The following is a 57,671-nucleotide window of genomic DNA, read 5'->3' as shown; positions in this document are numbered from 1 at the left end:
TATTGTCAAATTTCGTGTTAATGAATTTCGCACAACGACTTGCGATGTTCACCACTTTACCAACAAGGTCAGAATTCACTTTTTGAACGAAATCATCAAGGTTTAAGTCAGAATCTTCAACTTTGTCAGAAAGTTTAGACGCAAAGTAGTAACGTAAATATTCAGGGTTTAAATGCTCTAAATACGTTTCCGCTTTAATGAACGTACCACGAGATTTAGACATCTTCTGACCATTTACAGTCAAGAAACCGTTTACGAATAGGCTTGTCGGTGTACGGTAGTTGGCACCTTCAAGCATTGCAGGCCAGAACAATGCGTGGAAATACACGATGTCTTTACCAATGAAGTGATACACCTCATTTTTAGAATCTTTTTTCCAATAGTCATCAAAGCTTAAGTCAGGACGTTTAGTTTTGATGTAATTTTCAAAGCTCGACATATAGCCGATTGGCGCATCCACCCAAACATAGAAGTATTTGTTTGGAGCATCAGGGATTTCAAAACCGAAGTAAGGCGCATCACGAGAAATATCCCAATCCGACAAACCTGCTTCAAACCATTCATCTAACTTGTTGGCAATCGACACAGGTAAACGACCTTCGTCACGTGTCCATTTTTGTAGGTATTCACCAAAGTTCGGTAGTTTAAAGAAGTAGTGATCTGAAGATTTCTCAACAGGAGTCGCACCGCTCAAAGTTGATTTAGGATTTAACAATTCAGTTGCATTATATGTTGTACCACATACTTCGCATGAATCGCCGTATTGATCTTCCGCTTTACATTTCGGGCATGTGCCTTTAATAAAACGGTCAGACAAGAACATGCCTTTTTCAGGGTCGAATAACTGGGTTACAGGACGAACTGCAATATTTCCTGCTTCACGGTTCTTAATATAAATCTCAGAAGCACGTGCTTGGTTTTCAGCGCTGTTGGTTGAATCGTAATGATCGAAATCAACCTTGAAGCCGGCAAAGTCACGCTCATGTTCTTTTTGTACATTGGCAATTTGCTGTTCTGGAGTAATACCGTTGGCTTCAGCACGTAGCATAATTGCTGTGCCGTGAGCATCGTCCGCGCAGACATAAGTCACGTTATGACCCATTGCACGCATCGCACGTACCCAAATATCTGCTTGGATATAACCGAGTAAGTGACCCATATGGATCGGGCCATTGGCGTATGGAAGGGCGTTAGTGACTAAGATATTACGCACGGATCTGACTCTCTCATTCGTATTTTATGCAATGGGCGATAATTTTACATGAGATAGGCGAGACTTGCATGAGCCTTTTGATGAATTCTTATTTATTAACAAAGTTAGAGCACGTGGAAAGGCTACTTTGTTACAGACTTATCAGGGATAATAGATATCCTGCTATTCACCTGAGTGTTTGACCATGTATGACGATTTTGATGATTATGAAGATGAGCAACCTGTAAAACGCATCAAATCGAATGTGCAGGGCTTACCAACTCTGGGTAAGCAAATTCTTAATCAGGCACAGGATTATCTTGATCAAATCTCGCAAGGCGAACATACACTTTTAGTCAATCATTTACGTGAACTTGCCCAGCAAGATGAATATTTTAATGTGCTTGCCGATCAGTTGGATCAACCTGTCGGTTCGAAAGTTGCCAATGATGCGTTAAACTTGATGCACTTTTGGCAACAAATTCATGCTTATGAAGATGTGCAAAGTTTTAACTTACTTGATGTTATTAACACTGAAGCTTTTCAAAAAGATGTGTTGACCGCTTTCGATGCTATGCAGATCGATGAGCAGAATAAAGCCTTGCGTCGTCCTGTGATTATCGAAGCTTTTAAAATGTATAAACTCGGCTGTTATGCAGGTTGTGTGCCTTTACTCTATGCACAGTTGGAAGGGCTGTTGACAGATGTACTGATTCAACAAGCATTCTTAAAACAAAACGGCACCAAGTTTGTCGATGTTTATAAAATTGTACCGGGTTTGAAAGGCAATGAAATTAAGAGCCTTTGGCATAAATCTAAGATAGCCATTGAGCTTAATCCATACTTTGCAGAACTCGCGGCTTATAAAATGGATTCAAGCTCGAATGTGACCGCGACACGTCATAATATTTTGCATGGCACGGATGTCGAGCATTTCACACAAGCACGAAGCTTTATTTTATTTATTTGGTTGTTTTCTGCATTGAACTTTATGTCGAGTATTCGCTCCTAAATTCATCATTTTAAACTCAAAAGTTACAGCGTAGTGTTGTTCTACATCATCATGTGAGAAATTGTAGTGATTCGAAACATTTACGATGAGCACTGCAAATCTTCGATATAACTTAGATTCACTATCAAAGCGATAAAGAGGATTGAAGATGTCGAATAATAAAATTGATGACTTAAAAAACAAAGCTTCAGAACTCGGCGATGATCTGAAATTGAAGGCGAAGGAAGCTGAGCTGAAAGGCGAGAAAGCATTGGATCAAGTGAAGCATGGTGCAGCAGAAGCCAAGCTTGAAGGTGAAAAAAAACTGAATGATCTTAAACATGATACGCAGCAAAATTCTTCTGAAGCGCATTCAACTTTAGAAGATTTAAAACATAAAGCGGTAGAATTAAAAGAGCAAGCAGCAGATAAATTGCATGACCTGAAAGATCAAGCGAGTGAAAAATTTGCGGATCTTAAAGCAAAAGCATCAGAGAAAATTGATCAACTGAAAAAGTAAATTGATCACAAAAAAGCTCATCATCAGATGAGCTTTTTTTTTAATTTTTTCTAATCCATTCGATTTTTCTAATTTCATTATTCACCACAGTAAAGGTGTAAATCAGATCATGAAATTCGTAGGTATAGCTATAAGCCATAAAACGATTTTTTCCTTCTTTCCATTCATAATGTTGTGTTGAAGTCGGCGTCTGCTTCATGTGTGAGCTTAATTTTGCATAAGAGTCACCTAAGCTGATGATTTGTCCAGAAGGAGTACGAAAACTTCGGGATTCATTGGCGGCATAACCTAAAATTGGTAGAAGCAGCATTGTGCTCATTAAGGCAGTTATTGAGCGTGTTTTTAATTTAAGTTTCAGATTTCTTTGTTTTAAAGACATATCGAAGTGTTATCTTGGTTTTATATTCTTTTCAATTTTAATTTGAAAAATTCTCTATTGTGTTGCTATTTGTTGAAAGCATGAATCACTTGCAACATGAATCAAGGCGTTTAACAGTGAAATCAAGTTTATAGCCTGTATCAATGACAGCATTCGCAATACGCCAATAAAAATAATAAAAAAGCTGACTAATCTAGTTGGAATTCGACTAACATATTTCTAATCAAACGGGGATCAATATATTGTTGCTTAACCTTGTTGATATTTCTCGTTAAACTATTCCTTTATCAGTTTCTGTCCAGACTTGGAGTACGGTATGTCGTGGCTTTCTTCACTCAAATCTGTTTTTTCACCCTCAAAGGAGGTGAATGAAGAGGCTGTACAACACGTATTACAACACTACGTTTTGCCGAATTCTGACAATTTTTTGAAAGATCGAATCACACAGGTGAATGTTGAAGGTGATGTACTGCAAATTACCATTAATACCGTGCCAAGTGAAAAAGATCAGTTACAGCAAATTCACGATGAACTCGCTGATGCTTTGGAAAAGTGTGGGATTAAAGAGCTGAATATGCATGTCATTCAGCAGAAAACAGGAAGTCATGCTCAACAACAAGGTGGTTGTGGGCACAACCATGCAGCAGGTGAAAGCTGTTCAAGCAAAAAAGCCGAAGCCCCAAAATCCAATCTGCCTCCTGTTGTAGATGCATCTGCAAGCCAAGATGCGGTAAAACAAGCGAATGCGAATTACCAACCTCAACAAGAAGAAGCACCGATTCAAAAAGCTGCACCACAGCAACGTGATGTACCTAAGCATCCACGTATCCAGAACGTGATTTTAGTTTCGTCAGGTAAGGGTGGTGTAGGGAAATCAACCACTACGGTAAATTTAGCTCTGGCATTACAAAAGCTCGGGCTGAAAGTAGGTGTGTTGGATGCAGATATCTATGGTCCAAGTATCCCAACGATGCTTGGCAATGCCGGTAAAACCCCAATGATCGAGGCAGAACATTTTGTACCGTTGGATGCTTTTGGTATGGCGGTGTTGTCAATTGGTCATCTGACAGGAGATCACAATACTCCTGTGGCTTGGCGTGGTCCAAAAGCAACAGGCGCATTGATGCAACTGTTCAACCAAACCCTTTGGCCTGATCTTGATGTATTAATGATCGACATGCCACCAGGAACAGGGGATATTCAATTAACTCTGGCACAACGTATTCCAGTGACCGGTGCAGTGATCGTGACGACACCACAAAATGTCGCATTGATGGATGCGACCAAAGGTATTGAATTGTTTAACCGTGTTCAAATTCCTGTGATGGGCGTGGTGGAAAATATGTCGACACATATTTGTTCAAACTGTGGCCATGAAGAGCAAATCTTTGGTACTGGTGGTGGCGATAAGTTATCGGAACAATACGATATTCCATTACTTGGACGTTTACCATTGAATACGAAAATCCGAGAGCATGCCGATGAAGGTAAACCATCTGTATTGATTGGTGATGATGCAGCAGATAGTTATATTGAAATTGCACAGAAGATTGCAGCTGCATTGCCTAAAGCTGAAAGAGATCAAAGTCGGATTTTCTAAGTATTTGAAAAGACTCAATGTTAAACCTGCCTAAGTCTTACTTAGGCAGGTTTTTTTGTTGACCGTTCGTCGTTTTAGGATTATTTACTCTAATTTTTCTACCTAAAATATTTTGTGAAATTTCACGTTATATGGGTATAGAAATGCGTTCAATCACTGCAATGAAGATGGTTATGATTTCTCTCATTCTGTCAACGACAGCTTCTGCTGCTATTATTCCTTATGTTGATTATCCTGAAGAATTCCAAAAGAAATCTTTAAATATTCAGGTTCAAGAAGCTGAACAACAGTCAAATTAATGCTTGAACTTAGCATCACAGCGTGAATGGACTGTGATGCTGAATTTCATCGATGAAGAACGTGCTATAAGCATTTTTGCAAGAGTGCATCATGTTTTTCGTTTCGATTACATTGTGTGACTTCAGAGTTATAATTTAAATGACAAACTAACCTGATGAAAAATATTACAAAAAAATTGTGTTTCATTCTTGAGAAATTTTCACACAAATAATATTTTGCCAATTGAAATAATCCTGATTAATCTGAGCGCATTATCAGCGAGGTCATCCTATGATTTCATGGCTCTTTATTGCGTTGGTTACCACGATTTTATTCACACCCGGACCAACCAATACTTTACTTGCATCTTCAGGCATACAGGTAGGTATTAAAAAGTCATTTCGCTTAATACCCGCGGAAGCATTAGGCTATCTTATTGCCATCACTGCATGGGGATTTTTAATTGGTCGTGTCACCACTCATTTGCCAATTTTGCCAGTGATATTAAAATTATTTAGTTCATTCTATATTATCTATCTGGCCATCAAATTATGGCGCACTGCCAACGTAGAACATCAGTTGAATCAGCCCACCATCAAAGCTTCTGAATTATTCTGTGCAACTTTACTCAATCCTAAAGCTTTGCTTTTTGCCTCGGCTATTTTCCCTGCAATTGTTTGGGTGAGTGTAGATTATTATATTGCGCACATGTTGATGTTTATTTTATTGATCCTACCCATCGCTTTTATTTGGACACTCATTGGGTCGCTGTTAGCCAATAATAAAATTAAATGGGTAAACCAGTCCAATATGCAAAAAACAGCATCCTTAGTCCTGATGAGTTTCTCAATTCCAATGAGTTATTCTGCATTGTTAAGTCTTTAAGATGATTCACCGCAGCAGACTGAACAGGAATACAAATCGTGGGTTATTTCCATTGACGGGGTTTTCAGTTAAAGTACAGCGCAGTAATTGAATATGTATTCTGGGAATAAATAAATGGCTATTAAGTCTGATCGTTGGATTCGCGAAATGAGCGAAAAACACGGCATGATTGAACCGTATGCAGAAAACCAAGTTCGTTTAGATGAAAATGGTCAAAAACTCATTTCATATGGCGTTTCAAGCTATGGTTATGATGTTCGTTGTGCGCGTGAGTTCAAAGTGTTCACAAACGTTCACTCTGCTATTGTTGACCCAAAAAATTTCGATGATAAAAGTTTTATCGATATCGAAGCTGACGTGTGTATTATTCCACCTAACTCATTTGCACTTGCTCGTACAGTAGAATACTTCCGTATCCCACGTAATGTCTTGACGGTGTGTTTAGGTAAATCAACCTATGCACGTTGCGGTATTATTGTAAACGTGACGCCACTTGAGCCAGAGTGGGAAGGTCATGTGACCTTGGAATTTTCAAATACAACCAATTTACCTGCACGTATTTATGCTGGTGAAGGTGTTGCTCAAATGTTGTTCTTTGAGTCTGATGAAGTGTGCGAAACATCTTATAAAGATCGTGGTGGAAAATATCAAGGTCAAACAGGTGTAACTTTACCTAAAACCTAAGTATTGAATTGTAAGACTTCATGCAAAAAGCAAACTCAATGAGTTTGCTTTTTTTATAAGTATTTGAAAAAATGAATTTATTCATTTATCGGAAAAAATGCCAACCCAATCGCAATTTTTTGCAAATTCTACTTCATTTATATACTATAAACTGTGATGTAATCTTAATATTAAAAGAGAAGCATGGAATTCTTCTCTGAACAATTAAAAATATAAATATGGTGCAAGGCATCGTATACGGGAAGGTCGAGATGGCACTTAATTATACGAACATATTTAATCAGACTTTACTTGCAAGTTTAATGACGCTTACTACGGTTTCGGTCTATGCATTGCAGCCTCTTTCGGATGAAAATTTAAGTGCGACGACTGGTGAGGGTGTCGCCATGATTCCTCAAGATGCTTATTTTGTTTTTCAAGGGGAAAATTCAACTGCGGCAGATTTAATGAATCGCCAAAAAGATACCGGATATATTCATCTCATTCCAGTGGGTCCTTTAACGGATGCAGCATTGGATACCAATAAAAATGGAACAGTAGGGTCAGAAGATCATTCCGTGGGTAAGGCTGATTTGTTCGTGTATGGTCTCGCATTATCTAAATCTGATAATAATCACAATACGCGCTTAGCTGCGACAGATAAAGATGCACGTATAGGATCATGGGGAACAGCAACCAATCCATGGCTACTTCGAGTCGGTACTGAAAATCAGGTTCCAAATTTTGATTTAAATAAAACATGTATAAGTAATGATCCTAGCTGTCAGGTTCCATTCTTGACGCTTGAAGCTCCATTAATGGACACAGTTCGTCCTACGGATGCAGCCAGTGGTCTTGATGCTTACAGATTGAAGATGGCCATGTGGGCGGATGCTTTTGTGCTTGATCCTTCTCGTAAAGAAGGGGATCCACTACTTTACCAATTGGGTGAAAAAGCAGGAACGAGTAATGCGGATCGAGCTAATCGACTTCGTTTACAGGCCATTTGGAATAATTTTTCCATTAATGGAAGTAATATAAAAATCTTTCAAACTTTAAATGGTGCAAGTAACCAAGCAGGCATGAGTGCATTTTATAACAACACCTTGGGTGTTGCTGGACTTTTGCGTTTGAACTCAGGTGATGGTCAAAATCTGACGACGGGGAATAAAACAGCCAATATTCTTAGACTGAGTACGCGTGAAACATCAGACACTCCTAATTTACAAACCCCTGCCATCAACAATACTCTGGCACCAGTATTTGATGCCAATGAGGGTATCTTTATTCATAATTTGAATGCCAATATCGTATTGGGTTCACTCTATCAGCCTTTGATTCTAGGCTCTGATGGTAAAAACTTTAGTTTGGAACTCACGCGTATTCCAAATAAACCTGAAATTTATAAAAAAATATACACAGATTATAGCAATCCAAACTCGACAGAATATGCGGGCTCAACCTGTAACTTTTATAAATGTGGTAACAATGGTTTGAATGGCTATCAAGGGACGAATGCAACACATAGCAGTATCACTATTGGAAGTACTTCTTATAACGCTGCGAATAATACTTTAAGTGCTTATAAAGGATCAGATGCAGTAGGTATAAGTTTTGGTGCAGTCAATCCAATTCCCCAAACGCCTAATGCCGCATTGCCAGCATCAAATTTTAAAAATATGGGTTCTGCGGTCATTGATGGTGTTCTTATTCAGCATATGAAAATCACCACAAAAGGATTATAGGAGAGCATTCATGAAAAATTCATTAGTCGCTGTCCTATTCAGTGTTATAGCATCAATGACTTATGCACTTGAGCCCATGTCAGATGAAGCTTTAAAAAATGTTGAAGGACAAGCTGGAGCTGATCTCTCATTAAAACTTTCTTTAAACCAAAAGTTAGTGACTGAGAATAATGTTCAACGATATGTGTTTGATGATGCACTGTGTAAGGATGTGGAATATTGTCGTCTCGCGCTTGCTGTCAATAATCGCTATATCAAAGATGGTCAAGCAAGTAGTACAGATGGTTTTAAATTATGGCTTGTTTTTAAAGGGATTCAGGGCACTCTAAATATTCAAAAGATTGGCTTGGATGGTGTAGATCTCAGCTATAAAAATGATTCTGGTACTGATCAGCTTAAAGCAGCGATGCAACTGAGCTTTGATGCATCTAAGCCAATTCAAATTCGTAATTTTGGTTTTGATGCTTTGGCTTTTGGTCAGGATAAATTTACCAGCAATGCCACCACTGAGGGTGTAGGAACAAGTCCTGCTGACTATGGTTACCTGCAAGTGACACGTTATGATTCATCTAACGCTCCTCGTTCTGCATATGACCATGGGCGAGAAACTGGTTTTATGGGTTTAAAAATGAATGGTAATTTAGCTGTTCAGGGTAAAGTCATGATGTTTGGTTGTGACGGCAGTCACCAGCGTTGTTGAAATTAGACATGCATAAGGAAATGTGATGAACAATAAAAAATATAATCACAGCTCATTGCTGGTTATGAATGCATTAAGCCTGAGTATCTTGCTTGCAAGCGGTCATGCCATGGCTTTAGAAGTGATGCATGACGAAGCTTTGCGAAATGTCAATGGTCAAGATGGTGTGCATATCTCGACAACATTGACTGAAGCAAACATGGATCAGGTCTATTGGCAAGATCAAGCTGGTCGTGGCAGTAGTGGAGCAACCAATAATACATTGCAGGCAACAGCAGATAATGTCTCTATTCGAAAAAGTAATGTCACTAATCAAACATTAGGGGCAGATATTAAAATTAATGCTGGAAGCAATGCGAACCAAGCAGGTTTAGACTTCAATGCCAGTGTGACACCTGCTTTAGTGACCATGAATAATCTCAGAATTTGTGATAACGAAAGTTCAAGCCGTTGTAGTTTTTCAATGGGTCAATTGGCTTTACAAACTACTTCGAATACTGATTTATCGCTTAGAACGATTCACGGATTATTCAGCAAAGAGAATCTTAGCGAAATCGCACTAGGGATTAAAAATGCCAATATCTATTTAGGGCAGACTGACGCACGAAACCAACTCAACCAACTTGTTTTAAACAACTTCAATTTCAACTTCAAAGCACGTGGTGCCATGTTTGTGGATGAAGTTGAGGGATTGAGAATGCAGTCGAATACACGTACAGGGTCGACAGATAATGTTGCCGGTATGAGTAGTACGCCTAATGATAATTTGGGTTATGTGGATTTAAACCGTGTTGCAAATTCGGCTTCAAAAAAAGCAGGATTTATTAACACAGGAACCTATGGCAATGGTAAGTCAGGTGCTGAGGGTGAAACAACAAACTCAGGTCTAAATATTGAAGTAATGTTGAATAAGAACGTGAGTTCAATTGACCCATATGCTTTAAATAGCAATACGAATAATCCTCAAGGAGCTAAAGGTCTCATCCGTGTAGGTGCCAGCGGGCGAATGGTCAATTCATCGTTGCAATTTCGTGGTACAAAAGGCAATGAAAGTGTTCTAGGAAATGCCAATAGTCCAACAGCTTCATCTAGTAATAGTGTAATTGGTGATTCTGGAATCGGATTCCGTATGAAAGCTGACTTTACCAAAGACAATGATTCAATGCTCGGAAGTGATGGACAAGCAACGACTTTAGAAATTGGGGGGGCAGGTCTAAATGCATACGGTTTTGAGTTTAGTAACTTAACAGGGTTAAGACCAAATACTCGAGCATCTTTTGACAGTGGTAATGTGTATCTCAATTTAGCCGATACAAAAACACTGCGCTTACCTGAAAACGAAGTGTTCCAAAAAAGTCGTTTTGGTAATGGAAGTTATTTAACCTTAGCAACTGATTATCAGCACCAAATTCATAATGCAGTAACAGGTGATAATCCATACAGCTTGATTGCTGCGATTCGTGGTGCTGAATTTCAGTCTATTTCCCGCCGTGGACGTTTTACCAATAGTGCAGGAACACCAGCAGCTAACTTGTTTGCGAATACAAATGTTAAAAATGAGTGGGGCTTGGCACTGCCTTTTTATAATCTGAATGCCAATCTTGCTCTATATGGAACATCAGTTCGTGCAGATCAAGCTTTTTATTACACATTAGCAGGCTCCAATGTTGTTAAAAATATGATTGCTACAGCGGGTAATACCTCTAGAATTGGTTTGTCTTTTGCAATGAGTACCTCTGGGGTAGATCGAGCTAATGGTCAAGCGCTAGGTAATAAAACCACGTCAATTTTAGTGGTTGATGGAGGTAAGGTGGGCAGTGGAGATACGGCAACATCAACCGATTACTATATGGGTTTACGTAATATTGATCTGTACGCGAAGGGTACAGGAAATATGGGCGTAGAAAATGGTAGTGTAAATGTCAGTTTACGCGATATGTTGATTGTTTTATCAACAGAAGTTGCTGCGGGTTATCTGCCAGGTACCATTTATAAAACCTGTAAATTAAATAGTGGAGCAGCAGGATGTGCTACGCGAAGTTCATCACCAGACAACAATTTTGCTTTAGCTGATGATGTGATGTTTGTGGTGAAATCACGTCTTGGTGGTGATGTTGATTTTTCTTTAATTCCAAATAATGCTGCTGAAGATGGTCAGAGCTTAACTTTTGTGGGTGAATTAGAGCTGAAAGGTGACAATAACACCTTCCAAATTACCGATCCTCATAATGGTTCAACACTTGGTTTAGACCGTTTGACAGGTAAAATTGCATTTAATAATGCATTGGTTGTTAGTAAAGATCAAAATGGTGCGGGACAATTTGGTGTGAATGCTGCCTTGATGTTTAATCCTCAAAAGACAACTTCGGGTGTTTTTAGAGCAAGAGACATCAACTTCTATCCTCCAACTGTAGGTGCTGGCGCTCGTTTAGGCGAATTGGCTATTACTGGCGGTCGCTTGAATAGTGAATTGCGCATTACACCTCGAAATTAATAAGTAAATATGGAAAGTTGAGGGATAGACTCATGAATATGATAAAAACAAAACGATTCAGTTTACTTATTTTGACCACTGCGGTGGGATTCCCGTGTTTTGCTATGCAACCATTAGATGATCAGTCTCTTTCATCTACTACTGGTCAAGATGGGATCAGCATTGGTATTGGAATGGATAAGATCGAGTTCACACAGGCTGCGATCATTGATCAAGACGGAATTAAAGATCCAATATTAGGAAAAAATTATTCACAAGCAGCTGGCTTAGTGGTCGCAGGTCCAACTGGTAATCCAATTCAGGTTCAATTTTTAGGGCATACCCCTGGTTCGTCTACAATCAATGCAAAAATTGATACAGACGGAGGCAATGGCACGCCATTTGCCAATATAGGTATCACTTTTGCGGAGCAAATTACTGGGTTTAAATTGAGTCCATTCGCACTCTATATCGCCAGCAGTAATCAGGTGTCTAGTACTACGCAAACTAAATCGATTTATAATGATCTGAAGCAATTGGTGCCTGGTGTCGCTAAAATTTTAGAAATAGGCAGTGCTGATAGAAACTTTGAAATTACATTAAATCAATCCCAACGTCCTCAGATCAATGTTCAATTAGGCAATGTGCCACAAGGCTACATGGTCCAGTTTGGAGGCGCAATTCAATCAATCTGTGGTACAGGCTCAGGCTGTCCTATTGCATTCGTATCTGGTAATTCTTCTGCAAAATTCGATTTTCAGGCTAAAGCTACTGATCAAAACAATGGCTTTTCATTATCTGGTTTCCATGCAGGTGTTGCACCTTCAGGTATTTACATCGGAAATACAGGACAATCTAGTAAAATGAATGTTGCTCTCAACAATGTGATCTTGGGACGTGAGGGGGCGAGTAGTCCGACGGTCTTTAATGGTTTAGCGAATGGCTCAATGGGGAGCTTTGGGGCTATTGGTACATCTGTGAAAGATTTGAAAGTGAATATCAACGGTCTATAAAAAATCCCGCGAATAGCGGGATTTTTTATGCTCAAATTATTGGGCGATTCTAGCGAGTATTTCTTCTTTACTCAGGTTGCTTGATTCAGTATCAGAACGACCTTTGTACTCAAAAGTACCCGCATCTAAACCTTTTTCACCGATAACAATACGGTGCGGAATACCTGTTATTTCGATATCGGAGAATTTAACGCCTGGTCGTTCATCACGGTCATCTAAAAGCACGTCATAACCAGCAGCTTGAAGTTCTGTATAAAGTGCTTCAGCAGCCTCTACAGTACGAGGTGATTTATGAGCATTCATCGGAACGATTGCGACATGGAAAGGTGCAATAGCAGCAGGCCAAATAATTCCTTTTTCATCGTAATTTTGTTCAATGGCAGCCGCGACTACGCGAGTCACCCCAATTCCATAACAACCCATTGTTACAATGAATGGTTTACCATCCTTACCTAATACTTTGCAGCCCAGAGCTTCAGAGTATTTTTGACCTAATTGGAAAATATGACCAACTTCAATACCACGTTTAATTTGAAGTACACCTTTACCATCTGGAGATGGATCTCCCTCAACAACATTGCGAAGATCATAAACTTCAGTGAATTGAGCATCACGCTCCCAGTTCACACCCGTCGCATGTTTACCATTTTCGTTTGCACCTGCAACAAAATCAGACAATACTGACGCTGCTCGGTCAACGATGACATTAATCCCTTTTTCGACCAGACCTTGAGGACCAACAAAACCAGCGGTTAAGCCTAAAGCACTCAGTTGTTCTTCAGTTGCAAATGTAAGTGGTGATGCAATCAGCGGATGTTTCTCAGCTTTGATTTCGTTTAGCTCATGATCCCCACGAAGGAACAGTGCCACGACAGGCGCAGTTTTACCTTCTTCAGCGATTCCTTGTACCAACAAAGCTTTGACAGACTGTTTTGCATCGGTACCTAAGAAAGCAGATACATCAGCTATAGTTTTTTGATTTGGTGTTTCAACAATTTTTAATTCTTGAGTTGGTGCAGCACGCTCACCTACAAGAATCGCTTCAGCCATTTCAATATTGGCTGCATAATCTGATTCAGTTGAGAATGCAATATCATCTTCACCGCTAGATGCCAATACATGGAATTCATGCGAACCTGAACCGCCAATTGAACCTGTATCCGCCTGAACTGGACGGAAGTCTAAACCTAAACGAGTAAAAATACGGCAATAGGCATCGTACATCGTGTCGTAAGTTTCTTGTAATGAGGCTTGATCTGCATGGAATGAGTAGGCATCTTTCATCACGAATTCACGAGAGCGCATAACGCCAAAACGAGGACGCACTTCATCACGGAATTTAGTTTGAACTTGGTAGAAATTAGCGGGTAATTGTTTATAACTTTTGAGTTCGTTACGCGCTAAATCAGTAATGACTTCTTCATGTGTAGGACCGAGAACAAACGGGTTGTTGTGACGGTCATTGAAGCGTAAAAGTTCTGGACCATATTGCACATAGCGACCAGATTCTTCCCATAAACTTGCTGGTTGGGTCACAGGCATCAATACTTGTAGTGAACCAGCACGGTCCATTTCTTCGCGAACAATCGCTTCGACTTTATTTAACACACGTACGCCCATTGGCAACCAAGAATATAATCCTGAAGCCAATTTACGAATCATACCCGCACGAAGCATCAGCTGATGAGAGATTACTTCAGCATCACTTGGGGTTTCTCTTAACGTTGCAAATAAAAAGCGACTCGCGCGCATGGAATTTGTCCTAATAATGAGCGTTAAAGCATAAGATTATACGATAAAAAATGAGGTGAGCATTTTGAATGACACCTCATGACAATTCTCTACATTATGACATGAATTTTCGTGTTTGACGTACCATAAAATTCTTAAAGTCATCTAAGTAAGTAAAGATAACGGGAACGACAACTAAGGTCAGCAGGGTAGAGGTAATGACGCCCCCAATGACAGCATGCGCCATCGGAGCACTTTGTTCACCTCCTTCACCCAAGCCTAATGCCAATGGCACCATACCCATGACCATCGCACTCGTGGTCATCAAAATGGGTCTAAGTCGTGTTTTACCTGCAGCAATAATGGCATTAAAACGTGTCTCACCGCGATCAATAGCTTTCTTAATAAAGTCAATGAGGAGAATCGCATTCTTGGTTACTAATCCCATTAACATGATGATGCCAATAATGGAAAATAAATTCATTGTTGAGTTAAATAAGAATAATGCAAGGAATACCCCGACCAATGACAATGGTAATGAGGCCATGATCGCCGCAGGATGAATAAAACTATTGAATTGAGAGCCTAAAACAATATAGATAAATACAATAGAAAGTGTAACAGCTGTAACAGCGTACCCAATCGATTCTTCCATATCTGCGTTTGCACCTTGTGTTTCAAAACCATAGCCGGCAGGCATCTCGAAGTTATCTTGCAATGCTTTAATATCTCGACCAATATCACCTGCAGGTCGACCTGAAGTATTGGCTTCAACCATGACTTCACGTGCTAAATCACGACGGTTGATTTGAGATGCACCATAACTTTCTTGTGTGCTTGTTACGCTTGAGAGCGGAACCAAGATCGGTTGATTATTCACATCCACTTTTTGCGATTTTAAATATAAATTATTGATGTCACTTGGAAGCGTACGTTGATCTTCAGAGAGGCGCAAATTGACATCATAGGTTTCACCTTTTTCGTCTTTCCACGTCGTTACATCATCACCAGCAAGGAGAGGGCGGATAACATTGGCAATTTGGCTGACTGATAATCCTAAATCGTTTGCCAGTACACGATTTACATGCACTTCAAGGGTAGGTTTAGGCTCCTTGAGCGAGCTTTCTAAATCCACGACACCATCAATTTTTGCCATTTCCACCATGAAGCGATCAGAAATTTTTTGTAATTCATCTAGCTCAGGTCCTTTAATGGAAATCATGACAGGCTTTTGACCACCAGACACAGTTTCATCCGCTGAAGCTATAGAGGTGAGGGTAATACCCGCCACGGTTTGTAGTCGATCACGAAACTCATTGGTTAAATCAGTCAGTGTCTGAGAGCGCTCTTGGCGAGGACTTAAACTGACTCGGATGCTTACGTGGTTTTTCCCGCGATCAGTCACCCCATTAATAACGCCGTACGTTCCTTTAACCTCTGGATGCTGTCGAATAATAGATTCAACTTGTTTTAACTTTGCCTGAGAGTATTCGAGTGAAGCATCTACGGGCGTTTCAAATTTGATCCGAATTTCACCTTTATCTGGAACAGGTACAAACTCTGTTCCCACCATTTTTGATAGCGCGAGCGCGCCAAACAGTGAAGCAACAGCAACGACAATTGTTAGAAAGCGGAATCTTAGAGCCAGTTTTAGCAGCTTCTCGTACACTTCATTTAATGAATCAAGTTTATTTGAGATCCCATTGAAGAAGCGTTTCAATGCGCTCGGTTTTTTATTTGGATGATGACGTTCAGCCCAGTGAGCTGAGAGCATTGGATCGAGCGTAAAACTGACAAACATTGAGATTAGTACGGCGGTACTCACTGTCACGCCAAATTGGTAGAAGAAACGACCGATAATACCGCCCATGAATGCAACTGGTAAGAACACCGCAACAATAGTCAAAGTGGTTGCGAGAACTGCCAGCCCAATTTCTTTGGTTCCATCTAAAGCAGCAGTCACATGATCTTTCCCCATATCAGCATGGCGGACAATGTTTTCACGTACCACAATTGCATCATCAATAAGAAGACCAATACTTAAAGACAGGGCAAGAAGAGTCATCATATTGATGGTAAAACCAAAAGCCCAAATGAACGTTAATGTACCAAGTAAGGCGATTGGCAGGGTAAGGCCTGTAATAATCGTCGATCTAAATGAACCTAAAAACAGTAGAACGATGACAACCGCAAGTACACCACCTTCAATAATTGTACGGGCAACATCACCAATACTTGCTCGTATGCCTCGAGATGTATCGACAACTACTTTCAATGTTGTCCCTTTCGGGAGTTGTTGTTCTATACGGTTTAGTGTTTTATAAGCCGCATCTACAACATCAATTACATTTGAATCAGAGCTTCTGAGAATATCCAACGCGACAGCATTTTGACCGTTAATGAAGGCACTCGACTCGAGTTCAGCTTGGCTGTCGTAAATTTCAGCTACTTGTTTTAAGTAGATTGGCGTGCCATTTTTACTCGCGACGATGAGATCCCCAAAGGATTGGGGATGAATTACTCTTGATTTAATTTCAACGACCAGCTCTGAATTTGACTGTTTGAGTGTGCCCCCAGGGACTTCAATGTTTTCGCCTTTTAGTGTGTTAATGACTTGATCAACGCCAACACCAAGACTTTGTAATTTTTGTGGATTAACTTCAATACGAATTTGACGCTGCGAGTCACCTAGCAGGTTAACTGTACCTACCCCACGAACAGTTCTCAATTGAGGAACAATTTTTTGATCTAAATAAGAGCTGAGCTCTCGGAGTGACATATTCTCAGACTCAAATACCACCGACATGATGGCACCTGCGGAAGGGTCATAGCGCTCAACAATAGGATCAGTAATTTCATCACGAAATTCAGCTGTCACTGGCGCAATTTTGTCTCGAATATCTTGAGCTGCAACGGTTGAAGGAACATCCAAATTAAACTCAGTGATAATTGTAGAGAGTCCTTCACTCGACTGCGATATCACTTGTTTAACACCTGAGATCGTATTGATCTGATCTTCCATCTTTTTGGTAATTTCAGATTCAACAGTTTCAGGAGAAGCACCTGGGTAAGTGGTATACACGACCACAAATGGGAAATCGACATCAGGGAATTCTTCAACTCCCATTCGTTGCCATGATGATAAGCCCAATACCATCAGGCATAGCATCATCATGATCGTAAAGACAGGATATTTCACACTGATTCGAGTTAACCACATAGTTCAGATCCTGTCTTACTTTGAAGCAATTGAGACTGTTTTATTTAAGTCATCATTATTAAACTTAATTCTACTGATGTAATCCGTTGGCTGAAGACCACTGATCATTGCAATATTCTCGTTGGGTTGTCGATCCAGAATTCGAATATTGGCTTTCTGAATTTTCTGATCACGGATGATCCACAGATAAGGTTTGCCATCTGCATCTTGAATAGTATCAAGCGGAACTTTTTGCCCCTGAATTTGTTTGTCATCTAAAATGAAACCTTCGACAAAAGCACCAATACTCAGTGAATTGATTGATTCATTTGGTTGAGCAAAAAACTCAACCTGACGACTGATTTGATCGGCCATTGGGGAAATGCGTGTTAACTTGGCAGTATAATTTTGGGTAGTCCCTTGAATTTTATATTCAATGTTGTTTCCAATGTTGAGCGCATGTTGAGATTCGACAGGGAGTTTTGCTTGAATCTCTAATTTTTGTGGATCTACGATTTCAAATAGTGTTTGACCCATTGAAACGGTTTGACCAGGTTCAACTTGACGTTTGGTAATCACGCCAGAAATGGGGCTACGAATTAATCCATCAGCATCGGCTTTCAGTGCGATATCCACATTTGCTTGCTGAGCTCGTACAGTTTCGAGTTGAGCTTTATGCTCAACTTGACTTTGTTCATATTCAACCTTAGAAACAAATCCTTGATCATAAAGTCGTTTTTTTCGAGTGACCATATTTGCAGCTTGTTGTGCCTGCGCTTGTGCAGAAGCAAGATTAGCGCGAGCTTGTGCGAGTCGGGCTGCATTATCTTGATTATTTAAACGTACCAAGACTTGTCCTTTAATCACCCTTTCACCGACTTGTACAGAGACTTGACTAGCAGTGGCAGTCACTTGCGCTTGAATTGTACTTTGATTCACAGCGCGTATGGTGCCTGTGAAAGCAAATTTCAGATTTGAGACCCCATTTTCAACTTTGACTAAGTCCTGTTGTATTAATTCAATTTTTTGAGGGGTAGATGAGGTTGGCTGTACACTTTCGTCATTTTTTTGACAAGCGGCTAAAAGACAACTCGTACACAGCGTTCCTAATACGAGATATTTCTTAAACTGACTGCTGTGTCGAGTCGCATTCGGCATGTGATAATTCCTTTCCATTCAGACAAACTCTTCTTTATTCAAGAGTTTTTAAGCGCTTGATAATATTGTCGTATTGTGACTGAGTATTTCGATAGTTTGTTTGTAAAGATTCAATATTTTTTTGGATATTACTCATATTCTGTGCATTATAAGTGATTCGATCTTGTAAGTTTTTAGGGACAGGGTTCCCTTTCTTGATATAGGTCTGTTCCTGCTTTTTAAACAATATTCGATCTTGCTCCAGTTGTTGGTACTGTTGTTTTTGAAAGGTGATTTGTTGGTTGATGTTTTTCAACATATCATCACGTTTGTTCGCAGCCACTTTACTAGAACCGTAAGCGCGTTTTAAGCGTAAATCTTGTTCATGTTGTTTGGCTTGTTGCGTACGTACAGCACTTTGTTGCTGTTCTTTATCGGCATCATAAGGTCGATTTTTTTTAATCACTTGCATATTACGGTCAAGTGCTTCATAACCATGACGAATATGCTCGGGTGTTACCGAGCTACTAATATTAGCTACGCCATTTTTATCATAATAACGATACCAAGACGGTTTGGTCACTGTGGTATTAGCAATTGCTTCACTGATACATAAACCAAATGTCATTATGATCACTAAGAATGTTTTATGATGAAGATGCTTTAACCCAATTCTTGATTTGTGCGAAAGATTAAACATTGGAATCGGCCCCCGTGATATCAATTCAATTTTTTAATTTTTGCTTTTAATAACAAGCATTTTATGTGGTTCTGGTAAATTTATAAATATAAACCGTTAAATAATTTACGCTTAATCTGATTCACCCTTAAATTCTCTGAAGCTTTGTGACACAATCTCTCCGCGAGTACTCAACTGCATTGAAAATCAATGTAATGTTATGTTAGAAAATAATGGTTATTCTCTAAATTAAGCGCTTCATTTTTCTTTAAATCTCATCTCAGGAAGGATCATTCAATGGATGATAATCTGCAAAATATTAAAGTGATGGTCATTGATGATTCAAAAACGATTCGTCGGACCGCAGAAACTTTATTACAGCGTGAAGGATATGACGTTGTAACTGCAGTAGATGGATTTGAAGCATTATCTAAAATTGCTGAAACTCGACCTGATATTATTTTTGTAGATATTATGATGCCGCGTTTAGATGGGTATCAAACGTGCGCATTGTTAAAAAACTCACAAAATTTCCAACATATTCCAGTGGTCATGTTATCCAGTAAAGATGGTATGTTTGATCAGGCAAAAGGACGAGTTGTTGGATCTGATGAATACCTCACGAAACCATTCAGTAAAGATGAGCTATTGAATGCGATTCGTAAACTTGTCGCTTCACGTTAAGTACTGGGAAAACAAAATATGACACGTATCTTAGTGGTAGATGACTCTCCAACAGAAATGTTTAGATTTAAAGAAATTCTGTCCAAAAATGGCTATGAAGTGCTAGAAGCAACCAATGGTGCAGATGGTGTTACCTTAGCGCAAGCAGAGCAACCAGATCTTGTACTTATGGATGTGGTGATGCCTGGTGTGAATGGATTTCAAGCAACTCGGCAAATTGCAAGAGCTGATGTAACGAAGCATATTCCAGTTGTCATTGTCAGTACCAAAGATCAGGATACGGATCGAATTTGGGGCAAAAGACAAGGCGCGGTCGACTACCTGATCAAACCTGTAGATGAATCAAGATTACTTGATGTTATTCAGCAATATTTAAATACAGGCACAGCATGATCACTCAAGATGAAAGTGATCAACAACACTGGTTAACGCAAGCCAGTAATGCTAATTCGGCTCAAGTAAATGAGTACCGTGATGTGCAAAATCAGGACCTCTGGTCTGGTGTATGTTTTAAAGTTGAGCAGCAGCAATTTATTACCCCACTTGGTGATATTGCGGAGGTTAGCCCTTTACTGAGCATTACTTCTTTACCACTTACGCCGCCGTGGTATTTAGGTTTGGCGAATTTGCGAGGTCGAGTACTGACCGTATTAGATCTAAAGCAATTTGCTTTGGGTAAAACCACACAACTACACGCTAATGTTAAAATTTTATGTTTTAACGTGGGGCAAGACTGTGTTGGATTACTTGTGGATGAAGTCCTCGGTGTAAAACATTATAAGAATAATACCTATAGCGCCGGTTCGGATTTGATCGCAGAACCATATAGATTATTTTGCCAAGGTTATTTTCTCGATCATTCAACACCTGTAGCTGTGCTGATGATGAGTCAGTTATATGAGCATGATCGCCTAAAGCATATGTTCACATCTAATTCAATTTAATGTCTAGTCAGCAATAGTTTTTTGGGGGAGCTGAGTGAGTTTACGGTTAAAAAAGACCAGTCGGAATGTGAATGATTCAGATTCCAACACACAGGGATGGAAAGCTTCACTTAAGTTAAAACTTGAACAGTTTTCAGAGCTGTTTGGGCAATCTGCCCAAACGAAGTCTTATTTAATCATGGCTATTATTAGCCTCGTTTGTGCTTTTCTGATTTTATTGTTTCTTATGTTTAATCTCCCACGTACGGTGGAGCAAAGTCGTGGGGTGGGGGAACTGAAATATCTCAATCAAATGATGATTATTCAGACTCAACAGTTTGAGGATAATCCTACAGATTACACATTACAGATTCTCAAAAACTCTCAGCTTATTTTTAGTTCACAACTTGAAAATGTAAAATCAGTTTATTTTTATAGTCCAGCTTTAAATGAAGTAGATCGACTGTGGTTAGAGTCTCAAAGCAATATCACGGAGTCTCAGTTACAAAAAATTCAAGTAGCCCTCAATGAAATTCGCACAGGTTCTACGTGGTTACTGATTTTACTGTCACTTTTATTGTTGATTAGTTTATCGAGCTTCACCTTTGCTGTAATTAAACTTTTTATTTTGAGAAGCCAAGAAGATCGTCTGCGTTTAATGGAACTGGTGGATAAAGATAAGAAGAATCAAACCGCGATTTATCGGCTTTTAGATGAAATTGGGGATTTAGCTGAAGGCGACTTGACCAAATATGCTGCGGTTTCTGCAGATTTTACGGGGACAATCGCGGATTCAATTAATGTAGCGATAGATCATTTGCGTGATTTGGTGATGAGAATTAATCAGGCTTCTCAACAAGTTACCCAATATATTCATCAAACTCAGCTCATGAGTTCACAATTGGCGCAATCTTCAGAGCTGCAAGCTCGTGAAATCCAAAATACATCGCTCGCCATTCATGACATGGCGGACTCAATTGATCACGTTTATGAAAATGCAGCGCAATCTGCAAAAGTTGCTCAGCGTGCTGTACTTATCGCAGCGAAGGGTGGGGAAGTGGTTGAACGATCAATAGATGGAATGGATCAAATACGAGGGCAGATTCAAGAAACATCTAAAAAAATTAAAAGGCTGGGTGAATCTACTCAAGAGATTGGAAACTTTGTTGCAACCATTGAAGACATTGCAGGGCAAACGCATCTGTTGGCTTTAAATGCAGCCATTCAAGCCGCAATGGCAGGCGATGCTGGACGAGGTTTCGCTAGTGTTGCTGATGAGGTGCAGCGTTTAGCTGAACGTTCAACTGCTGCGACCAAACATATTGAGATATTGGTAAAAAATATTCAATTAGATACGCATGAGGCCGTTCGCTCTATGGAGCAAACAACTTCTGAGGTGGTTAAGGGGACTGGACTTGCTCAAGATGCAGGAGCAGCACTTGCAGATATTCAGTTGATTTCAAAACAGTTGGCTCAACTGATTGCGAATATTTCAGCATCCTCAAAAGTTCAGTCAGCTGCTGCGGGTCAAATTGCGAAAACAATGTCGCTTGTGCAAGATGTCACACGAGAAAATCATGCTTCAACCTTAGATACTGCACAATCTATAGCAGAACTCACTCAAATGGCTGATTCTTTAAGGAAATCAGTTGCAAACTTTAAATTACCTGAGTGATTGAGCCATGAAAAATAATAATCCTAATAAAATACAATTATATCTTTCAGAAGCACTCTATCGTGCATATATAGATATGCAGCTTCCTCAGGATGAATCAAATTTTGAAGATGAGGAGCTTATTACCACCTTTGCTGAAGAGCTTAAGGAATTACTTCTAGAAATATCAGAAAATCTTCAAGTCTTATCGAATGATTTAGAACAGGTAAATATTTGGCAAGCATTGCGCCGTAATTTTCATACCTTAAAGGGTTCAGGTCGAATGCTTGGATTCAACTCAGTTTCTGAGCTTGCATGGACCGTTGAGACAATACTGAATATTAGGCTTGATCAGCAACGTTCATGGAGTCAACTGGTCCTTGAGTATGTTGAGCTGATCTCTCGTATATATCGCTACATCATTGTGCCTAGTTTAACAGTGAAACAAGCGATTCAATTAGATGTTAAACCTCTATTGCTTTTAGGTCGGCAATTAGAACATTCAAATATCATAGATCAATCATTGCATCCTTTGTTGGCGATCAACGCTCATCTCACACAGCTAGATCTAGATTTCAGGATTGAATGTCATTGTTTGAATGACTCAAATTCACTCTCAGCAGCAGCCACAATTGAGAATACTCAAATATGGGATAACGAGGTTCTGCAAAGTTTTTATGCTGAAGCTTCAGAACAATTGAAATCCCTGCAAGATATGTTGGATAAATCCAATCAACAATTTCAGGTGGATGCGCTCGCACGTGTTGTCCATTCTCTCAGGGGGAGTTCTGCAATTGTTGGACTTGAGAAAATTGAAGTATTGAGTCAGTCATTCGAAAAAATAATACAACGTAATCCATTTCTTGATACCAACAATAAAGAATTGCAAGCGCTCACAACGCAGTATATTGATTTAATCCAGTATTACTTAGAAAGCTTGCAAACAACAGGTGACAACGTAACGAGACAACAACAGTTTCAGGCATTAGAGCATACTTTTTTAATCGCATTGAGAGACTTCTCAGAACAGATTACACAGAACGATCCAAATCTTGATCCGCTAGAGTTACTCAAGAAAATTGTAGATTTGGGTGTAGAAGATGTTTTTCTTATCGATACCTTTGTACAAGATGGTATTTCTAACCTCGTTAGCTCTACACGTGCTACTGAACGTTCGAGCTTACTGAGTCAACAACTCAGTTCAATTGCTAAATTTGCCATTAAAGTTGATTTTGATCTCCTTCGAAAAATTTCAGAAATTTTGAGTTCAATTCACTCCAACATTGCAAGAGAACCGAATTCAATTGCCTACTCAAATGTCCACCGAGTTTTACAACAAGGGCATGAAAAACTCTTAGAAATATTTGATGAACTTGCTATAGGTCAATTGGCTCAAAATAATGAGGCTTCTCAGCAACTATTAGATGATTTAAAACAACTTAATCATGAATACTTCAGTTTTTCCAATCAATCGAATTGTAGTGGTACTATAGAGCAGGAGAGCGAAGTATCTGCTCGATCCTTAGATGAAACAATTCTGACATTACTCAATATAGATTACGCACTCAAAGATTCAGCGAAAGCAAAACAGGGCTTAGATCGCGAAGTAAGTGGTTTTTTTGTCGAGGAAGCGGAAGAAATTTTGTCTCAAATCGAAGACTTGTTCAATACATGGTTAGAGTATCAAGAAGATGCTACGTGTATCCAAAAAATTATGCGGCAACTGCACACGTTGAAAGGTGGTGCATACATGTTGCAAGCAGATTACTATGCAAATCTAATCCATGAGCTTGAATCTGTATATCTTCAACTCATTTCAGAGCAACACATTGATATAAAAAGTTTCATTATTTTGATTAAAGCCTTACAGCAGGATTTGGTACGGCGTGTCAAAATCATTAAAACTGAGTCTGTTGATTATCCGATAGAACAGGCATTAAGGCTTATTCAGGGTTTAATTGAGCTTGGACATTTCAATCTTAAGGGTGGTGACTCGAAGCTGAACTTAGTACATTCGATGCAAAATGATATCACTCACCACATGTCTTCAGATTTTAGTATTCATTCAACTTTATCAGCGGACCTTGAAACCAATTTAAGTGATTTAGTCACTACGCATAATAATTCATCAAAGTTTGACTCTTCTTCCATTCAGCAAAACTCACATCAGACTGAACCATCTAACGCTAAGGAGAGTGTTTTACCGCCTCCAATGAGTGGTAATTTGCAAAAGTTTGTGCAATCTGCCGTAGCGAACGAGACACTTTCAGTCTCTACTGCTGTAATTGAAGCAACCCTTAATTTGATTGGGGAGGATTTGATTCAACGTTCGCAAGTCGAAGTAGAATTAAAATCATATCGGTCAAATTTGGTAGAAATGGATCAAACCATTCAGCGCCTTACTTCACAATTGAGACGGATGGAAGGGGAATTAGAATCCCAAATTTTATTACAACGTAGATCACATAATTCCGCCGAGCATGGATTTGATCCCTTAGAAATGGATCAATATTCATCACTTAATCAACTCTCAAAATCAATATCAGAGTCAACATCAGACTTGTTAGATATCACAAACACTCTGCACGAAAAGCTTCAGTCTGCAGAAAGTATATTGATTCAGCAGGCAAGAATACAAAACAACATCCAACACTCGTTGATGCGTACTCGTGTCGTGCCATTCAAGACGATACAAATGCGTCTTGAACGCTTATGCAAGCAACTTTCGATGAATCTGAATAAATCTGTTCAGTTACAGATTGAACATGCAGACATCGAATTAGATCGTAGTATTCTTGAAAAGTTGATCACCTCACTTGAGCATATTCTGCGTAATGCGATTGATCACGGAATTGAGTCAGCAGAACAGCGGTTGAAATTAAATAAACCTGAACAAGCAGTCATGCAACTGACACTGGTGAATCATCACAATGAGCTGAGTATTTTGATCAAGGATGATGGTCGAGGAATTGATTCACAAGAGATTAAGCAAAAAGCTGTTGAATTTGGTTGGCTCAATACTGAACGGGAATATTCTGAAACTGAACTATTACAATTGATTTTTAGACCAGGCTTTACCACTGCTGCAAAATTAACAACGGTTTCAGGACGTGGTGTCGGTTTAGATGTCGTAAAAAGTGAAATACAGGCACTGGGTGGGCATGTTCATGTTACTTCGGAAAGAGGACAAGGAACTTGTTTTGAAATCAGAATTCCTAAATCTTCAATTATTACTGAAGCGTTGATGGTAAAAGTTGCAGATCAATTCTTTGCCTTACCGTTACATCAAATACAACGTGTTGAAATGATTGATAGACATGATTTAAATCATGCGAAACAACAGAGTCAGTTGTTGAGGGTGCATGAAGCAAGTTATCAATTAAACGATTTGGCTGACTTCGTGTTGTTAAATCAACATATAAAAAGAAACTCACCATATTCAGAAACCCAAAAAGTTCCAGTGATTTTGGTGAATATGCACCAGTCTCAACCTGTGGCTTTATTCGTTGATGAAGTCTTAGGAACTAATTCACAAATTATTGTGAAACAGACTGGGAGGCTGATCCATCAAATTGATTATCTCAGCGGTGTAACCATTATGGGTAGTGGAGAAATTTGCCCAATTTTAAATGTAAATCGTGTGGTTCAATATCTCACTCAGCAGGATTGGTCTATACATCTAGAGTCGAAGCCCTCTAATTTAGAGCATGACAATGAAGCACCTACGATTTTAGTGGTTGATGATTCGGTCACAGTCCGTAAAGTGACATCTAAACTACTTGAGCGTTATGGTTACCAGATTGTCACAGCTACAGATGGCATTGAAGCACTTGAATATTTACAGTATTCAACACCTGCCTTAATGTTAATTGATGTTGAAATGCCAAGAATGGATGGTTTTGAAGTGATGCAATGGCTGAGAAATCAACCACATTTGCAGAACTTACCTGTGGTTATGATCACTTCACGGGTGGGGGATAAGCATAAACAACATGCTCTTGAACTTGGTGTATCGGCTTATATGGGTAAACCTTTCCAAGAAGCAGTGTTGATTGAGCAGATCAACCAGCTTTTAAAACAGGATTGAAGTATTTTAAGCGAATTAAAAAAGGATGCATTCGCATCCTTTTTTATATTTCATTGCTCTTAAATTTTAATGTTATGCCAATAGCTCAATTAAGATTTTTTCATAAATTTCAGCCAAAGGTTCCAAATGTGCGATTTCAACATGCTCATTAATCTGGTGGATCGTGGCATTAAGTACTCCCAGTTCGAGAACCTGAGCTCCAGTTGGTGCGATAAAGCGGCCATCTGATGTACCACCACTGGTTGATAATTCTGTTGTTGTACCAGTCACATCCAAAATCGCTTTTTTGGCAGCATTGACGAGCTCTCCAACAGGGGTAAGGAATGGTAAACCTGATAGTGTCCACTCGATATCATACTCAACGCCGTGGCGATCTAAAATTTCATGTGTACGTGCTTTTAATTCATCAGCAGTAACTTCTGTAGAATAGCGGAAGTTAAATAATAAGTTCATCGTGCCAGGCACAACATTGGTTGCACCCGTTCCAGCAGAAATATTCGAGATTTGGAAAGACGTTGCAGGGAAATACTCATTGCCTTGATCCCATTCTGTCTCACATAATTCAGCAATTGCTTTTGAGGCTGTATGAATTGGGTTAATGGCCAAATGTGGATAGGCCACATGCCCTTGCTTACCTTTCACTGTTAAATTGGCATTGAGAGACCCACGACGGCCATTTTTAACAATGTCACCTAAAGTATTCGTACTTGACGGTTCACCAACTAAACACCATGTCATTTTTTCTTGGCGTGCTTCTAAAGTTTCTACAACTTTCACTGTTCCATTGATAGATGGACCTTCTTCATCTGAAGTGATCAAAAAAGCAATCGAACCTTTGTGGTCTGGATGCTTAGCAACGAAACGTTCAGAGGCAATTACCATGGCTGCCAACGCCGTTTTCATATCTGCACTGCCACGCCCGTATAACTTTCCATCTCTAATTTCTGGGGCGAATGGATCGGAGTTCCACGCTTCTAGATTGCCTGTAGGAACAACATCAGTATGACCCGCAAAACAAAACACAGGTGATTCAGTCCCGCGACGAGCCCATAAGTTATCTACATCTTCAAAACGCATATTTTCAATGTTAAAACCAATCTTTGATAATCGATCAGCCATAATATTTTGACAGTTATGATCGACTGGAGTCACTGAAGGTTGGCGAAGTAATTGTAAGCTTAAATCGAGTGTTGCAGATTGGGTCATGGAAAGAAATCGAATTGGTCAAAGTCGAACTATCATAAAGTATGTTGAATTTGATGCAAAATATTAATCATTCAAGGGAATCAAATTTAAATAAAAAAAGCCCTATTAAAAAATAGGGCTTTTAGCTTCAACTTCGAATTAGTTGTTACGAATTTCGTTTGAAGTTTTTTCAGCAGTATTTGTTACAGTTTCCCCAGCTTTTGAAACGTCTTGTCCAAAACCTTTGAATGTATTACAACCAGTTAATACAAATGCAACTACGAATGAAGCGGCTAATACTTTTTTCATCATTATCTCCAATGATTGTAAATTATTTTGATGCTTAATCAGAATAAAAATTAATCATTTAGAAGAATATGAGAGTTTTATTATCAGAATGTTATTAATTGTATTCGATACATTTTTTTATTACACGAACTACACGTAAGGAAGCTTTAATGCTGGTTGACGGTACATATAAAACTGATTTGTCTGTACATTGTGATAAAGCCCATTGCTCCACCAATGTGCTTCATTTGAAGTCTGACTCGCATTCGGACAAATCCATTCCTGTCTTTCCAGTCGATAAAAAGATGATCGTAATTGATGTCCCCATGTGCCTATACGACGATGTGGGCTGACCCAGTTGGGTAAGGTTTGAAGTTCGGTATGATACGGAAAGTAGAGTTGACCTTTCATCACCGCAATTTTTCGATCAATTTTATAAGTATTGGCTTGAGTAAATTGAAATTGCTTTTGCGTAAAATGATTGAGCTTTCTAAATAGAGTGTCGCTTCGATTTAATCCGTACCAATGTTGAAGTTGAAAGTCTTGTTCTGCTAAATAAAATTTCAGTGCAACTTCCCATTGTTCAATTTCTTGGGTGTGATGATTTAATATCACAAAGTCAATTTCACCCAAAGTATGGCGGCCATCAATGATTTGAACACTGTGATCTAACAGCGAAAAATCAGCTTGATCGCGTTGATCATCTTGTAGCCAGAACCACATTAAATATTCAAAGCGCAAACCTAGACGAGTACTTTTAAGTTGCTGAATAAAATCAATCAGTTCTTGTGGGTTTTGATCTAGATCATGAAGTCTGGAGATATATTTTTCGTACTGAGTTTGCCAAAATAGTTCATGGTGCAGTTCAAAAGGATGAACGATCGTTAATTCTTTAGGCGCAAAACGAATAATATTAGGACTTGCGATGACAAAAGCCAGTTGGCGTACAATTGCATGATGAAAGTTCTGCCATGGCTCATAAAAATCAGATTGCACCGCTTCTCCAACTAGAATTCAAAACTGAAAATAAATTTACAATCAGACACTACCACAAAAGCATATATACTAGTGAGATTCAACTGAATGAGTTGCGGTATGAAAATCGTGTTTTGGCGGAGCTTGGTCATTATTTTTGTGACTCTAGGTTTTATTGGTGCGCTATTGCCAGGATTGCCAACCACAGTCTTTTTAATTCTTGCCGCATGGGCTGCTTCAAAAGGTTGGCCACAGGTTGATGATTGGCTACTCAATCATCCTAAATATGGACCAACACTGAGAAATTGGCGTGAGCATGGCACAGTTCCACGCAAAGCAAAATGGCTCGCCTCGATGATGATGTTGATCAGCGGTATTCTCATGCTTTATACCAATGCTCCTGATTTAGTAAAAATTTTTACGAATGTCACCATGCTAATTGTCGCGATTTGGTTGTGGTTAAGACCTGAATCAAAAAATACTGTTTAAATGAATGATTAAAATATTTTAACGCTGAGTTTTGTATGAACCCAAATCTTGAAAGTTATAACTTAAGTCAGGCGGATATCCTGATTGATATGGCGAAACAAGTTCTATATGTCCCACGCTTGAAAAAAAGCTATTTGGTGTCTACTGGATTGAACGGTATAGGTGAACAGGAAAATTCAGGTAAAACCCCAAGGGGATGGCATCGTATTGAACAAAAAATTGGCGATGATCACCCAATCAATGCTGTTTTTAAAGCACGTATTTGGACTGGGGAGATCTATGATGTGGAACTTGGCGAGCAATTTCCAGAACGTGACTGGATTCTAACGCGAATTCTTTGGTTAGCAGGTTTAGAATCTGGTTTTAATCAAGGGGAGGGTTGTGATACCTATAATCGATATATCTATATTCATGGTACGCCAGAGTCAGAACCTTTAGGCATTCCTAAATCACATGGATGTATTCGAATGCACAGTGCAGATGTCATTGAGCTATTTGATACATTGGACGAAGGTGCTTTAGTCTATATTTCAGAACAAGAGATCGAATTGGATCAAATTTAAATCAGAATCGTAAAATGTGTTGTGATAAAAACTTTGAATAAAAATAAAAACATATCTCTAATTAGGCAAATAATAGACAAAAAAGCGATTTTTTAAGAGAAATGATCTATTTTTTAATCATTCAAACTGAAAAACTGAGAAACCTGTAGAAAAGCGTTTGACAGTATCTGAGGATTCTCTATAATGCACCACACAAACGATGAAGTCGTAAAGGGCGCTTAGCTCAGTTGGTAGAGCGTCTGCCTTACAAGCAGAATGTCGGCGGTTCGATCCCGTCAGCGCCCACCAAGCCTTTACGTTAAGTTTTAGTGCAGCGGTAGTTCAGTTGGTTAGAATATCGGCCTGTCACGCCGAGGGTCGCGGGTTCGAGTCCCGTCCGCTGCGCCACTTTAAACTTAATAGATTGTTTGTACTTTAATAGAGATATTACATAAGTGCAGCGGTAGTTCAGTTGGTTAGAATATCGGCCTGTCACGCCGAGGGTCGCGGGTTCGAGTCCCGTCCGCTGCGCCATTTTATGTAATGACCTTATTAAGGGCGCTTAGCTCAGTTGGTAGAGCGTCTGCCTTACAAGCAGAATGTCGGCGGTTCGATCCCGTCAGCGCCCACCAGATTTTTTGTGATGCAGCGGTAGTTCAGTTGGTTAGAATATCGGCCTGTCACGCCGAGGGTCGCGGGTTCGAGTCCCGTCCGCTGCGCCATCCTAAAAATCAAAGCCTAATAAGGGCGCTTAGCTCAGTTGGTAGAGCGTCTGCCTTACAAGCAGAATGTCGGCGGTTCGATCCCGTCAGCGCCCACCATATTCAAGCTGCAAAGCTTATATGACCCTAATTGCGTAAGCAGTTACCGTTGCAGCGGTAGTTCAGTTGGTTAGAATATCGGCCTGTCACGCCGAGGGTCGCGGGTTCGAGTCCCGTCCGCTGCGCCATTTTCTAGATCCCTTGTCTAGATATAATGGTTTAAATCAGCAAGATTTCTTTCTTGCATCTTAAAAATAGCGGTGCTATTTTTATTCCTCAAGGGCGCTTAGCTCAGTTGGTAGAGCGTCTGCCTTACAAGCAGAATGTCGGCGGTTCGATCCCGTCAGCGCCCACCATATTCTTTCTATAAAAAGTCTTTTAAGTTTCTATAATTTATATAAAATATGATGAATTCATGTTTATAATAGAATTATGAGAAATCCATACCAGCGTAAGCCTTCAAGTACCTCTATTGCCTCTACAGTTGTCTCTCCAAAAGAACAATACCAACAATTTATGGAAACAATTGTCGCTCAGGCTAAAGTTTATAGTTTATATAATGATGGCTGGGCATTGTGCTCCACTCCATCTGGTCAGCGCACGCTTGCTGTTTGGCAAAGTAAAGGTATGGCACAATTATTGGTTCGTGATAAGTGGGAAAAATATCATGTGGAGGAAATCCAACTGATACCATTTATTGAACAAGTTGTTCCTTATATTCGACAACACAATACGCATTTGTCACTGAACTTGATGCCAGAAGGTCAAAATGTTTTGGTATCGGGGCGACAATTTCTAATTGACCTAAAAGCTTATCTATACCAGTTATCGATCGATCAACCTGAAAAATTAAATAGAGAAGGGGTTCCTTCTCCTCGAAAAATCCGAATACATGATAAATAAAAAATTTAGTATTCTTTTAAGATCCAGCCACTAATATAAGCAAAATATTCTCTAAGCCATGCGTTATATCGTGTGGTTAAAGGAGTTTCAGCACTGACTGATGTGATTTGGGTATAACCTTGAAATCGGGCAATGGCTGCAGCACGTGGTGTATGAAAATCACTAGTGACAACTACAATACAACTATCTTGGTTTAAGCCTATTCTGTTTAGAAGCGGAACACTGTTTTTTAGATTGAGTTCGGTGCTGGTGCTTTGACTTTCTTCAAATATACGCTGTGGGTGAATACGGTACTTGTCGATCAAATATGCTTTCATCACTGCAGCTTCAGTAATTTTCTGATCAAAACCTAAACCGCCAGTTACAATAATAGAACTACTGGAATATTGAGCGGCGATCGTTGCACCTTGGTCTAATCGAGCCTGAAGCGTTGGGGAGGGTTGGTTATTGATTAAACCACTACCCAAAATAATAATCGCATCAGGTGGTGTATTCATGATGGGGGAATGATTTGATTTAGCTAAAAAATTAAAAAAAATAGCCAAGCTGATTAACCAGATGGAAAAAATTGTCCATCCCATTTTCCAAAACAAGTTAAAGTTAGAATGATTCAAACGGTAGTGTTGGATTTTCTTATTAAAAAACAGACATACAATAATCATTATGCCAATAAATGCTGGAAGTACAGTACCTAAATGAATTTTATTTTGACTGATTAAAATGATTCCATCGATTAATAGTATCAATGCTATTAACCAAGCGAAAAATTTTAAAATCCTTATATACATTCGATGTCATCACTAGTGGGAAATGCGAAAAAGTATAGCGCATAAAAAAACCGAGCAGATTAAATAAAAATCGTGCTCGGTTTTGATCATAATAACCGTGTTAATAAACGTCTCTACGGTAGCGACCAGCTTGTCTTAATTCATCTACAGTAGTTTCACCTAAGATTTCAATTAAGGCTAGATCAACATCGCTTGCCATACCATTGATACTGCCGCACACATAGATTACAGCACCTTGATGAATCCATTTAACGACTTCATCCGCATTTTGACGCAGAATATGGTGTACATAGACTTTTTCTGGTTGGTCTCGAGAGAACGCAAGATCAATACGCTTTAACATCGCTGTATTTTGCCAAGCTTCGATTGTTTCTTTATAAAAGAAATCATGTTCGCGTTGGCGTTCACCGAAGATGAGCCAGTTGTCAGTGTAGTCTAAGCGTACGCGAGCTGAAATTAAGCTCATTAGCCCTGCGATTCCTGTCCCGTTACCGATACAGATAATCGGTCGATTATCATCAATTAAATGGAATGATTCATTGGTTCGAATACGAAGTTGTACCTGAGCACCAACCGCAACATGATGTGTTAACCAGCCTGAGCCTAAGCCGAGTTGCTGTTGTTCATCACGTTGTTGACGTACCACCAATCGCATCATGCCTTGAGTTGGAATACTAGCAATCGAATATTCACGAGTAGGTAAGTTTTCAAGCTGCTCAACGAGTTCTTCAGCTGTATTAAATGGCTGAATCTCGCTATTTAAATTTTTATTCCACAGGCTTTCAACTAAGGTTTGACCTGTAGTTGCGAGAACTAAAGCCTCATCTAAGTTGTGTTGTTGTAAAAATGCTTGAATATGTTCAATGCTATTGCCTGGTTGAATTTCTGCAATATCTCCAGCTTGCCAGATCGCGTCGTGATCAGACTCAAGCTCTAAATTATAAGCAGGTTGACCCAAACTGTTTGGATTGAGCAGTGTACGTTTTTGAAGTTTCCATTGATCAAAGACTTTATCAATAGATAGTGTTGCTAATTCCAATTGAGCAGCTTGTGCGAGCGCATCTGTCCAATTTTGAATATCTTGGTTATTGGTATTGTCCACTTCAATCACATTAAAGAGCGGAGTTGCACCAGATGCACTGAACCAGTCATAAATACGATGACCAAAACTACAATAAGTGTCAGGATATTCACGTGAACCAAGTGCCATAACTGCGAATTGAGCATGACTTAGATTCAGTGGATGAGACATCAATTTCTTTTCAAAGCTTGCAGCTAAGTCTGGAGCTTCACCTGTACCGTAAGTACTCGCGACCACTAGAATTTGAGATGCTGTTTGTAGCTCATCAGTGGTCAGGCTTTGCACTGATTTAACAGTGACGGGTTGGCGTGCTGCTTGCAGAATTGAAGCTGTACGCCAAGCCAATTGCTCGGATACACCAGTTTGACTTGCATAAGCGATGAGCCAAGGTTTGGCATTTGGATCAACATCAACCACTGCTAAATTTTGCTTCGCTTCACGGGTCAATTGTTTTTGCTTGCGGCGTTTGAGGTAGAGCATCCAACCCGTCACAAAGAATAACGGCATAGCGAGTGCAGCTAACATCGCGAAGAACTGGTAAATAGGACCAAAGAAGCTGCCACGGTGTACAGGTAACATGCTGCTCATGATTTTTTCATTGAGTTTTTTGTCTTCGTACAATTCAACATCTTTCAATTGATTCGTATTTAAGTCGACAGTCGCTTTGTTACGAGCACGTTCATGTTGCGGAACAGGATCAACGAAACTCAGTTCTAATTCACCGTTTGCACGTTTAGGAATGGTGAAGGTTACGGAAGAAAACTGATTTTTAAACTGTTGATTAAATGTAGACCAAGATTGGTTGAGCGCAAATTGAATCTGTTCTGTTTGGAGTGATTTACGCTCTTCACGTCCTTCACGTCCTTCACGTCCTTCACGTCCTTCACGTCCTTCACGTCCTTCACGTCCTTCACGTTGAGCGTTTGGTCCAGCATTTGAACCAGGACCACCCGCTTGCATTTGGGGTTGCGGGCGCTCAACACCAAGCACTTTAAACATGCCGTTGCGCCACCAGTCATATGACCAATACAAACCTGTACAAGCCAACATGAGATAGAAAATGGCCACCCATGTTCCAACGACTGCGTGTAAATCCCAAATAAAGTTTCGACCTTTTAATTTGGGTTTAACTGAAAACCATTGTTTGAAACTGTGTTTTTTCGGCCAACGTAGATATAAGCCACTGAGGACAAAGAAAATAAGAATCAGTGTACATGCACCGGTAATTTGTTTTCCAACAGGTCCGACTGTCAAGTTACGATGAAGTTGTTGTACGAATGCAAAGAATTTTCGACCTTTAATTTCAGGAAGTAATTCAGCACTGTAGGGATTGATCATCATGGTCAAACCACGACGTTCGCCTTCTTTCGCAACATTGATACTCGATGAGTCAGTAGGTTGAGCAGCAATCGTAATGCTATTGATTTTAAGATCAGGATGCTCCTGCTGGAAATGTTGATAAATTTCAGCTGGTGTTAATTTTGGGCGTTGTTCAGCAACAACTGTATAACTTTCCTGATTGATCAGCTTGATAATTTGCTGCTCATAAGAATATATTGCCCCAGTGACACCCATAAGTGCCAAAATAAGGCCTGCTGTTATTCCGAAAAACCAGTGTAACTGGAAAAATATTTTCTTGAACATAAGGGTCTGAGTGAATTGGAATTTTTGAATGGTGCGATTATAACCTAACTCAAAAAAAGTGGAATGTATTTGAAGATAATATTTATTCTCATTCTCATATAAAAAATTGTGATAAAAAAACCTCCAAAGTTGAAGGTTTTAATATAAAGACGTATTTACAGTGATTTTGGCTCACCAACGCTTTCTTTGAGATGTTTACGGATAGTCTCGAAAGAGAAATTTTTGCTGTTCATTCGTTTTGGCAGGATATAAGCGCCTTGCTGACCTTTAACTTTAAAGTTCACCAGAATGAAATCTGGCGTGTTATACCACTCATAGATATCTTTCCAACCAATTGAACCTACGCCTTCTTGTAGTCCCATTTTTTGACGCATCACGATACCATGAGGCTGAACACCTAATTTAATTCCAGTAATTTCTTGTACTGGAAACTCATTCATTTTACGTTTAGCGTACCATTCTAGTCCAAACTTTCGCACTAAAAAGTATGTCAGCACACAGACTAAAGCCACCCAGCAAAATACAGTAGAGTAATTTTTAATAAAAATTAGACCCAAAATTGCGAGCGCAGTAATTGCACCCATAATAGCCCAAGCTTTAGTACCAATTTTATTTGTGCTGCGCCAGATCGCGAGTTGTGCATGGCGTTGTTCAGCTTCAGTAACCTCGTAAGGAACGGGTTGTAAAGTATAGGCGTATAAGTTTTTTGCAGTCATAGTTTCGTTAACAAAATGTGTATATCTGAGCAGAGTTTAGCATTAAATTAATACAATCAGGGAGTATATTGTACTAATTTACTGCCTTGAAAATTCAACATTTACAGTGATGCCAATGCGCTGGATTGAGTATCATGTTCATGACTTAAACTTTGTTTTAAGGTGCTCAATCGTCTTAATACACCAAGCATTAAAGAAAGTTGCTGTAAAACAATCAATGATTTATGTGAATCCTGATCATCTTTATTCAAACGTTCACGAATCGCGGACTCCAAATTTGTCAGATTTAGCTCAGGGAATTCATCTCGCAAAAAAGCACCTTGGATATCATTTAACGCTTGTTGAAGTAGTTCTAATGTTGACTGATCTTGAATTTTTTCACGATGTGCACCTAGCGCAGCAATATAGCTGATAAACGTATGATTGAGACAGAGGAACTCAAATGCTAAAGCTTTTTGTGTTGGATCAAAATCAGGTTCTGTTGCTAATGTCGATATGAGTGATGCAACATCAGCATCACGATTATGTGCAGTGCGGCGGACTACGCGGTAGTTCAAACTGTTATTACGTCCATGATGATACTGTTGTACGACTTCAGTAAGATACTGGCATTGAGCTTCAAGTGAACGTCTGATTGAATGGGGGAGTCGTCTGAATTTCCAATCTGGAAAAATAAAGCTCACCCCAAACCATGCCAATGCACAGCCAATTAAAGTATCTAACATTCGAGGAAATGCCGCTTGGAAACCTAAACCGTCCAAATTGAAATTAATTAAGGCTAAGATCGTAATAAAGGCAGTGGCTTGCGCATATTGCTTACTGCGTAATTCAAAAAATAGGACGCCACTCACAATTAATAATAAGAGTTGACCTTCGACAGAAGGAACGAAATACAGAATTGCAAAACCAAGAATAATGCCACCGAGTGTTCCCATGATCCTGAGTCTGAGTCGACGTTTTGTGGCGTTGAAGTTTGGTTGACTAACAAATAGGGCTGTTAACAGTACCCAATAACCGTATTCGATATTGGTGACTTGAACAAAAACATATCCGATGAAAAGTACGATGGAAACACGAATTGCATGTCGAAAGAGTACGGATTCAGGGGTTAAATTTTGTTTGATACGAGAAACGATATCTTCCCAACCTTTCAGATCGTCATCTTTAAGTTGGTTTTCTAAATGTTTAGTGCGGTCAAATTTAATATGCCGTTCAGTTTCAAGATTTCGTAATTGAGCATCGATGGCTTTTAAGTTCTGGAGTAAGGCAAAAAGAGCATTAACCCAGATAAGATCATGTTTTTGTTCATCACGGATTTTTTCTAATGACTTTCTGAGATTACTAAATGCATGTTCAAAACGTGGATTATGCTGGTAAGTTGTGCGATTTAAGATGCTTTCACTTAAATCTTTACATGCTTTTGCTTGCAGTGTAAGAATACGTTGGAAGCGAAATAAAATATCACTATGTTCAAAGGCTTTGGTTAATTGTTGATAATCAATATGTGCCGAGTCAGCTCGCTCGTGAATGTCCTGTGCAATAAAATAATATTGTAAGCTGCGACGGGTATCACTTTGACCACGATCTCCTTTTAATCGGGTAAGGAGTGTGGTTTTCATATCATTAAAGATACCTACTAATTTCCCATTTTCCAGCGACAAGCTGATCATACTTTTTTGGTAGCTATTCGCTGTCATATCCACATCAAAGAGATTGGATTTAGCAAAAAGGAAATCACCGAGTGAAGAATAGCTTTTCGAGAGCTGATCTTGAACTTGTCGAGCTGGAAAAATTAAGAAACTAAGCGTAGACAAAATCCCATACCAAATGGCACCAATCACCAAAAGACTAGGTTGCATGTACCATTCGTCAAAAATATCAACACCTAGCATGGCATATACAGAAATTACTAAGCAACCATATGAGATGGTGGCATAACGTCTGCCTAATGAGCCTAGTAAAATGAGACCAATACAAGAGATGATCAGGCCTGAAGCAAAAAGCACAGGATATGGGAATAACAGTTGAACAGAAGCTGCCGCAATAAAGAAACCAATATAGGTATAAATCAGATTCATGATACGTACTGAGAAGCGATCATCGATGTCGCTCAGCCCAGCAGCAACAACCCCTAATGTTAATGGGATCGTCATCAATTGCTGATCTAACAGATAGGGAATAAACGCGGTACCTGCGAAAGCGACGATCATCCGCAGGTTATACATAAATGAAGTATTATATGTCGCTTTTTTAAGCTGAATCAGCCATTTGTTCAAACCAGAATCCTTTATGAATAGAGGATAGGGGGAGATGAATATAAGTTGAATATTCATCTAATTTAAATAGGGATTATATGCTTGAAATTAACTGTTTGTCTTTATAAAACCACCCTAACTGAATGAGCGTTTTGATCCTTAAAAAATCAGTCTTCCAAGAAAACAGCAAACTCTTCAACTGGAACTCGAGGTGTTCTGAAAGTATTCACAAGCGCATCAGGGTCGGCATAGCCTAAAGCCATCCCACAAACGAGTTCTTCGTTGGCAGGAGCATCCAGAACATCAGTGACGATTTGATGAAAATGATTCCATGCCGCTTGAGGGCATGTATCTAAACCACGTGCTTTTGCTGCTAGCATAACATTTTGAATCATCATGGAAATATCCATTTTAGAGCCAATGCCCATGGCTTTATCCACGGTAAAGAAAATGCCAACAGGTGCATCAAATAATTGATAGTTTCTAAGATGTTGTGCAGCCATCTTATCCTTTTCACCTTTTTGAATGCCCAGCAATCCATAAAGTCCCCAACCATTTTCACGACGACGATCGATATACGGGGAAATCCATGTTTCTGGATAATAAGCAAAAGTCTCGGTGTATTGTTGAGCAAGTTCAGGGTTTTGATAAAGCTCCATTTGTGCTTGACAAACTTGATCAATTAAACGTTGACGACGTGCGCCTGTCACTACATAGACTTTCCAAGGTTGAGTATTTGTGCCAGAAGGTGCTCTTGATGCGACTTCTAAGATTTCTTGGATAAGTTTTGTGTCTACGGGGTGATCTAAAAAGGCACGTATAGATTGGCGGCCAGTGATCACTTCATCAACGGCTTGAGTATGATCTGTGGACATTGCAACTCCTATTTGAATAATTTTGGATGATCCATGATGTCTCTACGACTAAGGTATAATTTTGAATATGCTTTTAAATAAAGATTTTATAAATTATACAGATATAAACTTTTTTCAATTCATCATCAGAAATTGTGATTGAGAAAATTGGTTTTGACAATAAAAAACATTTAATTATGAAACATAAGTTGCTAGATTAAGTTACAACGAATACACATTATGTTACGTATTTATTTTAATCAATTCATCAAATTTAAAAAAAAGCAGTTTAGTGCATCGTTGATTATTTTAAATTAATCAAACGTTGTGATTGGGATTCAGCAGGTTGACCAAGCATATATGCACGGATGCAAGATGAAATAATTGGAGATTTTTAATGAGTCAATCAAAACATCAAACATTTTTAAAGAAAAGTTTAGCAATCGCAGTTGCAACTTTTGCAGTTTCTACTGCACAAGCAGCGACTGAAAAAGATGAAATTCAAAAATTACGCCAAGAAGTTGAAGCGTTAAAAGCTTTAATTCAACAGCAACATCAAGTACAACAACAGCAGCAAGTACAATTGGCTGAAGTTAAAGCTCAACCAGTAGCAGCAGCGCCTACAAACTTGAAAACTAAAGCAGGTGCTGAAGTGAATCTATATGGTTTTGTACGTGGGGATGCGAACTATATCATTGAAGGTGCTGACAATGACTTTAATGCTGTAAACAGCGTTGGAACGAGTAATAATCCGTTAGTTGAAGATAAATTACGTGCAACTGCAAAAACAACACGTCTTGGTTTAGATTTCAAATCTAAAGTAGAAGGGGCAGACGTTGGTGGTAAAGTAGAAGTGGACTTTGCAGGCTCAAATGAAGCATTACGTATTCGTCATGCGTATTTAACACTAAATAATTGGTTATTCGGTCAAACTACTTCAAACTTCTTGTCAAATCATGCTCCAGAAATGATCGATTTTGGTACCAACATTGGTGGCGGAACAAACCGTTTACCGCAAGTGCGTTGGTCTCACAAATTAGCGCCAACAACTCAATTATTTATTTCAGCTGAAGAGGGTAATTCTACTGGAGATGGTATTAAATACCGTCTTCCAACTTTAACTGCAAAAGTCACGCAAGCTTATGCAGAGGGTAAAGGTAATGCTTCAGCTCGTGCTTTAATCGAAAATTATAAATCTGATACCGCTGGTGATGATAAGACTGGTTTTGGTGTAGCGATCGGTACAAATTACCAAATTAGCGAACCACTCAAAGTATCTGCTGACGTGTCTTATGTAAAAGGAAACAGCAACTATTTATATGGCTCAAATAGTGCTTATGTTGTCGATGCAAATAACAATATTGAACAAAATGAGTTTATTGCAACCCAACTTGGTGCTACATATAAGTTCTCACCTCAGTTACGCTCAACACTGGCTTATGGCGCACACTATGCTGATGACAGCACGGGATATGCTAAAGCGAACCCAAGTGCAAATGAAACTGTTCAACAAGCATGGATTAACTTTATCTATACACCTGTGAAACCTGTTGATTTAGGTGTTGAATATATCAATGGTAAGCGTGAAACTTTCGCAGGTCAAAGCTATAATGATGACCGTGTAGGCTTAATGGCGAAATACAGCTTCTAAGCATGAGTTATAAAAAACCGAGCATAGTCTCGGTTTTTTTATTCACTTGTCATTCATCAGTTCAGACTAAAGAATGTCTGAATTTTGCTGATTGAATAAACAAAAGTAATGCGAATTATAAAAAAAAGTGCATAATGTTCGGCTTAAACAGTGAGCAGTCCTGATCATCAGGAATTTCTTAATCATTTTAAGTTCACTAAAACATATTTAAGTGTTTGTTTGAGCCATAAATCAATTGTATCTAGCCAAACGTATGTCTAAGAATAGAGTGCGTTTTGAGCAACTGATTTATTTTGAAAAGTGTATGTTTTTTATTAACAAGATTGAATCCAATGAAATCGAGGAATTAATATATTGTTACTCAATTAAAAATTTATCTATTCCTTTAGATAATCAATATTGAATAAGGATATGTTTATTTTTGGATGTGAGATTCGAAATAAATCTTATTGATTAAAAAACAAGCATAATATGAATTAACAGTCATCTGTATTTGCTGAGAATTAATGATGGAATTTACTTTTAACGCTTTTTACACGTTAATTGCTGCAGTAATAGTTTTATTGCTTGGCCGTTTTCTTGTCAACAAAATCGACTTCTTAAAAAAATATAATATCCCAGAGCCTGTAGCTGGTGGTTTGGTTGCTGCCATAGTTTCGTTAATTGTTCACAATTTGTGGGGTTACAGCATTACTACGAGTAGTGAATTGCAAACCAGTTTCATGTTGGTGTTTTTTGCGTCGATTGGTTTGAGTGCAAACTTCGCCAAACTCAAAGAAGGTGGTATGGGACTGGTGATCTTCCTGATCTGTGTCGCATCATTTATTATCGTACAAAACTTTGTCGGTATGAGCCTTGCAACGTTACTTGGTATTGATCCACTTATTGGTTTAATTGCAGGTTCTATTACCTTAACTGGTGGTCATGGTACTGCTGGTGCATGGGGTGAGATTTTAGAAGTCGAGCATGGTATTCAAGGTGCTTTAGCACTGGGTATGGCAAGTGCGACATTTGGTTTGATTATTGGTGGTTTGATTGGTGGTCCATTAGCGAAATTATTGATTAATAAGCACCAGCTTTCATCACCAGTGACGAATTCGGTTGAAAAAGACACACGTGATGCGAATGCAATTGCAAATCCGAATGATCAAGGCGAGTTTGTGCCTTTTGAAAACCGTAATCAAGTTCGTTTAATCACTGCGGATAATGCGATTACCACATTAGGTTTATTTGCTGCGTGTTTGGCATTTGCTGAATTTATGACAGGTTATAGTAAAGGCACTTGGTTTGAGCTTCCAACTTTCGTTTGGGCATTAGGTGGTGGGGTTATCCTGCGTAATATCCTCGAAGGTCTCATGAAAGTGGAAATCTTCGATCGTGCAATTGATGTATTTGGTAATGCCTCTTTATCGTTATACTTAGCAATGGCACTTCTTTCACTTAAGTTGTGGCAATTGGCTGATCTTGCAGGACCATTGGTTGTGATCTTAACAGCTCAAACCTTAACTATGGCATTGTACGCAGCATTTGTCACTTTCCGTGTGATGGGTAAAAACTACGATGCAGCAGTTCTTGCAGCAGGTCACTGTGGTTTCGGTATGGGAGCAACACCAACAGCTGTTGCAAACATGCAGGCGATTACAAATATGTATGGTCCTTCACATAAAGCATTCCTCATTGTACCTTTATGTGGCGCATTTTTTGTCGACTTAATTAATGCAACTGTAATTCAGATGATTTTAAAATTCTTTGCTTAACATAAAATCTTCTTAATAAAATGTCATGTACAAAAAGCCCCGCATCTGGGGCTTTTTGTCATAAAAAATTCATACAGACGACTTGTCAATGATATGCTTTCATTCAGTTTTGATTTTTAATTTCTGATGCAATGAAGAAGTTTGTACTCGTGATTTCCCTCTTATCTTTGATTTGCTTACAAGCCTGTCAACAGGTTGTAGCCAAAGCTCAGCTTTCAAAATCTGTGTCTACACCTTTGGTGGATGCTTCATCTCATATCATTAAAAATAAGCATAAGAAAACTGATGCTCCAAGTATTGCATTGGTGCTTGGGAGTGGGGGAGCGCGAGGCTATGCGCATATTGGCGTCATTGAAGTTTTAGAACAACGTGGAATCAAGCCTGATTTTATTGTTGGTACCAGCGCAGGAAGTATAGTCGGGTCAATATATGCCAGTGGAAAATCAGCAAAATCGTTACGTGAAGTTGCATTAAATATGCAAGTCAATGATGTACGTGATTTTAACATTGGTATTCAAGGCTTTTTTGATGGCGCTAAGGTTGAGAACTATGTCAATAAACAAGTGGACTTTATGCCCTTAGAACAGCTTCCTATTCCAATGTATGTGGTGGCAACAGAGTTAAAAAATGGAAATTTAACAGTATTTAACTATGGTAATACTGGCCAAGCAGTGAGAGCTTCTATCTCTATTCCAAGCATGTTTATTCCCGTAAAAATTGCTGATAAGGATTATGTTGATGGCGGTTTAGTGAGCCCTGTACCAGTCAATGTGGCGAGAGAATTAGGGGCAGATATTGTCATTGCTGTTGATATTTTGGCCCAGCCAGAGCACACGGAAACCTCGAATGTGTGGGGGATGTTTAATCAAAATATAAATATTATGCAAAATAAGATCGCGTATAACGAGCTAAAAAATGCAGATATTGTGATACAGCCAGATCTAAGAGAAAAAGCACATATCTTTGATGTTAAGGGTCGTGAAAATACGATTCAAGCAGGTAAGACTGCAGCATTGAATAAGGTTAGTTTATTAGATCAGGTACGTCATCGAACGATAGGACAATATGATGCTCATCAGTATCCTGCCCATGATGATAGTAAAAGAGCTGTTTGTTTAAATTGCTAAATTAAATCAGATCTTAATTGTCTCATAAAATATATATAAAAAATAAGTAAAATCATTGTTATAAATTGAATGATTGGTATATTGGGGTGATAAAAACGAGGGTTAGTACTTTATCTAACCCTTAAAAAGATGAAATATAAATTAAGGTGTAGTGTGTCAGTTTTTCAAGTTGGTCAAATTGTTTATTTAGCGTCAAATTCAGATATTACATTCGAAATAATACGAATTAACTATGATGAAACCTATGAAATCCAAGTCAAGAATCAAGCATCGTTAAAGTTAAAATACGATAATATTTCTGCTGAGATGCTTCGTTTAGTCAAAGATGAATAAATTTTAAGCAAATTTATCATAGCTTCTGAGAGTGAACGATTTCCTCTGATACTTTTAAGCTATCAAGCCTTGAAATTATTGGAGTTTGTTTCTGATTTAAACATTTTATAATCAAGAAAAAAGTTATAATAGTGTATTAAATCTCCTGTCATGATTGAGTTCTAATATTTATGTCCGAATTTAACCAAGCGTTACCGCTTGCAGATGATCAGTCTGAATTAACGATGTCTGTATTAATGACGCCGGATATGGCGAATTTCTCAGGTAATGTACATGGTGGAACAATTTTAAAGCTGCTTGACCAAGTTGCTTATGCGTGTGCAAGTCGATATTCAGGTTCTTATGTGGTAACTTTATCTGTTGATAAAGTGAACTTTAAAGAACCAATCCACGTGGGTGAGTTGGTGACTTTTTTAGCCAGTGTGAATCATGTGGGGCGTACCTCAATGGAAATTGGGATCCGCGTTGAAGCACAAAATATTCAAAAACGTACGGTACGACATACCAATAGTTGTTATTTCACAATGGTCGCTGTGGATGAGAATGGAAAACCAAAACAAATTCCACCCCTAAACCTAGATAATGACTGGAAACGCTGTCGTTTTGAAGCTGCTGAGCATCGTAAAATTGCTCGTTTGAATGAAAATCATCATCCTTCTTGCAGCATATATAAGAAATCGGTTTAAGAAAAAAGACTTCACATGGTGAAGTCTTTTTTTTTATGGATTTTGTAGCTTGGCGAGGGTATGCCCATCGACAATCATATACCAGTTGCCTTGTGCATCCTTGTAGGGTTGACGAGTGACAATAAATTTCGTGTTGATAGGACCTAAACCTGTTTCAAATCCAGTATCTGAAAACTGTTTAATTGGAGCTGAAACGGCGGTTTTTTTACTGAGCTGATTGTTACTATATTCTATACGACCATTAGCAGTAATATTCAATTGAACACGACTGTCCGCGCTAATCCAATGTCCTACATAATCCAGTTTATCCTCTGGTAAAGGTTTGGAACATGCAACCAACCATAGGCTGAGTATAGCGATCCCAAGAAATTTCTTCATTTTCATGTTACGTGCTTAGAATTAAATTGGCTTTTTGGTTAAAATATGTGATTTATTTGTCATTTATATCGTTTTATAATAATTGTGTATATGTGTTTATCGTAATTTATAGAGAATAATTCAAAAAAACAGGCATAAAAAAAGTAGAGCTGTAGCAAAGCTCTACTTTTAATCAGATCAAGCCATCGGGGGAAGACTTGGTCTAAAATTCAGTCAATTTATTTTTGATTAATTACTGAGCAGGTTGAGCTACAGGAGCTTCAGTACCTTCTTCAGCTGCAACCTCTGTACCCGGTTGAGCAGCTGTTGGTTGACCAGCAGCAGTAGTTTCAGCATTCACTGGTTGTTCTTGAGAAGAAATCAACACTTCCTGTTTTTTTTCATCTTTTGCTTCTGTTGCAGCAAATGTTGAGAAAGCTGTGAAGGCAAGTGTAGTTGCTAATAAAGTTTTAACTAAATTCATGAGTGGCATCCTTATTCAATAAAATAAATTAGAATTTAATCTCATAAGCTTTCCGAGGAGAGAAGCGAATATGAAATTAAATCTAGGTCATCGCGTAAAATGTTAAAAGTTGAATCGCATCTAATACGGTTAGCGAGTCAACGAAATTCATCCTAAGTCCAGAAGCTCAATTGAGCAATCAATGCAACAAAGTGAAACACGATAGTTAACGCACGACTAACAAACCAAGGTCTAATGTAGTTTTTTTGTCTCAATGAGAGTCAATATGCCTTATAAAGTTGTCAAAAAATATGTCATGGTGAAGAAAAAAACAGCAATTTTTTTACGTAGTTTTACATTTGAAAAGGTTCGATTAGAAAATCAAAATTGAAGTTTTGAATTAAATTCAGAGTAATGATCTGTGAAATAGATTTACATATTTTTAATTTTGATTCAACAGTTCACTTATCCTATTTAATTCCAATCATTTAGTCTTTTGAATTCATGCATTCATATAAATTATGAGGAAAATTATCCTAGACTTGTTTTTTAGATAAATTCCGACAAGAATCCGTACACCTCTTCAAATTCAGAGATCCATTTTGAAAGTACTTGCAACTCAGTCAGTGCCTACACATATCATTACAGGTTTTTTAGGTGCAGGGAAAACCACGCTTTTACAACAACTTCTCAAATTTAAACCTAAAAATGAGCGATGGGCTGTATTGATGAATGAGTTTGGTCAAATTGGCGTTGATCAACAGTTATTGCCAAATAATGATGGCTATGAAATCAAAGAGCTATTGGGTGGATGTCTGTGTTGTACAAGTCAATTGCCAATGCAAATTGCATTGTCTCGGTTATTACAAGAATCTCAACCAGATCGGCTATTTATAGAGCCGACAGGGTTGGGTCATCCTGCACAGTTGGTTGAACAACTGACTGAACCACATTGGCAACATTTAGTTGCGATGCGTTCTGTAGTAACAGTGATTGATGGATCTCGTTTACATGACTCTGATTGGATGAGGCAGAGTTTATATCAAGATCAGTTAAAAGCGGCTCAAGTTGTGGTTGTGTCTCATGCTTCGGACATGAATGACATGGATCGAAAAAAATTGGCTGGTTTAAAACAACAATATTTAGCTTATATTCCGCATTGGCTTGAAGCTGATCAAGGTAATATTCGCTTAGAACAAATTGATTATCCTTATGTGGGAATTCAGCGTTCAATGAAACCCTTATTCAAGGTTCAACGTCAGTTCGAAACTGATGAGGAAATGCCAGCCGTAAAGCAACTGCCGTATCATTACGTCGAACAGGCTCAAGGGTATATTGTGGCAGGATGGAAGCTTCCAAAACGTTGGCAGTTTGATTTTTATGAATTATTAGACATCCTTTGTGAGCTAAAACACTGGGTACGTATTAAAGGCATCTTCAATACCAACAAAGGTTGGATGACATTCAATTTTAATCCTGATCAATTCAATTACAAATCAGGCGAAGAGAATATGGATAATCGGATTGAAGTGATATCCCAGCAGAATCAAGATTGGGAGCATTTAGAGCAATCAATTCTTAAGGCGCGAATCGATGATCAATAAAATCGTTAGATCATTCAACTCAGAATACAGACGGATTGAAAAGCATTTTCTCAATGTACGCTGAATCGGGTATGCTTAGCACCAAATTTGAGGATACCCCTTATGGCGTTAAAAGCGACGATTTATAAAGCAGATTTAAACATAGCCAATATGGATGTTCATCAATATGGCGACTATCAGTTAACGATGGCTCTACATCCGTCGGAAACGATTGAACGTTTGATGGTTCGAGTATTGGCATATGCTCGTTTTGCAGATGAGCATTTAGAATTTACTAAAGATTTATTTGAAACTGATGAGCCAGCACTTTGGCAGAAAGATTTAACAGGTCAGTTGGAAAAATGGATTGAAGTGGGTAGTCCAGACGAAGATAAAGTAAAAAAAGCGAGTGCGCGTTGTAAAGAAGTTACGGTGGTCACTTATGGATCATCAGTGGATGAATGGTATAAGCGCAACAGTAAATTGAAAACATTGAAAAATGTGCAAATCTGGCAACTCAGTGAAAAAACAACGGCACAAATCCAAGCTTTGTGCGAACGTACAATGCAACTGCAATTGAATGTGATGGATGGCGAGTGGACTTTGATTTCAGATCAAGGTCAAGCTGAGATTGAGTGGACTCAATTACAGTAAGCCACTAAGATTTTAAAGATTAAATTTGGAGTAAGCACATGACGGCTGAATTAGAAATTATTGACTTGGTGGTAGGTGAAGGTAAAGAGGCTGTAAAAGGTGCTTTAATTACCACTCATTATACTGGTTGGTTGGAAGATGGTACGAAGTTTGATTCATCATTAGACCGTGGCAATTACTTTGAGACTGTGATTGGTACAGGTCGTGTCATTAAAGGTTGGGATCAAGGTATTATTGGAATGAAAGTTGGGGGTAAGCGTAAACTGATTGTGCCTGCACATTTGGCTTATGGTGAGCGTAAAATGGGGAATATTATCCCAGCCAATTCTAATCTAATCTTTGAAATAGAATTGTACGATGTAAAAACTCGCGATTAATGAAAGTCGATGAAAAGCCCTGCATTGTGGGGCTTTTTTATGTTACAACAATGCTGAGCGTGCAATAGATATAACAAAAAATTTCTAAAAAACGCACCGACTCAGCAGAATTAGGATTACTATTCAGAAAATTCATTCAAACAAAATTAGGGATATAAGCGCTGAATGTTTAAGTCATTTTTTCCGAACCCAAAGTGGTTTTTTCTCTCTGTCGTCTTATGGTTTTTTATTAATCTCGCTTTATGGTTTTTTGCGGATGGAAAACAATGGGGCGAATATTTAGGTTTTCCTCAAGGTTATGCAGAAGCTGAACTTGCGATTAATATCAGTCGTTTTTGGTCACCGCAATTTTTGTGGTTCTATCTATGGTTCTTGGTGGCGACCGCCTTATTTGCACTGTTTTGGAAAATAAAATCAGACAATCCGTGGCAGCGTTGGTCGGTATGGGGTTCTGCATTTATCCTTTTTAATATTTGGTTAACGGTGCAAGTCAGCGTTGCTGTGAATGCATGGTATGTACCATTTTGGGATTCTATTCAACAGATTTTAAATTCTGGTGGTGGTGAGGTGGATAAACTCTATGCGGAATCATGGACCTTTATCAGCTTGGCCAGTATTTCAGTGACATCAGGGGTCATCAGCGCATTCTTTACCAGTCACTATATTTTTAGATGGCGTACAGCAATGAACGAATACTATGTTCAGCATTGGGAGAAATTGCGTCATATCGAAGGTGCTTCGCAACGTGTACAGGAAGACACCATGCGTTTTGCAACGATCGTTGAGGATTTAGGGGTCGAGTTAGTCCGTGCAGTACTGATGTTAATTGCCTTTCTTCCTTTATTATTTGCATTGTCTGCGAAAGTGCCTGTTTTACCATTTATTGGTGAGTTGCAATATTCTTTAGTATGGGCAGCGATTGGATGGGCGGTATTTGGAACTGTCTTATTAATGGTGGTGGGTATGAAACTGCCAGGATTAGAATTTAATAATCAAAAAGTGGAAGCGGCATATCGTAAAGAGTTGGTATACGGCGAAGACCATGAAAATCGTGCGCAACCTGCAACCTTAAAACAACTTTTTAAGAATATTCGTGCTAACTATTTTAAATTGTATTTCCATTATGCCTATTTCAACTTGTTTGCACGTTGGTATGGACAACTGGACAATCTCTATATGTTATTTGTGTTGTTCCCCGCGATTGCAGCAGGCCTGTTGACACTGGGATTGATCCAACAAATTATGGGTGTATTCAATCGTGTTCGTGAGTCATTCCAATACTTGGTGAGTTCGTGGAAAACGATTATTGAGCTACTTTCTATCCGTAAACGTCTAAAAGCATTTGAATCTATTTTGGATAAGTAGTGTCCATCATGGATTTCAATTGTTAAAAAAGGCTCGTATATACGAGCCTTTTTTATGTCTGAGTGTGGATTTAGAGCGTGCTGAAAATATTTTTTAGAATCTTACAAAACCATTTACGTGCGTCTAAGTCATCCTTATGGTTATACCAGTTAACACTGACATTGAATGGGCGAACTTCAAAAGGGAGTTCAAAAATTTGGATATCCGTATGCTGCTGATAAACCTTCGCGGCTCTCGAAGGCAAAGTAACCAGAAGTTCTGAGTGTTTTACCACGTTCTGCAAAACACTGAAATGTGGGACTTCAAGCATGATCTGACGAGAATGACCAAGTTCTTTTAAACGCTGATCAATTTCAATATGACCAGTACTCGATTTGATCGCAACATGTTTTTCCGATAAATACGCTTCCATGCTGAGCTTCTGCTGTATGCGCGGATGCTCTTTTTTAGCGATACAGACATAACGTTCCTCAAACAAATTTCGAGATTCAATTTTGGGCATAATGGTGTGACTGCTATTAAAAACAGCCACATCCAAAAAGCCTTCAACCAGCCATTCCTCTACTTTTTCTGAGTGAATTTCCTCAATTTCAAGTTTGATATTGGGAGCATGTTGTTCTAAATATTCAATCAGCGAGGGAAGTAAACAAATTTCTCCTAAATCAGAAATGCCTAAACGAAATATTTTTGAAGAGGTTAGCGGGTCAAAATGCTTGGCAGAATCAATCGCCATATCAATTTTAACAATCGCTTCGTAAAAACTTGGATAAAGACTTTGTGCGAGTTTTGTGGGTTTAACACCAAACTTGTCACGTACAAAAAGCTGATCATTCAGCATTTTCCGCAGTCGATTTAAATTATAGGTGACGGAAGGTTGGCTGAGATTCAAGCGCTCTGCGGCGTGACTGATATTTTGAGTTTGATAAATAATAATAAAAACTTTAATCAGACTTAAATCGATCAACTTTACATTCCTTGTAAATATTTAGAGACTGTCGCTATATCGAATAACCACTGTAACAAAAAAAGAGAGAGTTAACTCTCTCTTTTATTTTTAATGACTTACATGTTATTGGTGAATCATCTACTCATAAGCCACGTTTTTAACACCGTTTGCTGCGCCTGCAATTTTTTTATTGCGCAGATGGATCGCAGTCACACTGATCACTGCAATTATACAAGGGATAGATAAGGCAATGAAATTATATTGCACTGGCAAATTAAGGCTGAGTAACCATCCACATAAGATCGGACCCAAGATCGCGCCTAAACGACCTACGCCAAGTGCCATACCTAGACCTGTCGCACGTATGTTAGATGAATAATATTGTGACATATAAGCCAACAATAAAATTTGTCCGCCAATCGATGCTGCACCTGCGACTGCTACACAGAAGTAAAGCACCATGGTTGGTAAGTTATAGCTTAATAAGAATAGGGAAACTGCGCCGCTAACAAACAAGGTGCAAAGAACTTTAGGTAAACTGAATTTATCAGCAAAAAAACCACCAAAAATTGCACCCAGCATACCGCCAATATTGAGCGCAAATAGGAACACTAAACTGGTAGAGAGGTTGTAGCCAGCTTCCATCATCAGTTTAGGTAACCAGTTACCAAGCGCGTATACCAATACCAATGCCATAAAGACACTTGCCCAGAATAGAACAGTGGTTACACCACGACTTTCAGTAAATAAGTCTTTCACTGGTGATTTAGACGATTCTTGGTTTTCTTGATGCAGACTAATGCGCATATCAGCAGGGATTCTTAGATTTGTGTCAATTTGTTCTAAGATATGAGCAGCTTCTTTATGCTTGTTTTGACGAACCAAATAATCGATGGATTCAGGCAATAACTTCCAAATGATTGGCAATAGAATGAGTGGAATACCTGCAATCATAAACATGATTTTCCAGCCAAATTGCGGTACTAGCCACATGCCTAAAATGGCAGAACACATTCCGCCTACAGCGTAACCACTAAACATCAATGACACTAAGGTGGAGCGTAAACGCTTAGGCGCATACTCTGTCATTAGTGTAATAACGTTCGGCATCACGCCACCAAGACCTAAGCCAGCAATAAAGCGATAGATCCCGAACTCTTGAGGATTGCTCGCTAGTCCACACATCACGGTAAAACCACTAAAAATGACAATACAAACTGCAATCAGTTTTTTACGGCTAAAGCCATATTTTTCAAGTTTGTCACTCATACTGCCAAAAATGATGGCTCCAAACATCATGCCAAAGAGGGCAAGACTTCCTAAGAAGCCCGCCGTCATTGGATCGATTGCCCATTCTTGCATGAGTTTAGGCAATGCCACACCGTAGATGACTAAGTCATAGCCATCAAAAATAATAATCAATGCGCTGAGTAAGATGACTCGCCAGTGAATGGCTTTGAGTTTGGCATGATCAATAATTTCATTTGCATTTAACGTATTCATGGAGACCTCCCTGGTCAGTGAATCGGTTGATAACAGTCCTGTTAATGTTTTTGCTTATTTATATGGCTTCAGCCACGAGATGTTTCTCTATTGCTTGGCCTAAGCGTTGTTGTGCAAGTTCAACGTCTTTCTCTAAATCGTGTTGCCATAACCAATCAAAACGGTGTGCCAAATGTTGACCTACACTGTCAAAGTCTGGATATAGCGGCGAATATAATTCGTAAATCTCACCAGATTCGCGCGACGTATTTTGTACACGAATGGCACGCTCTTTACGCAGTTGCTCATAGACATGAGAGAGTTGTGCAAGATCTTCAGTGCAAATTTGCGCAGGGTGTTGTTCCAGATGTTTGAATAATGCAGAGAGAATTAAAGCATCTTCAAGACCTTGACCAGCACCAGCTCCTTGATGTGGCAACATGGCATGTGCTGCATCACCAATCAAAATGACATTGTGTTCGCTGTTCTGATAGGTCTTAAGTGGCTCAATCTCATGAAGCGCCCAGATGGTAGGTTTTTCAATTAAGTTCAGTAATGCGCGACAGCTCTCACTCCAATCCGCAAAATCAGCTAGCATTTCAGTTTTGGTTGTTGGTCGTGTCCAAGGGGTACCTTCTGGCAGAGTTGTATTCTTGCGATCTGACTTAAAGGCAACAATATTGATTTCTTCACCTTTACGAATAGGGAAAGTTAAGATGTGTTTGTCTTTACCCAATAACATTTGTGGGACATCTGCAAGTTCAGGATCGTGTCCAAGTTCTGCAATGACCTGTTTAAAATCTAAATACTTGATAATGCCGCGATAAGCCCATGTTCCTGAAAACTGAGGATCGACTTTTGGAAGTTGATTCGATGCCAATACATGATCACGCACAACAGAATGGATACCATCACAACCAATCACGTAATCAGCTTCAACCACTTCACCATCTTGGAAAGTTAAACGAACACCAGCGCTTGAAGCTTCAACAGATTGTACACGTTTATTGAAATGTGCATTTTGTGAAGGAACGAATGGAATAAGTGCATCAAGAAAATCAGCACGATGCACAGAAGATTGACCGACTTGAGGTGCGATTGAAGCCGATAGGTATTCATCGGTATAGCCATTACGCCATTGGAACCAGATATCTTGATAAGGTGCAGCAACTGTATCCGCAATGGCGTGATATTCTTCACCTAAGCCCAAAAGCTCAATTGCTTTAACAGCATTGGCACCAAATGAAATGCCTGCGCCAATTTCTGAAAATTGTGCTGCTGACTCATATAAATGCACATCAAATTTTTTATTTTTTACCAGGTTGGTCATTAAAGCTAATCCAGCAATACCACCACCAATGAGCGCAATCTTAATTCTTCTTTCCATGATTCAATTCCGAGTTTTTTGCCCTGAATAAGATCATTACTGATTTTTAAGTACTTATCCAATTTATATATTTTGGTGAAAACTATTTAAAAAATTGATAGTTTGAATTTGAAGTCTATTCCTACTGGTTTTGAAGCTTTATTGTCAATATATGATCATTCATGTGCATGATTTAGCAAATTTACTACCTAAATTTTCATGTGCTTACTTGTTTTACAGTGAATCTGTAGGGAAATGCGTTCAGGATGTGATACAACAAAAACATAATGACAACGATGAAAATTGAGTTTAAGTGATGACATTAAAAATGAATAAAACTGCTTTACGTACACTGTGTGCATCGGCTTTGATCATGGGCGTATCGACATTTTCGAATGCGGGAGCAGCTGTAGATCAATTGAGTGATTGTTTGGTCAAGTCGACGACCGCTGCTGATAAAACGACAGTATTACAGTGGACATATTCAGCACTGTCTACTCATCCTGATTTAAAAGGCTTTAGTAATGTCAGTGCTGAGCAACGTACGGCATTGGATCAAAAGTTAGCGCAAGTCTTGCAACGTGTGATCGTAGAGCAATGTTCAACACAGACCAAAGCGGTGATTCAAGCTGAGGGTATTCAAGCTGTTGGTGAAAGTTTTCAAGCATTGGGTCGTAGTGCAGGCGAAGAAATCATTAAAAACCCTGAAGTGAATAATCAGCTGAAAGGGGTGGTGCGTTATATTGATTTAAATAAATTGGTGACAACATTCCTCACTCCTGATATTTGGAACAAGCTTGGGATCACTCGCTAATCTCGAATTTCAATCAATCGTAAGAATATACATAATTTGGCGATTGATGAATGTAGGGTAGAATTACTCAATATCAAAATTCAAACTAGAGAAAAGGCTGGATGATATCCTGCCTTTTCACATTGTACGCATAGAAATTATTTGAATAGCAGCACACTTTTACCTTGCGTATGACCCTCTAAAATGTCTCGATAGGCTTGCTGTGCTTCTGTAAAAGGATATTCACGACTGACTGTCCAATTGAAGGTGTTATTTGCAACGCATTCGACCACATGTTTTAAATTGGAAACATTACGTTTAACCCAGACCGCTTGAATTTTAGCGGATGACAGTTTGCGTCCTGCAATCGTGCCCATAAATCCGCCATTTTTCACTGTTGCCAATGAGGCTTGAGTGGCATCCTCGTTACCTGCCATATCAATCGAAGCATCAAATTGACCTGGATGGACTTGTTTCAGACGCTCAATTAAACCTTCGCCGTACATGACAGGAATCGCACCTAAACTGCGAATATAGTCTTGATTTTTTGCTGATCCCGTTGCTACGACCGTAATGCCACGACTCACTGCCAATTGGATAGTGATCGAACCCACACCACCTGATCCACCGTGTACCAATAAGCTTTGCATTGGACCAATTTCATCTAAAATAGTCATCGCAGTTTGAGCTGCTCCTGCAATCGAGCCTGCAATCGACCAGTCTAAATTTTTAGGTTTTGCGACTAAATTTGCGAGGGGAACGTCTATCACTGTTGCATGGGTAAATGCTCCACCAGAACCCAATACTTCGTCACCGACTTTCCATACACTTTTTTCAGCTACGTCTACGATTACCCCTGCAAACTCAGTTCCGAAAGTTTGTGGGAGTTGTGCATGTTTGAATTCACCTGTCATTCGACGTGCATCAATGGGGTTAATCCCTGCGGCTTTGACTTGGATGCGTGCCATGTCAGGGTTTAATGGTGGGAGTGTGTAGTCTGTAAATTCGAGGACTTCGGGTTGTCCGTAGCTTTGGGCAAGAAGAATTGTACTGTTCATTTTTATTTGCCTAGTTTGCTTTGCGTGGTTTGCAATGTATGGATTGATTATAGAGAGCAAAAGTGAGGAGATTGAAGAGCTAAAAATAGGACAGTGTTTTCTTGTTTTTATTAGATACTCTCCTTTGTGAAGCAGTGCTTCTCACCTCCTAAAAGGAGAGGGAGCATTGCCTCTCAAATAGATTGAGTTGCGAAGTTATACCCGTTACAAAGGGGGATTTATGAGGGATTAGGAATGAAAAGCTTCTTATATTACTTGTCAAAGCCATTGAAAATGCTTTAAGCTAAAAAGCATAACAGAGTTTCTATTTTGATTTTAAATAATTGATATAATATGATATTTTTTAATTAATTCTCTTGTATTTACATTTAATGTTTTCGACTAATTCTTCTAAGTTATATCCAAAGCGTTGTAAATTTAGTGTGCAATTTTGTAGCTTGTATGTCAGTACATCCTCATGTGCTAATTTTTCATAATCACTAATAAATTTTCCATTTATTATTGAAACTAGATCATATTCATTAAAATTTGAGTTCTGCCAAAGACTATACTTATTATTATTGATACGAATAGTGCCTTCATCGAGTAGGTTCATTAAAATATTGGAATTGATACAACGATAATTGTTTTGTAAATAACCATTGAATATTCTATTTGAATTAATAATTGCATAGTGAAAATTACATTTATACAAAGAGAAACCGATATTTCGTGATAAATTTCTTCTTGTAGGAGTGTCTGAAATTTTTATTTTGAGATTTTCTAGTTGATTTGATGCTTTTACAATGTGTGAATAAACATTCCTTAATCCAAACTCATTAACGGGGTGATAGCAATTCTTACATTCGAAAATGAAAACTTCTGTACCTTTTTTTGCAATAATATCAATTTCAAATTCTCCTATTTTAACTTCAATACCAACAGAGAAACCTGATTTTACTAGTTTTTCTTTAATTAAGGATATCATTTGATCATTTTTTTCTTTTATAGATAGATTTATATTTAATTTTAGTAAACAACTTCTAATGAGATTTGATTCACTTAAAATTGACGGGGAAACTAGTAATTCATTACCAAAAGCAATAGCTGGATTATATTGAATATCAAGAAAATCGTCTAATTTATAAAAATCAATAGACATTAAATCATATATTATTTCATAAAAATTTTTATTCGTGGTTCCATATATTTTATTTAAGGTTTTATTCAATTCTGACTTAGTTGTAATAGGGATGATTGATGAGAGCAAGACTATTTTTTTATTTTTTTTGTTATTAAATTTGTTAACTATCACTTGTCTATATACTATACTTAGATATTTATAAAAGCGTTGCACTTTAATTATGTCTAATAGAGTAAAGTCTTTGTAAATCCTTAAATTAATATCGGTTGCATCTAAGAAGTTATCTTGGAAGAAAGAATTAAGTGCGTATCTTTCATCTAAATATATATAGTTAGTTGTAAATAATTCAATTATAGATGGGTGTAAAATAAACTTTACACATATTCGTGTAAAAGGTTCTTTTCTAATATCTGCAATTGATTGCGTATTTAATTTTTTTACAAATTTATTAATTATTTCGGAGAATGTTTTTTCATTATCAGTATCATCTAATGTTTTCTTTTGTATAACATATCTTTGTAGATCATAATTTAAATAAGAGAATGATAAGTTTTTTTCGAAGCTTGGATTGGATAAAAGGTATGTATGCTTGTTTTTCTGTTTAATTTCATAACCAAAAAAGTCTAATTTAATTTCCATTTTTTTGAAAATTAAAATTTCTTTTGACAATTTAATAAGTTTATTGAAGTCTGCTTCGTTAAGTGTACTTATAAATGTTAAATTTATACCATGAGAATATTGATTTTTTCTACATTCAAGTATTAGGAAAGAAATGCACTCTAAAATTATTTCTGGATTAGATTTACCAGCATTTTCATAAAAAACATCATCTGCTTTTGCGAATAAAAATTTCACTAAGTTGTTATTAGATAATAGAATTTCTCTAATTTTTTTTAAACTTCTTTGCATTTCTTTTGCCAAAGTTAACAAGCAATCGATTTGAAGGAAATAACAATTAAAACTATTAAATTTAGTATTTTTCTTCATAATATTTAGTAAAAACAAGATAGTTTTGACATTGAAATCATATTTTGATGGTCTAAAAAAGCCAGTCTTTTTAATAGAATTAATGATTTGATCTGGATTTTCTTTATTTACAAGGGTTTCAAAAGCTAATAATTCGAAATCATTAATAGTTTCAGTAATTTGTAATTCTTTTAATAATTTCCTAAAGAAATTGTCAATTTTGATTTGTTGTTTATTAGACATATAAAAAAACCCCGCATTAAGCGAGGTTTTTATATCATGAATTCAATTGATTAATGAATAAAATTAACCAATTAATTTCTTCATCAATTCATTCACTTGAGCAGGGTTGGCTTTACCTTTCGCTGCTTTCATCACTTGACCCACAAGACCGTTAAAGGCTTTCTCTTTACCAGATTTATACTCTTCAACCATCTTCTCGTTGGCAGCAAGCACGTCCTTAATAATTGCTTCAATTGCGCCTGTATCAGTTTCCTGTTTTAAGCCTTTTTCCGCAATAATCTCGTCCGCAGTTTTGCCTTCTTCCCACATAAAGCCGAATACTTGCT

Annotated in this window: 49 protein-coding genes, 8 tRNA genes and 1 pseudogene (2 of these 58 cut by a window edge); 36 read left to right on the top strand and 22 right to left on the bottom strand. The window is 38.5% G+C overall.

From position 1 onward, the window contains the following. Window positions 1-1,213: the 5' portion of a methionine--tRNA ligase gene (metG, locus tag AC1M9J_RS10015; RefSeq protein WP_481952248.1), read on the bottom strand. Its footprint begins 845 nt before the window's first position; 1,213 of the gene's 2,058 nt are visible here — the first part of the coding sequence; the start codon lies at window positions 1,211-1,213; its stop codon lies off the left edge, out of view. 184 nt (window positions 1,214-1,397) lie between these two features. On the opposite strand from metG, the gene AC1M9J_RS10010 reads away from it, so the two are divergent. Both AC1M9J_RS10010 and AC1M9J_RS10005 read left to right on the top strand, forming a co-directional pair. After that, entirely contained in the window at window positions 1,398-2,204 is an 807-nt protein-coding gene (locus AC1M9J_RS10010; RefSeq protein WP_481589080.1) for a hypothetical protein, read from the top strand. A gap of 148 nt (window positions 2,205-2,352) precedes the next feature. Beyond that, window positions 2,353-2,703 carry a hypothetical protein gene (locus tag AC1M9J_RS10005; RefSeq protein WP_481952247.1) on the top strand — a complete coding sequence of 117 codons (351 nt, stop codon included), beginning with the start codon at window positions 2,353-2,355 and terminating at the stop codon, window positions 2,701-2,703. A 40-nt stretch (window positions 2,704-2,743) separates the two neighbouring features. Here the strand turns inward: AC1M9J_RS10005 and AC1M9J_RS10000 are convergent, their stop codons facing one another. Continuing rightward, window positions 2,744-3,013 carry a hypothetical protein gene (locus AC1M9J_RS10000; RefSeq protein WP_481952246.1) on the bottom strand — a complete coding sequence of 90 codons (270 nt, stop codon included), beginning with the start codon at window positions 3,011-3,013 and terminating at the stop codon, window positions 2,744-2,746. A gap of 385 nt (window positions 3,014-3,398) precedes the next feature. On the opposite strand from AC1M9J_RS10000, the gene apbC reads away from it, so the two are divergent. The 8 genes and pseudogenes from apbC (at window position 3,399) to AC1M9J_RS09960 (ending at window position 12,440) form a co-directional block, all read left to right on the top strand. Beyond that, window positions 3,399-4,682, top strand: coding sequence for an iron-sulfur cluster carrier protein ApbC (apbC, locus tag AC1M9J_RS09995; RefSeq protein ID WP_481952245.1), 1,284 nt, complete (start codon window positions 3,399-3,401; stop codon window positions 4,680-4,682). Between the two features lie 143 nt (window positions 4,683-4,825). Continuing rightward, window positions 4,826-4,981 (top strand): hypothetical protein, encoded by a 156-nt coding sequence (locus tag AC1M9J_RS09990; protein WP_179999384.1) that lies wholly within the window; start codon window positions 4,826-4,828, stop codon window positions 4,979-4,981. Window positions 4,982-5,252: 271 nt separating this feature from the next. Further along, a complete protein-coding gene (locus tag AC1M9J_RS09985; RefSeq protein WP_180028060.1) occupies window positions 5,253-5,846 on the top strand; it encodes a LysE family translocator in 594 nt (197 codons plus the stop codon). Between the two features lie 114 nt (window positions 5,847-5,960). After that, window positions 5,961-6,530 (top strand): dCTP deaminase, encoded by a 570-nt coding sequence (dcd, locus tag AC1M9J_RS09980; protein WP_004694514.1) that lies wholly within the window; start codon window positions 5,961-5,963, stop codon window positions 6,528-6,530. A 218-nt stretch (window positions 6,531-6,748) separates the two neighbouring features. Then, a pseudogene (locus AC1M9J_RS09975) lies at window positions 6,749-8,158 on the top strand (hypothetical protein); the annotation flags it as partial. A gap of 106 nt (window positions 8,159-8,264) precedes the next feature. Then, window positions 8,265-8,954 carry a hypothetical protein gene (locus AC1M9J_RS09970; RefSeq protein WP_179999378.1) on the top strand — a complete coding sequence of 230 codons (690 nt, stop codon included), beginning with the start codon at window positions 8,265-8,267 and terminating at the stop codon, window positions 8,952-8,954. 25 nt (window positions 8,955-8,979) lie between these two features. Beyond that, window positions 8,980-11,448: a DUF6160 family protein gene (locus tag AC1M9J_RS09965; protein WP_481952244.1), complete on the top strand. Its 2,469-nt coding sequence runs from the start codon at window positions 8,980-8,982 to the stop codon at window positions 11,446-11,448. A gap of 32 nt (window positions 11,449-11,480) precedes the next feature. Further along, entirely contained in the window at window positions 11,481-12,440 is a 960-nt protein-coding gene (locus AC1M9J_RS09960; RefSeq protein ID WP_481952243.1) for a DUF6160 family protein, read from the top strand. Window positions 12,441-12,476: 36 nt separating this feature from the next. Here the strand turns inward: AC1M9J_RS09960 and AC1M9J_RS09955 are convergent, their stop codons facing one another. From AC1M9J_RS09955 to AC1M9J_RS09940, 4 genes are all read right to left on the bottom strand, one after another. Then, window positions 12,477-14,192, bottom strand: coding sequence for a proline--tRNA ligase (locus AC1M9J_RS09955; protein WP_481952242.1), 1,716 nt, complete (start codon window positions 14,190-14,192; stop codon window positions 12,477-12,479). Window positions 14,193-14,286: 94 nt separating this feature from the next. Further along, window positions 14,287-17,391 (bottom strand): efflux RND transporter permease subunit, encoded by a 3,105-nt coding sequence (locus AC1M9J_RS09950; RefSeq protein ID WP_481952241.1) that lies wholly within the window; start codon window positions 17,389-17,391, stop codon window positions 14,287-14,289. A gap of 15 nt (window positions 17,392-17,406) precedes the next feature. Continuing rightward, the gene (locus tag AC1M9J_RS09945) at window positions 17,407-18,528 is read right to left on the bottom strand and encodes an efflux RND transporter periplasmic adaptor subunit (RefSeq protein ID WP_481596323.1); all 1,122 of its coding nucleotides are present in this window, start codon (window positions 18,526-18,528) and stop codon (window positions 17,407-17,409) included. Window positions 18,529-18,562: 34 nt separating this feature from the next. Beyond that, complete coding sequence (locus AC1M9J_RS09940) at window positions 18,563-19,135, bottom strand: hypothetical protein (RefSeq protein WP_481591663.1); 573 nt, start codon at window positions 19,133-19,135, stop codon at window positions 18,563-18,565. Between the two features lie 348 nt (window positions 19,136-19,483). On the opposite strand from AC1M9J_RS09940, the gene pilG reads away from it, so the two are divergent. Genes pilG through AC1M9J_RS09915 form a run of 5 tightly spaced genes read left to right on the top strand, consistent with a single transcriptional unit; the run spans window position 19,484 to window position 26,534 of the window. Continuing rightward, window positions 19,484-19,870, top strand: a complete 387-nt coding sequence (gene pilG / locus AC1M9J_RS09935) for a twitching motility response regulator PilG (RefSeq protein ID WP_035269072.1) — start codon at window positions 19,484-19,486, stop codon at window positions 19,868-19,870. Window positions 19,871-19,888: 18 nt separating this feature from the next. Continuing rightward, on the top strand, window positions 19,889-20,263 hold the full coding sequence (locus tag AC1M9J_RS09930; protein WP_035269071.1) for a response regulator: 375 nt from the start codon (window positions 19,889-19,891) through the stop codon (window positions 20,261-20,263). Further along, window positions 20,260-20,814, top strand: coding sequence for a chemotaxis protein CheW (locus AC1M9J_RS09925; RefSeq protein WP_481596321.1), 555 nt, complete (start codon window positions 20,260-20,262; stop codon window positions 20,812-20,814). The genes AC1M9J_RS09930 and AC1M9J_RS09925 overlap by 4 nt, the downstream gene beginning before the upstream one ends. Window positions 20,815-20,848: 34 nt before the next feature. Beyond that, window positions 20,849-22,468, top strand: coding sequence for a methyl-accepting chemotaxis protein (locus AC1M9J_RS09920; protein ID WP_481952240.1), 1,620 nt, complete (start codon window positions 20,849-20,851; stop codon window positions 22,466-22,468). Window positions 22,469-22,475: 7 nt separating this feature from the next. Next, on the top strand, window positions 22,476-26,534 hold the full coding sequence (locus AC1M9J_RS09915) for a hybrid sensor histidine kinase/response regulator (RefSeq protein WP_481952239.1): 4,059 nt from the start codon (window positions 22,476-22,478) through the stop codon (window positions 26,532-26,534). A gap of 72 nt (window positions 26,535-26,606) precedes the next feature. On the opposite strand, the gene dapE is transcribed toward AC1M9J_RS09915, so the two are convergent. From dapE to AC1M9J_RS09900, 3 genes are all read right to left on the bottom strand, one after another. Continuing rightward, the gene (gene dapE / locus AC1M9J_RS09910) at window positions 26,607-27,740 is read right to left on the bottom strand and encodes a succinyl-diaminopimelate desuccinylase (protein WP_035269063.1); all 1,134 of its coding nucleotides are present in this window, start codon (window positions 27,738-27,740) and stop codon (window positions 26,607-26,609) included. Between the two features lie 138 nt (window positions 27,741-27,878). Next, window positions 27,879-28,031, bottom strand: a complete 153-nt coding sequence (locus AC1M9J_RS09905) for an entericidin A/B family lipoprotein (protein ID WP_092766976.1) — start codon at window positions 28,029-28,031, stop codon at window positions 27,879-27,881. 126 nt (window positions 28,032-28,157) lie between these two features. Beyond that, window positions 28,158-29,003 carry a DUF1853 family protein gene (locus tag AC1M9J_RS09900; protein ID WP_481952238.1) on the bottom strand — a complete coding sequence of 282 codons (846 nt, stop codon included), beginning with the start codon at window positions 29,001-29,003 and terminating at the stop codon, window positions 28,158-28,160. 99 nt (window positions 29,004-29,102) lie between these two features. Here AC1M9J_RS09900 and AC1M9J_RS09895 point away from each other — a divergent pair, with 99 nt between their 5' ends. The 11 genes from AC1M9J_RS09895 (at window position 29,103) to AC1M9J_RS09845 (ending at window position 31,677) form a co-directional block, all read left to right on the top strand. Continuing rightward, complete coding sequence (locus AC1M9J_RS09895; protein WP_481952237.1) at window positions 29,103-29,471, top strand: YbaN family protein; 369 nt, start codon at window positions 29,103-29,105, stop codon at window positions 29,469-29,471. 35 nt (window positions 29,472-29,506) lie between these two features. After that, window positions 29,507-30,034, top strand: coding sequence for a cell wall-recycling L,D-carboxypeptidase ElsL (gene elsL, locus AC1M9J_RS09890; protein ID WP_481952236.1), 528 nt, complete (start codon window positions 29,507-29,509; stop codon window positions 30,032-30,034). A gap of 212 nt (window positions 30,035-30,246) precedes the next feature. Beyond that, window positions 30,247-30,322 (top strand) — tRNA-Val (locus AC1M9J_RS09885). A gap of 22 nt (window positions 30,323-30,344) precedes the next feature. After that, window positions 30,345-30,421: transfer RNA gene (locus tag AC1M9J_RS09880), tRNA-Asp, on the top strand. Window positions 30,422-30,470: 49 nt separating this feature from the next. Further along, window positions 30,471-30,547: transfer RNA gene (locus AC1M9J_RS09875), tRNA-Asp, on the top strand. Between the two features lie 22 nt (window positions 30,548-30,569). Then, window positions 30,570-30,645, top strand: a tRNA-Val gene (locus AC1M9J_RS09870). 13 nt (window positions 30,646-30,658) lie between these two features. After that, window positions 30,659-30,735, top strand: a tRNA-Asp gene (locus AC1M9J_RS09865). Between the two features lie 23 nt (window positions 30,736-30,758). Beyond that, a tRNA-Val gene (locus AC1M9J_RS09860) sits at window positions 30,759-30,834 on the top strand. Window positions 30,835-30,885: 51 nt separating this feature from the next. Continuing rightward, window positions 30,886-30,962: transfer RNA gene (locus AC1M9J_RS09855), tRNA-Asp, on the top strand. A 92-nt stretch (window positions 30,963-31,054) separates the two neighbouring features. After that, window positions 31,055-31,130 (top strand) — tRNA-Val (locus AC1M9J_RS09850). Between the two features lie 76 nt (window positions 31,131-31,206). Continuing rightward, window positions 31,207-31,677, top strand: coding sequence for a DUF2750 domain-containing protein (locus AC1M9J_RS09845; RefSeq protein ID WP_035268330.1), 471 nt, complete (start codon window positions 31,207-31,209; stop codon window positions 31,675-31,677). 5 nt (window positions 31,678-31,682) lie between these two features. Here the strand turns inward: AC1M9J_RS09845 and AC1M9J_RS09840 are convergent, their stop codons facing one another. From AC1M9J_RS09840 to AC1M9J_RS09820, 5 genes are all read right to left on the bottom strand, one after another. After that, entirely contained in the window at window positions 31,683-32,423 is a 741-nt protein-coding gene (locus AC1M9J_RS09840) for a YdcF family protein (protein ID WP_481952235.1), read from the bottom strand. 142 nt (window positions 32,424-32,565) lie between these two features. After that, window positions 32,566-35,190: a PepSY domain-containing protein gene (locus tag AC1M9J_RS09835; protein WP_481952234.1), complete on the bottom strand. Its 2,625-nt coding sequence runs from the start codon at window positions 35,188-35,190 to the stop codon at window positions 32,566-32,568. 155 nt (window positions 35,191-35,345) lie between these two features. Further along, window positions 35,346-35,906, bottom strand: a complete 561-nt coding sequence (locus tag AC1M9J_RS09830; RefSeq protein ID WP_035268336.1) for a YcxB family protein — start codon at window positions 35,904-35,906, stop codon at window positions 35,346-35,348. A 101-nt stretch (window positions 35,907-36,007) separates the two neighbouring features. Beyond that, window positions 36,008-38,182 carry a YccS family putative transporter gene (yccS, locus tag AC1M9J_RS09825; protein WP_481607731.1) on the bottom strand — a complete coding sequence of 725 codons (2,175 nt, stop codon included), beginning with the start codon at window positions 38,180-38,182 and terminating at the stop codon, window positions 36,008-36,010. 146 nt (window positions 38,183-38,328) lie between these two features. Next, window positions 38,329-39,036 (bottom strand): nitroreductase, encoded by a 708-nt coding sequence (locus tag AC1M9J_RS09820; RefSeq protein WP_481952233.1) that lies wholly within the window; start codon window positions 39,034-39,036, stop codon window positions 38,329-38,331. Between the two features lie 376 nt (window positions 39,037-39,412). On the opposite strand from AC1M9J_RS09820, the gene AC1M9J_RS09815 reads away from it, so the two are divergent. The 5 genes from AC1M9J_RS09815 to AC1M9J_RS09795 all read left to right on the top strand — a co-directional run bounded on the left by AC1M9J_RS09815 (window position 39,413) and on the right by AC1M9J_RS09795 (window position 44,569). Next, complete coding sequence (locus AC1M9J_RS09815; protein ID WP_092766984.1) at window positions 39,413-40,666, top strand: DcaP family trimeric outer membrane transporter; 1,254 nt, start codon at window positions 39,413-39,415, stop codon at window positions 40,664-40,666. A gap of 509 nt (window positions 40,667-41,175) precedes the next feature. After that, entirely contained in the window at window positions 41,176-42,423 is a 1,248-nt protein-coding gene (gene gltS / locus AC1M9J_RS09810) for a sodium/glutamate symporter (RefSeq protein WP_180028146.1), read from the top strand. 131 nt (window positions 42,424-42,554) lie between these two features. After that, a complete protein-coding gene (locus tag AC1M9J_RS09805) occupies window positions 42,555-43,550 on the top strand; it encodes a patatin-like phospholipase family protein (protein WP_481952232.1) in 996 nt (331 codons plus the stop codon). 153 nt (window positions 43,551-43,703) lie between these two features. Next, window positions 43,704-43,883 (top strand): hypothetical protein, encoded by a 180-nt coding sequence (locus AC1M9J_RS09800; RefSeq protein ID WP_035268348.1) that lies wholly within the window; start codon window positions 43,704-43,706, stop codon window positions 43,881-43,883. A gap of 170 nt (window positions 43,884-44,053) precedes the next feature. Beyond that, complete coding sequence (locus tag AC1M9J_RS09795; protein WP_179998589.1) at window positions 44,054-44,569, top strand: acyl-CoA thioesterase; 516 nt, start codon at window positions 44,054-44,056, stop codon at window positions 44,567-44,569. Between the two features lie 33 nt (window positions 44,570-44,602). Here the strand turns inward: AC1M9J_RS09795 and AC1M9J_RS09790 are convergent, their stop codons facing one another. Both AC1M9J_RS09790 and AC1M9J_RS09785 read right to left on the bottom strand, forming a co-directional pair. Further along, the gene (locus AC1M9J_RS09790) at window positions 44,603-44,953 is read right to left on the bottom strand and encodes a hypothetical protein (RefSeq protein WP_228133271.1); all 351 of its coding nucleotides are present in this window, start codon (window positions 44,951-44,953) and stop codon (window positions 44,603-44,605) included. A 226-nt stretch (window positions 44,954-45,179) separates the two neighbouring features. After that, on the bottom strand, window positions 45,180-45,410 hold the full coding sequence (locus AC1M9J_RS09785) for a hypothetical protein (protein ID WP_035268355.1): 231 nt from the start codon (window positions 45,408-45,410) through the stop codon (window positions 45,180-45,182). Between the two features lie 581 nt (window positions 45,411-45,991). Here AC1M9J_RS09785 and AC1M9J_RS09780 point away from each other — a divergent pair. From AC1M9J_RS09780 to sbmA, 4 genes are all read left to right on the top strand, one after another. Then, window positions 45,992-46,993: a CobW family GTP-binding protein gene (locus AC1M9J_RS09780; protein WP_481952231.1), complete on the top strand. Its 1,002-nt coding sequence runs from the start codon at window positions 45,992-45,994 to the stop codon at window positions 46,991-46,993. 102 nt (window positions 46,994-47,095) lie between these two features. Next, the gene (locus AC1M9J_RS09775; protein ID WP_481952230.1) at window positions 47,096-47,626 is read left to right on the top strand and encodes a YaeQ family protein; all 531 of its coding nucleotides are present in this window, start codon (window positions 47,096-47,098) and stop codon (window positions 47,624-47,626) included. Between the two features lie 38 nt (window positions 47,627-47,664). Further along, the gene (locus AC1M9J_RS09770; RefSeq protein ID WP_035268363.1) at window positions 47,665-48,003 is read left to right on the top strand and encodes an FKBP-type peptidyl-prolyl cis-trans isomerase; all 339 of its coding nucleotides are present in this window, start codon (window positions 47,665-47,667) and stop codon (window positions 48,001-48,003) included. 165 nt (window positions 48,004-48,168) lie between these two features. Then, window positions 48,169-49,368 carry a peptide antibiotic transporter SbmA gene (gene sbmA, locus AC1M9J_RS09765; RefSeq protein WP_481589098.1) on the top strand — a complete coding sequence of 400 codons (1,200 nt, stop codon included), beginning with the start codon at window positions 48,169-48,171 and terminating at the stop codon, window positions 49,366-49,368. Window positions 49,369-49,438: 70 nt separating this feature from the next. Here sbmA and AC1M9J_RS09760 read toward each other — a convergent pair whose 3' ends face one another. From AC1M9J_RS09760 to salA, 3 genes are all read right to left on the bottom strand, one after another. Further along, window positions 49,439-50,329: a LysR family transcriptional regulator gene (locus AC1M9J_RS09760; RefSeq protein ID WP_481952262.1), complete on the bottom strand. Its 891-nt coding sequence runs from the start codon at window positions 50,327-50,329 to the stop codon at window positions 49,439-49,441. A 123-nt stretch (window positions 50,330-50,452) separates the two neighbouring features. Next, window positions 50,453-51,817 (bottom strand): aromatic acid/H+ symport family MFS transporter, encoded by a 1,365-nt coding sequence (locus tag AC1M9J_RS09755; protein WP_481952229.1) that lies wholly within the window; start codon window positions 51,815-51,817, stop codon window positions 50,453-50,455. Between the two features lie 58 nt (window positions 51,818-51,875). Then, window positions 51,876-53,183, bottom strand: a complete 1,308-nt coding sequence (salA, locus tag AC1M9J_RS09750) for a salicylate 1-monooxygenase (RefSeq protein ID WP_481952228.1) — start codon at window positions 53,181-53,183, stop codon at window positions 51,876-51,878. Window positions 53,184-53,490: 307 nt separating this feature from the next. Here salA and AC1M9J_RS09745 point away from each other — a divergent pair, with 307 nt between their 5' ends. Beyond that, window positions 53,491-53,976 carry a hypothetical protein gene (locus AC1M9J_RS09745; RefSeq protein WP_481589100.1) on the top strand — a complete coding sequence of 162 codons (486 nt, stop codon included), beginning with the start codon at window positions 53,491-53,493 and terminating at the stop codon, window positions 53,974-53,976. A gap of 137 nt (window positions 53,977-54,113) precedes the next feature. Here AC1M9J_RS09745 and AC1M9J_RS09740 read toward each other — a convergent pair whose 3' ends face one another. From AC1M9J_RS09740 to gatB, 3 genes are all read right to left on the bottom strand, one after another. Further along, on the bottom strand, window positions 54,114-55,013 hold the full coding sequence (locus AC1M9J_RS09740) for an NADP-dependent oxidoreductase (protein WP_481952227.1): 900 nt from the start codon (window positions 55,011-55,013) through the stop codon (window positions 54,114-54,116). Between the two features lie 343 nt (window positions 55,014-55,356). Then, window positions 55,357-57,345, bottom strand: a complete 1,989-nt coding sequence (locus AC1M9J_RS09735; protein ID WP_481952226.1) for a hypothetical protein — start codon at window positions 57,343-57,345, stop codon at window positions 55,357-55,359. Between the two features lie 63 nt (window positions 57,346-57,408). Further along, window positions 57,409-57,671, bottom strand: partial view of an Asp-tRNA(Asn)/Glu-tRNA(Gln) amidotransferase subunit GatB gene (gene gatB / locus AC1M9J_RS09730; protein ID WP_481595093.1) — the 3' end only. Its footprint extends 1,213 nt past the window's final position; 263 of the gene's 1,476 nt are visible here — the last part of the coding sequence; its start codon lies off the right edge, out of view; its stop codon occupies window positions 57,409-57,411.

Source organism: Acinetobacter sp. ANC_7588 (assembly GCF_056783995.1).
The sequence above is the reverse complement of the archived record's forward strand: the minus strand, read 5'-3'. Positions and strand labels throughout refer to the sequence as shown.

What these genes read in the sequence shown, in the direction of transcription:
- AC1M9J_RS10010 (WP_481589080.1), top strand. Translation starts at nt 1,398, where the DNA reads ATGTATGACGATTTTGATGATTATGAAGATGAGCAACCTGTAAAACGC.
- AC1M9J_RS10005 (WP_481952247.1), top strand. Translation starts at nt 2,353, where the DNA reads ATGTCGAATAATAAAATTGATGACTTAAAAAACAAAGCTTCAGAACTC.
- AC1M9J_RS10000 (WP_481952246.1), bottom strand. Translation starts at nt 3,013, where the DNA reads ATGCTGCTTCTACCAATTTTAGGTTATGCCGCCAATGAATCCCGAAGT.
- apbC (WP_481952245.1), top strand. Translation starts at nt 3,399, where the DNA reads ATGTCGTGGCTTTCTTCACTCAAATCTGTTTTTTCACCCTCAAAGGAG.
- AC1M9J_RS09990 (WP_179999384.1), top strand. Translation starts at nt 4,826, where the DNA reads ATGCGTTCAATCACTGCAATGAAGATGGTTATGATTTCTCTCATTCTG.
- AC1M9J_RS09985 (WP_180028060.1), top strand. Translation starts at nt 5,253, where the DNA reads ATGATTTCATGGCTCTTTATTGCGTTGGTTACCACGATTTTATTCACA.
- dcd (WP_004694514.1), top strand. Translation starts at nt 5,961, where the DNA reads ATGGCTATTAAGTCTGATCGTTGGATTCGCGAAATGAGCGAAAAACAC.
- AC1M9J_RS09970 (WP_179999378.1), top strand. Translation starts at nt 8,265, where the DNA reads ATGAAAAATTCATTAGTCGCTGTCCTATTCAGTGTTATAGCATCAATG.
- AC1M9J_RS09965 (WP_481952244.1), top strand. Translation starts at nt 8,980, where the DNA reads ATGAACAATAAAAAATATAATCACAGCTCATTGCTGGTTATGAATGCA.
- AC1M9J_RS09960 (WP_481952243.1), top strand. Translation starts at nt 11,481, where the DNA reads ATGAATATGATAAAAACAAAACGATTCAGTTTACTTATTTTGACCACT.
- AC1M9J_RS09955 (WP_481952242.1), bottom strand. Translation starts at nt 14,192, where the DNA reads ATGCGCGCGAGTCGCTTTTTATTTGCAACGTTAAGAGAAACCCCAAGT.
- AC1M9J_RS09950 (WP_481952241.1), bottom strand. Translation starts at nt 17,391, where the DNA reads ATGTGGTTAACTCGAATCAGTGTGAAATATCCTGTCTTTACGATCATG.
- AC1M9J_RS09945 (WP_481596323.1), bottom strand. Translation starts at nt 18,528, where the DNA reads ATGCCGAATGCGACTCGACACAGCAGTCAGTTTAAGAAATATCTCGTA.
- AC1M9J_RS09940 (WP_481591663.1), bottom strand. Translation starts at nt 19,135, where the DNA reads ATGACATTTGGTTTATGTATCAGTGAAGCAATTGCTAATACCACAGTG.
- pilG (WP_035269072.1), top strand. Translation starts at nt 19,484, where the DNA reads ATGGATGATAATCTGCAAAATATTAAAGTGATGGTCATTGATGATTCA.
- AC1M9J_RS09930 (WP_035269071.1), top strand. Translation starts at nt 19,889, where the DNA reads ATGACACGTATCTTAGTGGTAGATGACTCTCCAACAGAAATGTTTAGA.
- AC1M9J_RS09925 (WP_481596321.1), top strand. Translation starts at nt 20,260, where the DNA reads ATGATCACTCAAGATGAAAGTGATCAACAACACTGGTTAACGCAAGCC.
- AC1M9J_RS09915 (WP_481952239.1), top strand. Translation starts at nt 22,476, where the DNA reads ATGAAAAATAATAATCCTAATAAAATACAATTATATCTTTCAGAAGCA.
- dapE (WP_035269063.1), bottom strand. Translation starts at nt 27,740, where the DNA reads ATGACCCAATCTGCAACACTCGATTTAAGCTTACAATTACTTCGCCAA.
- AC1M9J_RS09905 (WP_092766976.1), bottom strand. Translation starts at nt 28,031, where the DNA reads ATGATGAAAAAAGTATTAGCCGCTTCATTCGTAGTTGCATTTGTATTA.
- AC1M9J_RS09895 (WP_481952237.1), top strand. Translation starts at nt 29,103, where the DNA reads ATGAAAATCGTGTTTTGGCGGAGCTTGGTCATTATTTTTGTGACTCTA.
- elsL (WP_481952236.1), top strand. Translation starts at nt 29,507, where the DNA reads ATGAACCCAAATCTTGAAAGTTATAACTTAAGTCAGGCGGATATCCTG.
- AC1M9J_RS09845 (WP_035268330.1), top strand. Translation starts at nt 31,207, where the DNA reads ATGAGAAATCCATACCAGCGTAAGCCTTCAAGTACCTCTATTGCCTCT.
- AC1M9J_RS09835 (WP_481952234.1), bottom strand. Translation starts at nt 35,190, where the DNA reads ATGTTCAAGAAAATATTTTTCCAGTTACACTGGTTTTTCGGAATAACA.
- AC1M9J_RS09830 (WP_035268336.1), bottom strand. Translation starts at nt 35,906, where the DNA reads ATGACTGCAAAAAACTTATACGCCTATACTTTACAACCCGTTCCTTAC.
- AC1M9J_RS09820 (WP_481952233.1), bottom strand. Translation starts at nt 39,036, where the DNA reads ATGTCCACAGATCATACTCAAGCCGTTGATGAAGTGATCACTGGCCGC.
- AC1M9J_RS09815 (WP_092766984.1), top strand. Translation starts at nt 39,413, where the DNA reads ATGAGTCAATCAAAACATCAAACATTTTTAAAGAAAAGTTTAGCAATC.
- gltS (WP_180028146.1), top strand. Translation starts at nt 41,176, where the DNA reads ATGGAATTTACTTTTAACGCTTTTTACACGTTAATTGCTGCAGTAATA.
- AC1M9J_RS09805 (WP_481952232.1), top strand. Translation starts at nt 42,555, where the DNA reads ATGAAGAAGTTTGTACTCGTGATTTCCCTCTTATCTTTGATTTGCTTA.
- AC1M9J_RS09795 (WP_179998589.1), top strand. Translation starts at nt 44,054, where the DNA reads ATGTCCGAATTTAACCAAGCGTTACCGCTTGCAGATGATCAGTCTGAA.
- AC1M9J_RS09790 (WP_228133271.1), bottom strand. Translation starts at nt 44,953, where the DNA reads ATGAAAATGAAGAAATTTCTTGGGATCGCTATACTCAGCCTATGGTTG.
- AC1M9J_RS09785 (WP_035268355.1), bottom strand. Translation starts at nt 45,410, where the DNA reads ATGAATTTAGTTAAAACTTTATTAGCAACTACACTTGCCTTCACAGCT.
- AC1M9J_RS09775 (WP_481952230.1), top strand. Translation starts at nt 47,096, where the DNA reads ATGGCGTTAAAAGCGACGATTTATAAAGCAGATTTAAACATAGCCAAT.
- AC1M9J_RS09770 (WP_035268363.1), top strand. Translation starts at nt 47,665, where the DNA reads ATGACGGCTGAATTAGAAATTATTGACTTGGTGGTAGGTGAAGGTAAA.
- sbmA (WP_481589098.1), top strand. Translation starts at nt 48,169, where the DNA reads ATGTTTAAGTCATTTTTTCCGAACCCAAAGTGGTTTTTTCTCTCTGTC.
- AC1M9J_RS09755 (WP_481952229.1), bottom strand. Translation starts at nt 51,817, where the DNA reads ATGAATACGTTAAATGCAAATGAAATTATTGATCATGCCAAACTCAAA.
- salA (WP_481952228.1), bottom strand. Translation starts at nt 53,183, where the DNA reads ATGGAAAGAAGAATTAAGATTGCGCTCATTGGTGGTGGTATTGCTGGA.
- AC1M9J_RS09745 (WP_481589100.1), top strand. Translation starts at nt 53,491, where the DNA reads ATGAATAAAACTGCTTTACGTACACTGTGTGCATCGGCTTTGATCATG.
- AC1M9J_RS09740 (WP_481952227.1), bottom strand. Translation starts at nt 55,013, where the DNA reads ATGAACAGTACAATTCTTCTTGCCCAAAGCTACGGACAACCCGAAGTC.
- AC1M9J_RS09735 (WP_481952226.1), bottom strand. Translation starts at nt 57,345, where the DNA reads ATGTCTAATAAACAACAAATCAAAATTGACAATTTCTTTAGGAAATTA.